At 66.2% G+C, this 55,174-nt stretch carries 58 protein-coding genes (2 of these 58 only partly in view); 15 read left to right on the forward strand and 43 right to left on the reverse strand.

The features are described 5' to 3' along the window. From ACZK2R_RS12510 to ACZK2R_RS12575, 14 genes are all read right to left on the reverse strand, one after another. On the reverse strand, positions 1 to 1,083 hold the 5' portion of the coding sequence (locus ACZK2R_RS12510) for a substrate-binding domain-containing protein (protein ID WP_180838028.1). The gene continues 111 nt to the left of window position 1, outside the view; only the first 1,083 of its 1,194 coding nucleotides appear in the window; it begins with the start codon at positions 1,081 to 1,083; its stop codon lies beyond the left edge, outside the window. A gap of 217 nt (positions 1,084 to 1,300) precedes the next feature. Continuing rightward, positions 1,301 to 2,500, reverse strand: a complete 1,200-nt coding sequence (gspF, locus tag ACZK2R_RS12515; protein ID WP_180838029.1) for a type II secretion system inner membrane protein GspF — start codon at positions 2,498 to 2,500, stop codon at positions 1,301 to 1,303. 7 nt (positions 2,501 to 2,507) lie between these two features. After that, complete coding sequence (gspE, locus tag ACZK2R_RS12520; protein WP_180838030.1) at positions 2,508 to 3,941, reverse strand: type II secretion system ATPase GspE; 1,434 nt, start codon at positions 3,939 to 3,941, stop codon at positions 2,508 to 2,510. Beyond that, complete coding sequence (gene gspD / locus ACZK2R_RS12525) at positions 3,938 to 6,319, reverse strand: type II secretion system secretin GspD (RefSeq protein ID WP_180838031.1); 2,382 nt, start codon at positions 6,317 to 6,319, stop codon at positions 3,938 to 3,940. Before gspD ends, gspE begins: the two co-directional genes overlap by 4 nt. Further along, entirely contained in the window at positions 6,316 to 6,843 is a 528-nt protein-coding gene (gspM, locus tag ACZK2R_RS12530) for a type II secretion system protein GspM (protein WP_032128120.1), read from the reverse strand. Before gspM ends, gspD begins: the two co-directional genes overlap by 4 nt. Next, positions 6,840 to 8,003 carry a type II secretion system protein GspL gene (gene gspL / locus ACZK2R_RS12535; RefSeq protein ID WP_180838032.1) on the reverse strand — a complete coding sequence of 388 codons (1,164 nt, stop codon included), beginning with the start codon at positions 8,001 to 8,003 and terminating at the stop codon, positions 6,840 to 6,842. Before gspL ends, gspM begins: the two co-directional genes overlap by 4 nt. Next, positions 8,000 to 8,905 (reverse strand): type II secretion system minor pseudopilin GspK, encoded by a 906-nt coding sequence (gene gspK / locus ACZK2R_RS12540; protein ID WP_180838033.1) that lies wholly within the window; start codon positions 8,903 to 8,905, stop codon positions 8,000 to 8,002. The genes gspL and gspK overlap by 4 nt, the downstream gene beginning before the upstream one ends. A gap of 9 nt (positions 8,906 to 8,914) precedes the next feature. Then, positions 8,915 to 9,352 (reverse strand): type II secretion system major pseudopilin GspG, encoded by a 438-nt coding sequence (gene gspG / locus ACZK2R_RS12545; protein WP_032128123.1) that lies wholly within the window; start codon positions 9,350 to 9,352, stop codon positions 8,915 to 8,917. A gap of 57 nt (positions 9,353 to 9,409) precedes the next feature. After that, positions 9,410 to 9,994, reverse strand: coding sequence for a hypothetical protein (locus ACZK2R_RS12550; RefSeq protein WP_180838034.1), 585 nt, complete (start codon positions 9,992 to 9,994; stop codon positions 9,410 to 9,412). Between the two features lie 120 nt (positions 9,995 to 10,114). Continuing rightward, positions 10,115 to 10,666: a hypothetical protein gene (locus ACZK2R_RS12555; RefSeq protein ID WP_032128125.1), complete on the reverse strand. Its 552-nt coding sequence runs from the start codon at positions 10,664 to 10,666 to the stop codon at positions 10,115 to 10,117. 58 nt (positions 10,667 to 10,724) lie between these two features. After that, positions 10,725 to 11,705, reverse strand: a complete 981-nt coding sequence (locus ACZK2R_RS12560) for a FecR family protein (RefSeq protein ID WP_125893670.1) — start codon at positions 11,703 to 11,705, stop codon at positions 10,725 to 10,727. A 69-nt stretch (positions 11,706 to 11,774) separates the two neighbouring features. Continuing rightward, on the reverse strand, positions 11,775 to 12,305 hold the full coding sequence (locus ACZK2R_RS12565) for an RNA polymerase sigma factor (protein WP_032128154.1): 531 nt from the start codon (positions 12,303 to 12,305) through the stop codon (positions 11,775 to 11,777). A 16-nt stretch (positions 12,306 to 12,321) separates the two neighbouring features. Continuing rightward, complete coding sequence (locus tag ACZK2R_RS12570) at positions 12,322 to 13,002, reverse strand: STN domain-containing protein (RefSeq protein WP_180838035.1); 681 nt, start codon at positions 13,000 to 13,002, stop codon at positions 12,322 to 12,324. A gap of 479 nt (positions 13,003 to 13,481) precedes the next feature. Continuing rightward, entirely contained in the window at positions 13,482 to 13,946 is a 465-nt protein-coding gene (locus tag ACZK2R_RS12575) for an Lrp/AsnC family transcriptional regulator (protein WP_005413654.1), read from the reverse strand. A 127-nt stretch (positions 13,947 to 14,073) separates the two neighbouring features. Here ACZK2R_RS12575 and ACZK2R_RS12580 point away from each other — a divergent pair, with 127 nt between their 5' ends. From ACZK2R_RS12580 to ACZK2R_RS12600, 5 genes are all read left to right on the forward strand, one after another. After that, positions 14,074 to 14,805 (forward strand): AzlC family ABC transporter permease, encoded by a 732-nt coding sequence (locus ACZK2R_RS12580; protein WP_125893673.1) that lies wholly within the window; start codon positions 14,074 to 14,076, stop codon positions 14,803 to 14,805. After that, positions 14,802 to 15,116: an AzlD family protein gene (locus tag ACZK2R_RS12585; RefSeq protein ID WP_032128129.1), complete on the forward strand. Its 315-nt coding sequence runs from the start codon at positions 14,802 to 14,804 to the stop codon at positions 15,114 to 15,116. The genes ACZK2R_RS12580 and ACZK2R_RS12585 overlap by 4 nt, the downstream gene beginning before the upstream one ends. 672 nt (positions 15,117 to 15,788) lie before the next feature. Next, a complete protein-coding gene (locus ACZK2R_RS12590; RefSeq protein WP_180838036.1) occupies positions 15,789 to 16,262 on the forward strand; it encodes a hypothetical protein in 474 nt (157 codons plus the stop codon). 136 nt (positions 16,263 to 16,398) lie between these two features. Further along, entirely contained in the window at positions 16,399 to 16,827 is a 429-nt protein-coding gene (locus ACZK2R_RS12595) for a PAS domain-containing protein (protein WP_032128130.1), read from the forward strand. Continuing rightward, positions 16,824 to 18,353 (forward strand): flavodoxin domain-containing protein, encoded by a 1,530-nt coding sequence (locus tag ACZK2R_RS12600; protein WP_180838037.1) that lies wholly within the window; start codon positions 16,824 to 16,826, stop codon positions 18,351 to 18,353. The genes ACZK2R_RS12595 and ACZK2R_RS12600 overlap by 4 nt, the downstream gene beginning before the upstream one ends. 473 nt (positions 18,354 to 18,826) lie before the next feature. Here the strand turns inward: ACZK2R_RS12600 and ACZK2R_RS12605 are convergent, their stop codons facing one another. The 19 genes from ACZK2R_RS12605 to moaA form a co-directional block, all read right to left on the reverse strand. Beyond that, positions 18,827 to 19,495, reverse strand: coding sequence for an ATP-binding cassette domain-containing protein (locus ACZK2R_RS12605; protein WP_125895820.1), 669 nt, complete (start codon positions 19,493 to 19,495; stop codon positions 18,827 to 18,829). Further along, a complete protein-coding gene (gene modB / locus ACZK2R_RS12610) occupies positions 19,485 to 20,168 on the reverse strand; it encodes a molybdate ABC transporter permease subunit (protein WP_049459011.1) in 684 nt (227 codons plus the stop codon). The genes ACZK2R_RS12605 and modB overlap by 11 nt, the downstream gene beginning before the upstream one ends. A gap of 3 nt (positions 20,169 to 20,171) precedes the next feature. Beyond that, the gene (gene modA, locus ACZK2R_RS12615; RefSeq protein ID WP_180838038.1) at positions 20,172 to 20,915 is read right to left on the reverse strand and encodes a molybdate ABC transporter substrate-binding protein; all 744 of its coding nucleotides are present in this window, start codon (positions 20,913 to 20,915) and stop codon (positions 20,172 to 20,174) included. A 19-nt stretch (positions 20,916 to 20,934) separates the two neighbouring features. Then, entirely contained in the window at positions 20,935 to 21,711 is a 777-nt protein-coding gene (locus ACZK2R_RS12620) for a helix-turn-helix domain-containing protein (protein WP_012511268.1), read from the reverse strand. Between the two features lie 11 nt (positions 21,712 to 21,722). Continuing rightward, positions 21,723 to 22,937, reverse strand: a complete 1,215-nt coding sequence (locus ACZK2R_RS12625; RefSeq protein ID WP_180838039.1) for an oxygen-independent coproporphyrinogen III oxidase — start codon at positions 22,935 to 22,937, stop codon at positions 21,723 to 21,725. 142 nt (positions 22,938 to 23,079) lie between these two features. After that, a complete protein-coding gene (locus tag ACZK2R_RS12630; protein WP_180838502.1) occupies positions 23,080 to 24,411 on the reverse strand; it encodes an MFS transporter in 1,332 nt (443 codons plus the stop codon). A gap of 23 nt (positions 24,412 to 24,434) precedes the next feature. Further along, positions 24,435 to 25,334, reverse strand: coding sequence for a peptidylprolyl isomerase (locus tag ACZK2R_RS12635; protein WP_180838503.1), 900 nt, complete (start codon positions 25,332 to 25,334; stop codon positions 24,435 to 24,437). Positions 25,335 to 25,337: 3 nt separating this feature from the next. Beyond that, positions 25,338 to 26,045: a respiratory nitrate reductase subunit gamma gene (gene narI, locus ACZK2R_RS12640; protein WP_180838504.1), complete on the reverse strand. Its 708-nt coding sequence runs from the start codon at positions 26,043 to 26,045 to the stop codon at positions 25,338 to 25,340. Next, complete coding sequence (gene narJ / locus ACZK2R_RS12645) at positions 26,042 to 26,722, reverse strand: nitrate reductase molybdenum cofactor assembly chaperone (protein ID WP_065723459.1); 681 nt, start codon at positions 26,720 to 26,722, stop codon at positions 26,042 to 26,044. The genes narI and narJ overlap by 4 nt, the downstream gene beginning before the upstream one ends. Continuing rightward, positions 26,722 to 28,266, reverse strand: a complete 1,545-nt coding sequence (gene narH / locus ACZK2R_RS12650) for a nitrate reductase subunit beta (RefSeq protein WP_180838505.1) — start codon at positions 28,264 to 28,266, stop codon at positions 26,722 to 26,724. Before narH ends, narJ begins: the two co-directional genes overlap by 1 nt. Next, positions 28,266 to 32,021, reverse strand: coding sequence for a nitrate reductase subunit alpha (locus ACZK2R_RS12655; protein ID WP_180838506.1), 3,756 nt, complete (start codon positions 32,019 to 32,021; stop codon positions 28,266 to 28,268). The genes narH and ACZK2R_RS12655 overlap by 1 nt, the downstream gene beginning before the upstream one ends. 72 nt (positions 32,022 to 32,093) lie before the next feature. Next, positions 32,094 to 33,512: a NarK family nitrate/nitrite MFS transporter gene (locus tag ACZK2R_RS12660; protein ID WP_180838507.1), complete on the reverse strand. Its 1,419-nt coding sequence runs from the start codon at positions 33,510 to 33,512 to the stop codon at positions 32,094 to 32,096. Positions 33,513 to 33,656: 144 nt separating this feature from the next. Further along, positions 33,657 to 34,022 carry a DUF7009 family protein gene (locus tag ACZK2R_RS12665; protein ID WP_180838508.1) on the reverse strand — a complete coding sequence of 122 codons (366 nt, stop codon included), beginning with the start codon at positions 34,020 to 34,022 and terminating at the stop codon, positions 33,657 to 33,659. Beyond that, on the reverse strand, positions 34,019 to 34,567 hold the full coding sequence (gene mobA, locus ACZK2R_RS12670; RefSeq protein WP_180838509.1) for a molybdenum cofactor guanylyltransferase: 549 nt from the start codon (positions 34,565 to 34,567) through the stop codon (positions 34,019 to 34,021). Before mobA ends, ACZK2R_RS12665 begins: the two co-directional genes overlap by 4 nt. A gap of 138 nt (positions 34,568 to 34,705) precedes the next feature. Next, entirely contained in the window at positions 34,706 to 35,206 is a 501-nt protein-coding gene (locus tag ACZK2R_RS12675) for a molybdenum cofactor biosynthesis protein MoaE (RefSeq protein WP_049401277.1), read from the reverse strand. Positions 35,207 to 35,209: 3 nt separating this feature from the next. Then, positions 35,210 to 35,470: a MoaD/ThiS family protein gene (locus ACZK2R_RS12680; protein ID WP_049462752.1), complete on the reverse strand. Its 261-nt coding sequence runs from the start codon at positions 35,468 to 35,470 to the stop codon at positions 35,210 to 35,212. Beyond that, complete coding sequence (locus ACZK2R_RS12685; protein ID WP_180838510.1) at positions 35,470 to 36,723, reverse strand: molybdopterin molybdotransferase MoeA; 1,254 nt, start codon at positions 36,721 to 36,723, stop codon at positions 35,470 to 35,472. Before ACZK2R_RS12685 ends, ACZK2R_RS12680 begins: the two co-directional genes overlap by 1 nt. Then, positions 36,723 to 37,718: a bifunctional molybdenum cofactor biosynthesis protein MoaC/MoaB gene (gene moaCB / locus ACZK2R_RS12690; protein WP_180838511.1), complete on the reverse strand. Its 996-nt coding sequence runs from the start codon at positions 37,716 to 37,718 to the stop codon at positions 36,723 to 36,725. The genes ACZK2R_RS12685 and moaCB overlap by 1 nt, the downstream gene beginning before the upstream one ends. Positions 37,719 to 37,726: 8 nt before the next feature. Further along, a complete protein-coding gene (gene moaA / locus ACZK2R_RS12695) occupies positions 37,727 to 38,707 on the reverse strand; it encodes a GTP 3',8-cyclase MoaA (RefSeq protein ID WP_180838512.1) in 981 nt (326 codons plus the stop codon). Between the two features lie 194 nt (positions 38,708 to 38,901). Between moaA and ACZK2R_RS12700 the strand changes: the two genes are divergently transcribed. Beyond that, entirely contained in the window at positions 38,902 to 39,306 is a 405-nt protein-coding gene (locus tag ACZK2R_RS12700; RefSeq protein ID WP_097047752.1) for a ribonucleotide reductase subunit alpha, read from the forward strand. On the opposite strand, the gene ACZK2R_RS12705 is transcribed toward ACZK2R_RS12700, so the two are convergent. After that, positions 39,300 to 39,629: a hypothetical protein gene (locus ACZK2R_RS12705; protein WP_180838513.1), complete on the reverse strand. Its 330-nt coding sequence runs from the start codon at positions 39,627 to 39,629 to the stop codon at positions 39,300 to 39,302. The genes ACZK2R_RS12700 and ACZK2R_RS12705 overlap by 7 nt on opposite strands. 569 nt (positions 39,630 to 40,198) lie before the next feature. On the opposite strand from ACZK2R_RS12705, the gene ACZK2R_RS12710 reads away from it, so the two are divergent. Beyond that, positions 40,199 to 40,573 (forward strand): hypothetical protein, encoded by a 375-nt coding sequence (locus ACZK2R_RS12710; protein WP_180838514.1) that lies wholly within the window; start codon positions 40,199 to 40,201, stop codon positions 40,571 to 40,573. 45 nt (positions 40,574 to 40,618) lie between these two features. Here the strand turns inward: ACZK2R_RS12710 and ACZK2R_RS12715 are convergent, their stop codons facing one another. The 4 genes from ACZK2R_RS12715 to ACZK2R_RS12730 all read right to left on the reverse strand — a co-directional run bounded on the left by ACZK2R_RS12715 (position 40,619) and on the right by ACZK2R_RS12730 (position 46,680). After that, a complete protein-coding gene (locus ACZK2R_RS12715; protein WP_125895738.1) occupies positions 40,619 to 40,954 on the reverse strand; it encodes a DUF6984 family protein in 336 nt (111 codons plus the stop codon). 10 nt (positions 40,955 to 40,964) lie between these two features. Beyond that, positions 40,965 to 41,354: a hypothetical protein gene (locus ACZK2R_RS12720; protein ID WP_180838515.1), complete on the reverse strand. Its 390-nt coding sequence runs from the start codon at positions 41,352 to 41,354 to the stop codon at positions 40,965 to 40,967. 180 nt (positions 41,355 to 41,534) lie between these two features. Further along, positions 41,535 to 41,954, reverse strand: a complete 420-nt coding sequence (locus tag ACZK2R_RS12725; protein WP_125895737.1) for a hypothetical protein — start codon at positions 41,952 to 41,954, stop codon at positions 41,535 to 41,537. A 94-nt stretch (positions 41,955 to 42,048) separates the two neighbouring features. Beyond that, positions 42,049 to 46,680 carry an RHS repeat-associated core domain-containing protein gene (locus tag ACZK2R_RS12730; protein WP_258015818.1) on the reverse strand — a complete coding sequence of 1,544 codons (4,632 nt, stop codon included), beginning with the start codon at positions 46,678 to 46,680 and terminating at the stop codon, positions 42,049 to 42,051. Between the two features lie 307 nt (positions 46,681 to 46,987). Here ACZK2R_RS12730 and ACZK2R_RS12735 point away from each other — a divergent pair, with 307 nt between their 5' ends. After that, positions 46,988 to 47,929 (forward strand): aspartyl protease family protein, encoded by a 942-nt coding sequence (locus ACZK2R_RS12735; protein WP_180838516.1) that lies wholly within the window; start codon positions 46,988 to 46,990, stop codon positions 47,927 to 47,929. Between the two features lie 155 nt (positions 47,930 to 48,084). Here ACZK2R_RS12735 and arsH read toward each other — a convergent pair whose 3' ends face one another. Beyond that, on the reverse strand, positions 48,085 to 48,813 hold the full coding sequence (arsH, locus tag ACZK2R_RS12740; protein WP_125895735.1) for an arsenical resistance protein ArsH: 729 nt from the start codon (positions 48,811 to 48,813) through the stop codon (positions 48,085 to 48,087). Between the two features lie 17 nt (positions 48,814 to 48,830). On the opposite strand from arsH, the gene ACZK2R_RS12745 reads away from it, so the two are divergent. The 7 genes from ACZK2R_RS12745 to ACZK2R_RS12775 all read left to right on the forward strand — a co-directional run bounded on the left by ACZK2R_RS12745 (position 48,831) and on the right by ACZK2R_RS12775 (position 52,994). Next, positions 48,831 to 49,160, forward strand: a complete 330-nt coding sequence (locus ACZK2R_RS12745) for an ArsR/SmtB family transcription factor (RefSeq protein WP_049423024.1) — start codon at positions 48,831 to 48,833, stop codon at positions 49,158 to 49,160. Positions 49,161 to 49,175: 15 nt separating this feature from the next. Continuing rightward, the gene (locus tag ACZK2R_RS12750; protein ID WP_132810281.1) at positions 49,176 to 49,679 is read left to right on the forward strand and encodes an arsenate reductase ArsC; all 504 of its coding nucleotides are present in this window, start codon (positions 49,176 to 49,178) and stop codon (positions 49,677 to 49,679) included. Between the two features lie 14 nt (positions 49,680 to 49,693). Then, the gene (gene arsB / locus ACZK2R_RS12755) at positions 49,694 to 50,725 is read left to right on the forward strand and encodes an ACR3 family arsenite efflux transporter (protein WP_180838522.1); all 1,032 of its coding nucleotides are present in this window, start codon (positions 49,694 to 49,696) and stop codon (positions 50,723 to 50,725) included. Positions 50,726 to 50,886: 161 nt separating this feature from the next. Then, positions 50,887 to 51,234 carry an RcnB family protein gene (locus ACZK2R_RS12760; RefSeq protein WP_180838517.1) on the forward strand — a complete coding sequence of 116 codons (348 nt, stop codon included), beginning with the start codon at positions 50,887 to 50,889 and terminating at the stop codon, positions 51,232 to 51,234. 72 nt (positions 51,235 to 51,306) lie between these two features. Beyond that, positions 51,307 to 51,843 carry a Cif family virulence factor gene (locus tag ACZK2R_RS12765; RefSeq protein ID WP_180838518.1) on the forward strand — a complete coding sequence of 179 codons (537 nt, stop codon included), beginning with the start codon at positions 51,307 to 51,309 and terminating at the stop codon, positions 51,841 to 51,843. A gap of 49 nt (positions 51,844 to 51,892) precedes the next feature. Continuing rightward, the gene (locus ACZK2R_RS12770) at positions 51,893 to 52,519 is read left to right on the forward strand and encodes a hypothetical protein (RefSeq protein WP_125895732.1); all 627 of its coding nucleotides are present in this window, start codon (positions 51,893 to 51,895) and stop codon (positions 52,517 to 52,519) included. Positions 52,520 to 52,601: 82 nt separating this feature from the next. After that, positions 52,602 to 52,994 (forward strand): diacylglycerol kinase, encoded by a 393-nt coding sequence (locus tag ACZK2R_RS12775; protein ID WP_032129972.1) that lies wholly within the window; start codon positions 52,602 to 52,604, stop codon positions 52,992 to 52,994. A 49-nt stretch (positions 52,995 to 53,043) separates the two neighbouring features. On the opposite strand, the gene ACZK2R_RS12780 is transcribed toward ACZK2R_RS12775, so the two are convergent. The 4 genes from ACZK2R_RS12780 to ACZK2R_RS12795 form a co-directional block, all read right to left on the reverse strand. Then, complete coding sequence (locus tag ACZK2R_RS12780) at positions 53,044 to 53,799, reverse strand: DUF3307 domain-containing protein (RefSeq protein ID WP_180838519.1); 756 nt, start codon at positions 53,797 to 53,799, stop codon at positions 53,044 to 53,046. Positions 53,800 to 53,895: 96 nt separating this feature from the next. Next, a complete protein-coding gene (locus tag ACZK2R_RS12785; RefSeq protein WP_478487293.1) occupies positions 53,896 to 54,594 on the reverse strand; it encodes a hypothetical protein in 699 nt (232 codons plus the stop codon). Continuing rightward, positions 54,591 to 55,001 carry a hypothetical protein gene (locus tag ACZK2R_RS12790; RefSeq protein ID WP_125895729.1) on the reverse strand — a complete coding sequence of 137 codons (411 nt, stop codon included), beginning with the start codon at positions 54,999 to 55,001 and terminating at the stop codon, positions 54,591 to 54,593. Before ACZK2R_RS12790 ends, ACZK2R_RS12785 begins: the two co-directional genes overlap by 4 nt. Positions 55,002 to 55,085: 84 nt before the next feature. Next, on the reverse strand, positions 55,086 to 55,174 hold the final stretch of the coding sequence (locus ACZK2R_RS12795) for a M14 family metallopeptidase (RefSeq protein WP_125895728.1). It continues 829 nt past the right edge of the window; the window shows 89 of its 918 coding nt (coding positions 830–918); its start codon lies off the right edge, out of view — the gene reads right to left on this strand; the stop codon is at positions 55,086 to 55,088.

A 55,174-nucleotide genomic window follows, 5' to 3' on the forward strand; every position in this document is an offset into this window, starting at 1 on the left:
GATGAACTTGTGCGCGCGGATGGCGACGTCGTTCGGGCCCTGCTCGACACCGTTGACCACGGTGCTGCCGTAATGGCGGGTCAGGAAGCCGCGCACGTTGGCGCCCACGGTGGCGTTCTTGTAGCACTGGCCGAACACGAAGTTGGTGTAGCCAGCGATCGGATAGCCCGCGCTCGGGTTGCCGAACACCGGCACCCAGTTCGCCGGGTTCTCGGCAGCGGCACCGGTCGGCGGCGCAGCGGTTTCCAGCGTGGCCTGCACGCTCACTTCATCCGGCGAGAAGCCCTTGACCTTGGCGACCTTGGTGGCGTCGGTCAGGCTCGGGATCACGTCCGGGCCGACATAGCCAACGCGGCCGTCAACGGCATAGACGGCGTTGTACAGCGCGGTGCCACCGGTGGCCGGTGCGGCGATGAAGTTCGACGGCACGGTGGTGAACAGGTTGGCGAAGGTCGACTGCACCGAGAACGCCGGCACGCCGTTGGTCAACTTCAGGTTGCTGCCCGACACGTCAGCCGGCTGGCAGGCGCTGGTCAGGAAGCGGGTCAGCAGTTCGCTGGTGCCGCTGCTTTCGCCACGGTAGACGACCTGGATGTCACCGGTACGGCCCAGGCCCGCCAGCTGGCTCCAGCTGGTGATCTTGCCGGAGAAGATGCCGCAGATCTGGGTCACCGACAGGTCAACGACCGAACCGGCCTTGTTGAACGGAATCGTGACCGAGGTGGCCACCGACGGAATCTGCACCAGGGCGCCGTAGCGGTTGGCATCGCCGGACACGTTGTAAGTGCTGTTGTAGGTGTTCAGTTCGGTGCTGCTCAGCACCGAATCGCTACCGGCGAAGTGCACGGTGCCGGTGGTGGAGAACAGCGCCGAGTTGTTTTCCAGGAAGGCCTTCTTGCCGGTGCCCGAACCAGTCACGGCGTAGCTGAAGTTGGCCGGCAGGATGCTGTCAGCCTGGCCCTTGTACAGGTCGGCCGGCAGCGAAGCGCCGCCGCCGGTGACGGCGGTCTGGGCCGAAGCGGCACCGGCGGTGGCGAGCAGCGCGGTAGCAACCAGCGCGGCCAGGGTCTTGTACTTGTTCATGATCTTCTCCTGAAGGGTTTACTGCGAAGGGAAACGCCAAGGGAGGAACGGTCACTACACGCCTGCTGCCGCCGAGGGCCTCCCAGCCCACTCTGCGGCGACGTGGCTATGCTGGTCCGCGCCGATGACAGGCCGCTTAAGAAACCTGTGGAAGATCGAAAAAAGGTGTGGAGGATTGTGTGGAGAATCGAAAGCGTGCCGTGATGCGCGTTGCGCATCACTGGACCAATTGATTCATTTCCATGATCGGCATCAGCACGGCCAGCACGATCGTCAGCACCACGCCGCCCATCACCAGGATCATGGTCGGTTCCAGCAGCGCGGTCAGTGCCATCGCGCGACGTTCGATCTCGCGCGAGATCGTCTGTGCAGCACGATCCAGCAGCGGCGCCAGCGATCCGGTCTTCTCACCACTGGCCACCAGGTGCACCAGGATAGGCGGATACACCTTCTGCACCTTCAACGCAGCACCCAGTGCCGCACCTTCGCGCACGCGCGCGGACACGTCATCGGCACAGCGTGCCAGCAGCGCATTGCCAAGCGTCTGCCGCGCCGCCTCCAAGGCACGCAGCAGTGGCACACCGGCATCCAGCAGGATCGCCAGCGTCGAGGCAAAGCGCGCACTGTTCACGCCCAGCACGAAACGCCCGACCATCGGCACCCGCAGCAGCATCGCGTCCCATCGCAGGCGCAGTTCGGGCCGGCGCAACGCCAACCGCCATGCCACCACCAGCGCAGCGATGCCCAGCCCCACCCACACGCCCCAGCTGCGCACGAACGCGCTGGCGGCCAGCATCACCTGGGTCAGCATCGGCAGCGTCTGCCGCGCCTGCACGAACGCGGTCACCACCTGCGGCACTACGTAGCTGAGCAGGAAGATCACGATCGCCACCGACACCAGGCTGATCGCCGCTGGGTAGATGAAGGCGGTCAGTACTTTGGCCTGCAGCGCGTTGCGTTCTTCGATGTAGTCGGCAAGGCGCTCCATCACCCGCGCCAGGTCACCGGAGTCTTCACCTGCGCCCACCAGCGCCCGATAGATCGGCGGGAAATCGCGCGGCCGCGCGGCCAGCGCCACGGTCAGGCGCTGGCCGGCACGCACGTCGGCGCGTACGGCGGTGAGTGCCTGGGCCACATGCGGGCGCTCGGCCTGTTCGATCACCGCAGTCAATGCGGCTTCCAACGGCAGGCTCGCGGCCAGCAGGCTGGCCAGCTGGCGCGTGGCCCAGGCCAGCTCGCTGGCAGACAGCCGGCGGGCGCCCCAGCCACTGCCCGCACCGCGCGCCGCGCTGACCTGCACGGGTGTCAGCCCGCGACCGCGCAGCAGCTGGCGTGCGCCGCGCGGGCTGTCGGCGTCCAGCTGACCCTTCTCGATGCGGCCCTGCGCGTTGGCAGCCTGGTAGTCGAACAGTGCCATGCAGGCCTCAGTCGTCGCCGGTGACGCGCAGGATCTCTTCCAGCGTGGTCACCCCGCTGTCGACCCAACGCTGGCCGTCCTGGCGCAAGGTCCGCATGCCGGCACGCCGCGCCGCCTCGCGCAGCGCAGGTTCACCCTGTCCTTCATGGATCAGCGCACGCACGCGATCGTCGACCACGAACAGCTCGTGGATGCCGGTACGCCCCCGGTAGCCGCTGTTGGCACAGGCCGCGCAGCCCACCGCGCGCCACACGGTACGGCCCTCGCCGTCCACCTCGGCGCGCCGGCACTGCGTGCACAGCCGCCGCACCAGCCGCTGCGCCAGCACGCCGCGCAGCGACGAGGCCAGCAGGAACGGTTCCACGCCCATGTCGGCCAGGCGCGTCACCGCCGAGATCGCGTCGTTGGTGTGCAGGGACGCCAGCACGCCATGGCCGGTCAGCGACGACTGCACCGCAATCTGTGCGGTTTCCAGGTCGCGGATCTCACCGATCATGATGGTGTCCGGGTCCTGGCGCAGGATCGCGCGCAGCGCCGTGCCGAAGCTCATGCCGATACGCGCGTTGACCTGAATCTGGCCGATGCCGGCGAAGTCATACTCCACCGGGTCCTCCACGGTGAGGATGTTGCTGGTGCTGCTGTCGAGCTGGCCCAGCGCCGCATACAACGAGGTGGTCTTGCCGCTGCCGGTCGGGCCGGTGACCAGCACGATGCCATGCGGCTGCCGGATCAATCCGGTGAACGTGGCCAGGGTGTCATCGGCCATGCCCAGCCGCTGCAGCTGCAGGCGGCCGGCATCCTTCTCCAGCAGGCGCAGCACAGCACGCTCGCCATGCCCGGTCGGCACCGTGGAGACGCGGATGTCCAACGGACGCCCACCCACCCGGATCGCGATGCGCCCGTCCTGCGGCAGCCGCTTCTCGGCGATGTCCAGGTGGGCCATGATCTTGATGCGCGACACCAGCGCCGCGTGCAGTGCGCGCCGCGGCTGCACCATGTCGCGCAGGGTGCCGTCCACCCGGTAGCGCACCACCGAATGGGTCTCGAACGGCTCGATGTGCAGATCGCTGGCGCCATCGCGTGCGGCCTGTGCCAGCAGCGCGTTGATCATGCGGATCACCGGCGCATCGTCCTGTGCGTCCAGCAGATCGGTGACTTCCGGCATGTCCTGCATCAGCCGGTCCAGATCCACTTCACTTTCAGCAGCCCCGACCACGGCAGCGGCATCGCCGCCGTCACGGTACTGCTCACCCAGCCGCTGCTGCCAGGTCGCTGCATCCAGCGCCTGGAACGGCAGCGGGCCATGCCATCGGCGCAGTTCGGCCACGGCCCACGCCGCGGTGTCGGCGGTGCCCAGCAGCACCGACTCGCCGCCAACTTCGGACAGCATCACGCCGTGGCTGCGCACCCAGGCGTACGGCAGTGACGCGGCGGTGCTCACGGCCCGATCACCAGTTCCGGCGTGTAGCCCAGCCCGCGCAGCTGCTGCAGTGCCGGGTCCAGCGTCGCCGGGTCGCGCGGCAATCGCACGCGCAGGCGTTGCCCGCTCTCGCCCGGCGTCGCTTCGGCATAGGCCTGCAGGCCCAGTGCCCGCACCTGCGCCACGCCCTGGCTGGCACGCGCCGGGTCCAGCCCCTGCGCGAACTGCACCAGCTGCGCATCGCCGTCACCGGACGGGTACAGCGCCGCCAGGCTGCTGTTCTGCAGCGGCTGGCCCTGGCCATCGCGTGCATTGCCCTGGCCGAGTACAGGCAGGTCCTGCGGTGGCAGCTGCGGTGCCGACAGCGCCGGCAAGGCCCAGCTCTGTAGCGGCTGCGCGCCGGCCTGCGCGTTGCGCATGTAGTCGTAGCGGTCGCGGGTCAGGCGCTGGCCGGCGGCCGGGTCACGCACCACGTGCGGGCGCAGGAACACCATCAGGTTGGTCTTGGCGCGCTTGCGCGTGTCGCTGCGGAACAAGGCGCCCAGCACTGGAATCTTGCCCAGCCCCGGCACCGCATCACGGCCATGACTGACGCTATCCTCCAGCAGCCCACCGAGCACCATGATCTGGCCATCGTCCAGCAGCACGCTGGTATCCAGGGCGCGTTTGTTGGTGATGATGCCGGCCGTGCTGTTCGCGCTCTGCGCGTCGATGCTGCTGACTTCCTGGTAGATGTCCAGCTTGACCGTGCCGCCCTCGGAAATCTGCGGGCGCACCCGCAGCTTCAGGCCCACGTCCTCGCGCACGATGGTCTGGAACGGGTTGTTGCTGCCGCCACCACCGTCGGTCACGTAGCGGCCGCTGACGAACGGCACGGTCTGCCCGACCATGATGCTGGCCGCTTCATTGTCCAGCGTCATCAGGTTCGGCGTGGACAGGATGTTGGCACCGCCCTTGCTCTGCAGCGCGTTGGCCAACGCCTTCATGTTGAGGATCTGGCCGACGCCGGGCAGGTTGATGGTGCCGTCGATCACGCCGATCTTCAGACCATCCTTGGGCAGCACGTCCAGGGTGGTGCGTGCGGTGGTGTTCAGCCCGCTGCCACCGGTGGTGCCGCCGAAGTGGGTGCCGCCGAAGGTGCGGCCATTGCCCAGCATCCACTGCACGCCCAGTTCGGCCGCGTCGGTCTGGTTGACCTCCACGATCAGGCTTTCCACCAGCACCTGCGCACGGCGCTGGTCGAGCTGGTCGATCACCCGCCGCAGGTTGCGGTACACCGGCTCGGGGGCGGAGATCAGCAGCGTGTTAGTGGCCACGTCCGCCTGCACCGAAATGCCGTTCTGGCTGAAGCCGGTGCTGCCGGCGTCAATCGGGTCGCGACGGTTCGGGTCCAGCCGCTGCGATTCCAGCGCATTGCCACCGGTCTTGGACTGCTGCGGCTGCGACGGCTGCGCCGGTGTGGCGCGGTTGGCGTCGCCGGGCAGTGGCGTGATGCCTTCGTTGCTGCCCATTGCCGGTGCATCGCTCTGCCCGGCCACCACGCCGCGCAGCACGCCGGCGAGCTGATTGGCCTGGGCATTGCGCAGGTAGACCACATGCAGGTTGCCGGACTCGTCCTGCGCGCGGTCCAACTTCTCCACCAACTGCCGCGCCAGGCGCGTTCGGCCCGGGCTGCTGGAACGCAGCAGCACGCTGTTGCTGCGGGGGTCGGCCATCACCACCACCTTCTGGCTGGGCTCGGCGCCCTGCGCATCCAGCAGCGGCGCGACCATCGCTGCCACGTCAACGGCAATGCCCTGCTGCAGCTTCACCACATCGGTGTCCATGCCGGCCGGTGTATCGACGCTGGCGATCACCCGCGCGATGCGCTCCAGGTTGTCGGCATAGTCGGTGATCACCAGGGTGTTGTTGCCCGGGTTGGCGGTGATCGGATTGTCCGGGCTGATCATCGGCCGCAGCACCGCCACCAGCGCGGCTGCGTTCTCGTAGCGCAGCGCGAAGGTGCGCGTGGCCACCTCGCCGCCGGCCCCGCCCGCGCCCACACGGCCACCGAGCAGCTTGGCCTCGGCCTGCGGCACCACCCGGCTGACACCGCCGTTCTCGACCACGGCAAAGCCACGCATGCGCAGTGCGCCCAGCAGCAACTGGTACGCCTGGGTACGGCTGACCGGGCCATCAGAGACCACGGTCATCTTGCCGGTCACCCGCGGGTCGATCAGGAACTGGCGACCGGTGAAGCGCGCCGCCATGCGCAGTACGCCGCCGATATCGGTATCCACCAAGTTCAACTGCACCGGTTCATCGGGGGCGTCCTGCGCCTGTGCCGGTGCAACAACGTGAGCGCCACCCACGATCAGGGCCAGTACAGTGCTGCAGGCAAGGCTGCGCATCGCCCTCATGAATGGCCACCCGCAGTGAGTGCCATCACGATGTTTCCGGATATCCGTGCCGCCGGCATGTTCGCATCCCCTGTGCGTGTCAGTTGCAGTTGCTGCAGTTCGATGGCCGGATCGGCCAGCACGGGCAGCAGCCAGTTCCACAGTGCGTCAGCAGGTACGGCCTGCACCTGCAGGTGCCAACGCCCGTCGCGTGCTTCGACATGCAGTCCATCGGCGAGGCCGGCGGACTTGATTCCATTACGCAGCGCGGCCAGCGTCGGGCGCTGCCCCTGCACCTGCTGCTGGCGTTCGCGTGCACGCAGCAGCGGCGCCAGTGCGCGCGCCTGCGCCTGCAGCCGCGGCAGCTCAGCCTGCCAGTGCGCACGCTGTTTCAGCAGCGGCTCCAGCCAGAATGACCACAGCCCCGCTGCCAGCAGCGCCAGCACCATCACCCACAGCATCCAGCGGTCGCGCGGCGGCAGGTGCTGCCAGCGTCGCTGCAGACCGGCCACACCCTCGCCCAGGCGCACGGCTCTGGCGGTCACTGTCCGCCCCCGCTCACGCGCAGGCGTCCACCGGCCTCGCGCGCCATCTGCAGGCCCTGCGCCTGCGCCGCCTGCTGCCACTGCTCCAGCCGCTGCGCGTCATCGGCTACCGCCTGCGCATCGGCGTCCAGCTCCAGTTCCAGCTGGCCGGGTTGATAGCGCAGGCCGCGCACCTGGCCGCCCAACTCCGGAATCGCCTGCAGCGTCGTTGCGACCTGCCGCTGCACCGGTGGCAACGGCGGCGCCGGCAACGGCACGGCCAGCGCGCGCCGCGCCTGCAGCACCGGGTCCACCACATCGGTGATCTCCGGAAAGTGCGAACTGAACTGCCGCGCCATGTCCTGCTGCAACGCCTCGCCCTCGCTGCGCCAGCGCGAGACCTGCAGCTGCAGCCCAAGCGCAGCCAGCAACACCGCCGCCAATGCGAGGCCGATCGCCACGCGTGGTGCCTGCCTGCTGCGACCCGGCAGTGGCAACGACCACGCTGGCACGGGTCCGCTGGCCTGCCGTTCATGCGCGACCACGGTGGCCGGCAGGTTCTCCGGCCACACCGACGGCACGCTGTCGATCCACTGCACGGCCTGCACCCCGGATTGCTGAAGACGCGCCGCGAGCGACTGCAGCACCGCCGCTGTGTCGCGCCCACCGCACCACTGCACAAAACCCCGATCGCGCCCGCAGCGCACCAGCAGATGCTCACCGGCAGCCTGCAGCGTTGCCTGGCCGTTCTGCCATGGCAGCAGCAGCGGGGTCGGGTACAGTGCCTGCAGCTGCAGTGCACATGAAGCCAGCAGCTGTTGCGCCTGCAGGACTGCTTGTTGGCCAAGCCACGCCACAGGAACCGTGCCGTCCGCCGCCTGCGCACCATGTGCCAACACGACCTCCTGCAGGTCATCCAGCAGCATCGCCTCTACTTCGCCCTGCAGTGCGGCCTGCAGCCTGCGGCCCGACAGTGGCGGCAGCTGCAGTTCCAGCAGGATCAGGTCCTGCGGATCGAGACAGGCCAGCACCTCGGCCTGCGGATGACGTTGCCCGAGCACGGCCAAGCCCTCGCGGCCATGGGCCAGCACCCCACCCTTGTGCAACTGCGCCCACTCGACCGTACTGTCGGCGCGCAGGTGTTCCAGCGCCGGCAGGCGCACCCTCAGCTGCACGCTCATGCTCCAATCCTCGTCCACACACGCTGCACGCGCACACTGTCATCGCGATACTCGCGCCAGATCAGGGCCCTGAAGTCGACCGCATTGCCATCGGCCTGTACCTGGCCGACGGCAAGGAACCACTCGCTATGAATGCCAAGCGGCACCACGGCCATCTGCGCGTTGCTCAGTTGCAGACGATTGGCGATATCGCCGCGGTTGAGCAGCCAGTGGCCACCGTCGCGCTCACCGAGTAGCGCCTGCAGGCGCCCCGGCTCCACGCCGGGAGTGACCGCCTGCAACACGCTGATGTCACTGGTGTTGGCATTGACCAGGGTCTGGGCCGGCAGCACCACGGTGCGCCGTGCCAGTGCCTGCACCGCCACTGGGTCGGCGCCCGCCAGGGCCTGCTCGATCATCGATTCACGCGGCAACGGCGCCTGCGCCTGCAGATCGCCATCACGCAGCCGCGCCTGGATGTGATCGGCAGCAGATGCACAGGCACCCTGCCCCAGTCCCTGCCCGGCACACAGCGCGATGAACGCGCGCCGTGCCTCCGGGTCCGGCTTGCCATAGGCCAGCAGGTTGCGCAGGTTGAACATGGACTGTGCATCGACCAGCTGCAACTGCACCGGCAGCGGCGCCTGCAGCGTCAGTGGACGCGCCCAACGGCCGCTGCGCACCGTGGTCAACTGCTCCTTTACATCGTCACGCAGCTGCTGCGCCGCGCGCTCCAGGGTGGCATCGACCGCCATGCGCACCTGCGCACGCAGCTGGTCGCCACGCAGCGCACGCAGCTGTGCCGACTGCCGGGTCAGCAGTGCAGTGGCAATCACCGCCACCAATGCCACCACCAGCAGGGCGACGATCACCGCCATGCCGCGCTGGCGGGTGCACGGGACCGAACGCGTCCGGGCTGTCATCTGCACGCCTCACAGCTGCCAGGAGCCGATGTCCGCGTTCCCGGCGTCGCCACCGGGCTTGCTGTCCGCACCCAGCGAGAACACATCGATGTCGCCATGGGTTCCGGGAATCTGGTACTGGTACGGATGGCCCCATGGGTCATTCGGCAGGCGATCCAGATACGGCGTCACCGGCATCGCACCGCTGCCCTGCGGCGGCTTCACCAGCGCCTGCAGGCCCTGTTCGGCGCTGGGATAGCGCCCGTTGTCCAGCTTGAACAACTTCAATGCCTGCATCAGCGCCGCGATGTCCTGGCGCGCCGCCACCACGCGCGCCTGGTCGGGACGGTCCATCAACCGCGGCACGATCAACGCGGCAAGAATGCCGATGATCACCACCACCACCATGATCTCTATCAGGCTGAAACCCTGCTGCCGAGCCCTGCGACTACCCACCTGCCTTGCCATTGTTCCGCCCTCGTCATCCTGGAAGAGACCGCTGCGCCATGGTCAGCGGTGCATGTGTCAGTACGATAAACATCCGCCTGCTATTCGCTGCGCGTGTGCCTGTGCAGGCGCAACACGTGTAGCCGGGGCACATGCAGACTCGAACAGGTGCTGCGGCACGCTGGCCAGCGCATCGTCGATGCAGCCGCGCAGCAACGGGTGCGCGCAGGCCTGCAGCAGGCGCACGCACTGCATCGGCGACCACGCGGTGCCATGGTCGAGGCCGATGAACATCCGGTAGGCCTGGTGGTAACGCAGATCGTCGTACACGCGCTGCGCACTGTTGAGATCACGCACGACCACCAGCAGCGCCGCACGTTGCAGCAGCCGCACATCGCCCGCGTCAAGCGGCAGCGCGTTCATGGCCGCTTCGGGCCAGGGCCGCAGCTGCAGATCGAGGGCGCGCCGCAACGCCGCCAGCGGATGCGCGCTGCTGTCCAGTGCCGCCCAGCGCGCCGCATCGGCCCAGGCATCACTGGACAGCACCCAGACCCACGAGTGCCCATAGCGCTGCACGTTCACAGGCGTGTGCCGAGCCTGCTCCAGCGACTGGCTCAGGTGACGATCCAGCTCCAGCATGCTGATCCTGCGACTGTCTGCCATCGGCGCCGCCCGTGCTCCGCGACGCGTGGTGCGTCGTACTCTGCAGAAGACGTCAGCAAGGCAGGTGAAGCGACAACGCGAATGCGTCTCTGTGCGCTGCGTGGCGCTTCATCAGCTACGTCATCGCAGCGTCATCTGCCTGCAGGCTTCGCGCTCCAGTCGCGGCGCTTCGCCCCCGCAACGGCGCGCCAGTATCGCCACATCGCTGCGTGCGGCGAACGTTGCCAGCGCATTGGACATATCCACGTCATCGCACCATGACGCCATCGCAACACGCAGCGCTGGCAGCTGCCAGCCATCCATCACGCCATGGCTGCCGGCCACGAACCAGTGCCAAAGACGATGATGCTGTACCTGCTCGTGCAGTTGCACGAGATCGTCGATGCCGTGCATGCCCATCAGCAGCAGCACGCGCGCCATCGCCGCAGGCGGCAACGTGCCGGCCTCAGCGAGGGGCAGCACCTGCTGCTGCAGCCGTAGCAGCATCGCCAACGGGTGCGATTGCGGATCGAAGTCGAGCAGAACGGCCTGTTGCTGCCATTGCGCATCGGAGACCACGCACACCCACGGCGATCCATAGCGATGCACCATCAAGGGCCGTCGCTGCGTGGTTTCCAGCAACGCCGACAGATTACGGCGCAGATCCAGCACACCGATGGTCTCGTTGCGCATCCTTGGCGTCTCCTTGCTTGCAACAGCCCTGCGCGGCGCGCACGGCCAGCGTCTTCATCTAACCAAGGACGGCAATGCCACCCGGAAAGCGACGCAGATCCAGCGACATCGTCAGTCGCAGCTGCTCCAGCGCCGCATCCGGATCATCGATGCGGAAACGGCCGCTGACCGGGGCCCGCGCCAATGCCGATTCGCCCAGCAGCACCTTGCCGCGGCGGTAGCGGTTGATTTCATCCACCACCTCGCGCAATGGAGCGCGGCGGAACACCAGCATGCCCTCGGTCCAGGCGCTCACTTCCGAGGCCAGGGCTTCGGCCACCACGCCACTGAGGCGCTCGTCGTATTGGGTCTGCTGGCCCGCCTGCAGCTGCAGGCGGCCCTGCGGGTGCTCGATGCGGGCGCTGCCCTGCAGGCAGGTCACCCGTACCTGGCCGTGGGTGTTGCGGACGTCCAGGCGCACCGCACCTTCATCGGCAATCACGCAGCCCGGCCCCGCGAACAGGGCGAGGCGCAGGCCTGCCTGGGTTTCGATCGCGGCCTGGCCCTGCACCAGCTCGAAGCCTTCGCCCTGCGTGTCCGAACGACGGCGCAGGCTGCTCTGCGTATCCAGTTCGATCTTCAGCAGCGGCAAGGGCGCGATCTGCAGTCGCTCACCGGTGCCGGTGTGGAAATCGGCCGCCATCGCCGTCACCGAGGGCCACAGCCCCAGCGGCGGGCGGATCGCCGCCACCACCACCAGGCTGGCCGGTGCGGCAATCGCGGCTCCCAGGAAGGCGCGCCGGCTCCAGCGCTGGGACGGCGTCGGCGCGACCGGCTGGCGCGCAGCGGCGGGCAGCTGTTCGCCCGCCAGGCGTACCTGCGCCCATTGCCGGCGCGCACGGCCGAATGCTTCGCGATGACGCGGATCAGCCTCGCACCACTCACGGAACCTGCGCCCATCGGCGGCGGTGGCCTCGCCCGAGGTCAGCCGCACCACCCACGCGTGGGCCTGACGCTCGACGGCATCCAGCGGGCGTTGCGGGCGATCGTCAGGATCCATGGGGGCTCATGCCGGACCCGCACGCTGCGGGGTTCTGCTCGGCGTCAAAGTGTAGACGGATGCCGCCGCTCAGAACCGCACCTGACGCCCCTGTCCGCTGCGCTCGGCCAGGTAGTCCTGGGCCGCTTTCAGCTCGCGCTGCACAAGCCGCAGCGACACGCCCAGCTGGTCGGCGACGTCGCGCTGCTGCAGGCCATCGACGCGGATCGCCAGCAGGATGCGGCGTCGGCGCTCGGGCATGCGCTGCAGCAGGCCGACCATGTCCTCCAGCGCGAAATCCAGTTCGGCCGCCTGCGCCGGGCCCGGTGCAGGGTCGGCCATCTCCATCAGCGTATCCACCTCTTCCAGGCTCAGCAGGCGGTGGTCGGCACGCTGGCGGTCGATCACCGTGTTCATCGCCATGCGCAACAGGTAGGCCGCGGGATTCTGCACGGCATCCAGGCGGTCACGGCGCGCACTCAGGCGCATCCAGGTGTCCTGCAGCGCATCGCCGGCCAGCTCCTCCGAGCCCAGCTTGCGCACCAGGCGGCGCTTCAGCTCGTCGTAGGCCCCCAGAAGGTGGTCCATCAGGTCAACTGCCCCAGCCGTACCGTTGCTCATGTTCGAATCCTTGAAGTCATGGAAGGGGCGCGCGCCGACCACAGTCGTGGTCGGTGCCGGAAGGTCGGATCTGCAGCGTCACCGGCTGCGGCAGCGCGGCGGCATCGGGCGCAAGCACCAGGCCCTGCAGCGCCTGCAGCAGGCGTGCATCGCGGCGGGCGCTGCCACTGCCTGAGAGCAGCTCGGGCGCATGCACCTGGCCTTCGCCGTCGACGTGGAAGCGCAGCGTCGCGGCATAGCGGCCGGGCGCGATCTCGGGGTCGTCACAGAACACCGCACGCAGGCGCTGCTGCAGCCCGCCATAGCGACGCCGACGCTCGGCCTCGGGAAGTTCGGCACCAGTACCGGGTTCGGCGACCGAGGGCGTGCCCCGGCGCAGCACCACGCGCTGCTCACCGATCATCTCGGCCTCGATGCCGGTGTCCTGCAGCAGCATCTGCAAGGCAGGCAGCGGCGCAAGGCTGGCGCGCAGCGCATGGCTGCTACGGCCGGCGGCAAGATCGCCCGGGTACATCACCGACCACCCGCTGATGACGCTGAAGCGCTCGACCGCCTGCTCCAGCGGCTGCGCAGGGATGTCGTAGGCATGAACACCGTCCCGCGCCACAGCGGCAAAGGACAGCAGCAGCCATGTGGCGATGGCCACCTTCCAAGTTCTGACCGCATGGTGTCCATTCAGCCCCCTGACGTAGAACACATGACCCTCGGCAGCGACAGCAGCTGCAGTGGACGCGCGCCACGACCGGAGCCCCGGCCCGCGCGCGACCAGCAAGCGGGCTCAAACCGTACCGGGGCCAGATGTCATTGCGATGACCGCTGCCTACGCCCGGCGTTAAGCCAAGCTCCGTGAACCCAGTCACGCATCAGGAATCAATGAATCGAACAGACATGTCCATCTGCTCCCGGGGTCAGAGCCCGTTGCACAGCAACGGGATCCGACCCCAACAGGTCGCGGGGAACTGTCAGGCGCGGGGCGGTGTGGGCAGGCAGGACCGTTGGCGCCATGGATGGCGCCATCGAGCCCCCATGGATGGGTCTACGGCGTGTCCTGCCTGGCCACACCGCCCCGCCGCCCTGGGAACATCGCCGTTGCGGCTGCTGTTGCTCCTGAGGTTGCCGGCCAGCGGCCGGCACTACCGCGGGTGCCGGGTGCAACCCGGCCGGAACCACCCATCCTCAAAGCGGCAGCTGGGTGGTCTGCTTGATCCGCTGCATCGGAATCTCGGTCTTGGTGTTCTGCACCCCGGCGATCCGGTTCAGGTGCTGCATCTGGAACTGCCGGTAAGCATCCAGGTCCGCCACCGCCACCCGCAGCAGGAAATCGCAGTCACCGGCCATCAGATGGCATTCAAGCACTTCCGGGAACGACTTGATGCTGTTGATGAAGTGGTTGGTGGTGTCCTCGTCCTGCCCGCGCAGCCACACTCGCACGAACACCGTGAAGCCACGACCCACCTTCGCCTCATTCAGCAGGGCCACGTAGCGGTCGATGTAGCCGCCCTCCTCCAGCAGCCGCACCCGCCGCAGGCAGGCCGAGGGCGAAAGGCCCACCAGCCGGGCCAGCTCCAGGTTTTGCAGCCGTCCGTCACGCTGCAGGGCATCGAGGATGCGGCGATCGAGGTTGTCGAGCTGATACTGCACGGGATTTCACCTTTGGCGACCTTAGCCGCATGGAATCTCAATATTCCCGAATTGAATGGCATCAACGCAACCCGATTTCGCGATCGGACCGCTAGCATGGGCCACCCCCACCTCGTTGTGCCGTTCCATGGACGCCCGTACCACCCTCCCCCTGCCCGACACCTGCGATATCGCCCCGCGCGCCGAATTCCTGCGCGGCCTTCGCGCCGCCGTACCGGTGATGATCGGCTTCATTCCCTTCGCCCTGGTGCTCGGCGCCCAGGCCGCCCAGAAGGGCCTGAGCGCGCTGGAAGTGCCGCTGATGACCGGCCTCAACTTCGCCGGCGGCTCGGAGTTCGCCGCCGTCGAACTGTGGACCTCGCCGCCGCATATCGCGCTGATCGTGGCGATCACCGCGCTGGTCAACAGCCGCCACCTGCTGATGGGCGCCAGCCTGGCCCCGCTGCTACAGCACCTGCCGCGCCGCCGGGTGCTGCCGGCGCTGTTCTTCATGTGCGACGAGAGCTGGGCGATGGGCGTGGCCGACGCGCGCCGCCGTGCGCTCGGCTTCAGCCTGGCCTATTACCTGGGCGTGTCGGCAGGCCTGTACACGGTCTGGGTCGCCTGCACCGCGCTGGGCGCGATCGTTGGGCCGATGCTGGGCGACATCCACGCCTACGGCTTCGACATGGCCTTTCCGGCCGTGTTCCTGGTGCTGCTGCGCGGCATGTGGCAGGGCATGAAAGCAGCGCGTCCGTGGCTGGTCAGCCTGGTGGTGGCCGCGGCCACCTACCTCCTGGTTCCCGGCGCCTGGTACGTGGCCAGCGGCGCGCTGGCCGGCCTGGCCGCAGCCTGGCTGCTGGCGGAGGACGCGGCATGATCTTCAACGGACTGATCCACTGGACCTCGGTGCTGACCATCGTGCTGATGGCCGCTGCCACCTACCTGACCCGCATCATCGGCTTCCTCGCACTGCGCAACCGCACACTGAGCAAGCGCGCAGTGACGGTGATGGAAGCCGCACCCGGCTGCGTGCTGATCTCGGTGATCGCGCCCGACTTCGTCGCCGACAAGCCCGCCGACCTCGCCGCGCTGGCGATCACCCTGCTGGCCGCCACGCGGTTGTCGATGCTGCCGACTGTGCTGATCGGCGTGGTCTCGGCCGGGGTGCTGCGCTATCTGATGGGCTGACGCACGCGCGAGGTCCCCACGTGGTGTGACTGGAGGCGCGACGGTCGCTATCAGCTCGACCTGCACATTTGCGTGCCGCCTCAAACGTGGCCCGGAGCCACCTACTGGAGGTGTTTGAAAAAACTCCGATTGCCTGATCGAGCCTGAGCCGGTACGGATCGACTGCCGAATCAGCGGGTTGAGCTGATCGGTCAATCGACGTCCAACGTGGAGAGTACCAATGAGCAATCTGCGAGTTGTCGTGGCAGCAATCGGTATCACCCTCACCTCTACTCGCGGGCTGCCCCTCTGATGCAGCGCCGTCAGTCCAGGCGTACCCAACCGGGCCCCGCGCTTGGGCTCTATGCTGGGCTGGCGGCAATCCTTCTGGCCACAAGTGCGTGCCAATCCATCCAGCTGCCTCCCCGGAACCTGGTCAGTCCCGATGGAGGGTATGCCACCCTGCTGCGAGGCCCTACCTCACATCTGAAGATCAGCACAGTGTCGATGCTTCCCGGCCCGGAAAGCTCGGAGTTCCCCAATCGGTCCATCGAGTGCGGGTGGTCATCCGTCGCAACTCGAGTTCTCTGGGCAGATCGAGCGCTTTCGGCCATGCAGGCGTCACGGCTCTGCGAGGCCGCCGCACGATCCGCTGGACTGCCGCTCCAGGCCAATGGGCAGGAACGGACGCCTATGCGCTATCAGTTGACGATCGTAAGTGACGGAGGCGGCATCTGGCGACAGCTGCCGGGACCAGAGCCGCCGGGCCAGATGGTCAGCTTCTGGTTTCCCTCCGGTCCCGACACCGACTCGCTGCGCAGGCGCGTGATCGCCACCACCGCCCATGAGTTCCAGCATATCGCCACCGCATTGGCAGGACAGCCTCGACGCGGCGCGCAGCGCGAACCAGACGCCTATCTGGCAGGCGCATGTGCCCAGCTGATGATCGAAGGCGCCGTTGCACGTGCGGATCTGCCTGGCGGACACGATCCGCGAGCTGATCCGTTTCTGCCAACGGCAGCCAGGCGCTCCGCGCATGCAGGCAGTACGACCGGGGGAGCGCTGCTGCGGTTCTTCGGTGACGCGGACACCTTGCACATCAATGAGGGAGGCCGCCACCTGATGCGGCATTGCCACGAGACGATCGGCTTTCCCCTGCAGCAGTGAACGCTCCCTGCGACACCCGGTCGCAGCCGATCCCGGCATCCACTTGATCAATGTCAAACCGCCCGCCGCCGTGCGGGCGTATTTCTATGCAGGACCCGAACACGCCGGCGTTACCGGCATCCACAAGGACCCTGCGATGAGCTACACCCCCGACAACGCCCAGCTGCTGAATGCCATGCAGAACGTCATGGTGATCTCCACCACCGACCTGCAGGGCAACATCACCTACGCCAATGACCTGTTCTGCACGCTCACCGGCTTCGCCCGCGAGGAGCTGATCGGCCAGCCGCACAGCATCGTGCGCCATCCGGATGTGCCCAAGGCGGTCTACAAGGACATGTGGGACACCATCAAGGCCGGCAAGACCTGGACCGGCATCGTGCCCAACCTCGGCAAGGGCGGCGTGCTCTACGTGGTGGACACCACCGTGCAGCCGCTGTTCGATGCCGAGGGCAACATCACCTCGTACATCAGCATCCGCCGCGTGGTGAACGACCTGATGCAGAACTACGACCTGGTCGAGTTCAGCAAGGAAAAGTTCGACGACTTCTACGAGGCCGCGTGAACGCCCTCCCGACCAGTACGCCCTTCAGCCGCCTGCTGGTGGGTTTCGCGTCCGAGTCGGGCAATGCCCGCGCCCTGGCCCAGCGCCTGGGCGCGGACCTGCAGCCGCACGCGCCGCAGGTGCTCCCGTTCAACGACATCGACGTGGCCAGCCTCGGCCACGGCGATGTGCTGCTGGCGATCTCCAGTTCCTTCGGTGACGGCGAACCGCCAGCCAACGGCGAGCAGTTCTTCGAAACGCTGCGCCAGACCCCGACACTGAGTGGCCTGCGCTATGCGGTGTTCGGCCTCGGTGACACCGGCTACCCCAGCTTCTGTGGCTTCACCAAGGCGCTGGATGCCGCGCTGAGCGAGCGCCAGGCGCAGCCGCTGCTGCACCGCGTGGATGCCGACCTGGGCTACGAGCAGTTCTTCCAGCAATGGCAGCCAGTGCTGGGCCAGGTGCTGGACGGCGACGTGAACGCGGGCCAGGACCTGCACCTGCAGGTCACCGCCTATGGCGAAGACAACGCCTTTGCCGCCCCCATTCTGGAACACCGCCGCTTGAACAGCAGCGACCCGGCCGCCTGGCACCTGCAGCTGGACATTGCCGGCAGTGGCATGGCGTACCGCGCGGGCGACACCCTGCACGTAGTACCCGAGAACGACCCTGCGCTGCTGCAGGCATTGGCCACCTGGTACGGCGACTCCGCCGCTGTGGCCGCACTGCACGACCGCGAGCTGCGCCTGCTGAGCAAGGGCGTGCTGCGCGAACTGGCCAAATTGGGCGGCAGCGAGGTGCTGAAGGGCCTGTTGAAGGTCAGCCAGAAGCGCGAGCTGGACGCCTACCTGCACGGGCTGGACCTGCTGGACGTGCTGCAGGACCACGCCACGCCGGCCAGCGTGCCGCTGGCCCGCCTGCGCGAGCTGCTGTCACCGCGCCTGCCGCGCGCCTATTCGATCGCCTCGCACCCCTGCGACGACCAGCTGAGCCTGTGCGTGCGCGAAGTGCGCTACACCCTGCGCGGTCGCGAGCGCTTCGGCACTGCCACCGGCAGTCTGCTGCACGGCGGCGACCACGCGCGCGTGTACTGCCGTTCCAATCCCGGCTTCCATCTGCCCGATACCGGCGAAGCGCCATTGCTGCTGGTTGGCACCGGCACTGGCATCGCGCCGTTGATGGGCCTGATGCAGGAGCTGCAAGCCAACGCCTGCGAACGCGAGGTGCACCTGGTGTTCGGCGAGAAGCACAGCCAGCACGATTACCTGTACCGCGAGCAGCTGCAGGACTGGCGCGCGCGCGGTGTGCTGGCCGGCCTGCATACCGCGTTCTCGCGCGATGGGGCCGAGAAGGTCTATGTGCAGCATGTGCTGCAGCAGCGCGCCGACGAAGTGCGCGATGTGCTGGCCCGTGGCGGGCATCTGTACCTGTGCGGTAACAAGAGCCACCTGGAAGGCGCGGTGCGCGAGGCCATCGATGCCATCAGTGGCGAAGGGCACTGGGACGCGCTGCGGGGTGAAGGCCGCACGCACTGCGAGCTGTATTGATCCATTCCACTGGATTGCGCGAACGCTGAACCGGTAGAGCCGGCCGCTGGCCGGCTGCTCCGGATTCCATGGTTGCCAGCCAGCGGCCGGCACTACCATCAGATGCAACCATTCATCGCCTGAGCGTCGCGGAACTCCTGAACCGGTAGAGCCGGCCGCTGGCCGGCTGCCCCAGATTCCGTGGTTGCCGGCCAGCGGCCGGCACTACCATCAGATGCAACCATTCATCGCCTGAGCGTCGCGGAACTCCTGAACCGGTAGAGCCGGCCGCTGGCCGGCTGCCCCAGATTCCATGGTTGCCGGCCAGCGGCCGGCACTACCATCAGATGCAACCATTCATCGCCTGAGCGTCGCGGAACTCCTGAACCGGTAGAGCCGGCCGCTGGCCGGCTGCTCCGGATTCCATGGTTGCCGGCCAGCGGCCGGCACTACCATCAGATGTAGCCATCCATCGCCCTTGCGTCCATCGCGGGTCAACCGCCGACGATACGACCATCCACCACGCGTGCTACCTGCTGGCCGAACATGGCCACATCCTGCGGGTCGTGGCTGATCAACAGCAACGGAATGCCAGTATTGTCCAGCACCGTCTCAAGCTCCTGGCGCAGGTGCTGGCGCAGGTCATGATCCAGCGCGGAGAACGGCTCATCCAGCAGCAGCGCCTGCGGCTGCGTCACCAATGCACGTGCCAAGGCGGTGCGCTGACGCTGGCCGCCGGATACCTGCGACGGCAGCAGATCACCGACCGTGTCGATGCGGAATGCGTGCAGCCACTGCTCCACCGCATCGAAGCGCTGGCCAGCCCGCGGATTCAACCAGCCCTTCTGCAGACCGAACGCCACGTTCTGGCGCACGCTCAGGTGCGGGAACAGCGCGTAATCCTGGAACACGTAGCCCAGCCGGCGGCGTTGCGGCGGCAGATCCACGCCGGTGGCCGCATCGAACAGGGTCTGCCCCTGCAGCCGTACATGCCCCTGGCCCGGCCGTAGCAGCCCGGCCACCGCCTTCAGGGTCAGGCTCTTGCCGGCGCCCGAAGGCCCGAACAGCACCACCTGCCGCTGCGTGCACTGCAGCGACACATCCAACACGAAATCCTGGCCGGCCGCCTGCAGGCGGCGCTGCACCTGCAGGTCAAGCCACATCGCGCAGCTCCCGGCGACGTCCGCCCACCAGCCGTGCGGCCAGCAGCAGGATCACGATGCACACCACCGAGGTCAGGATCACCAGCGCATTGGCCTTGCCGTCCTGGCCGGCCTGCACCGCCTCGTAGATGGCGATCGACAGCGTCTGCGTGCGGCCCGGAATGCTGCCAGCCACCATCAGAGTGGCGCCGAACTCGCCCATCGCACGTGCAAACGCCAGCAGCAGGCCGGCGAGGATGCCACGCCAGGCCAGCGGCAGCGTGATGCGGAAGAACACCGCCGCTTCGGACACACCGAGCGTGCGTGCGGCCTGCTCCAGCTGTCCGTCCACTTCCTCGAACGCCGCGCGTGCCGGCTTGAACACCAGCGGCAGCGAGGCCACTGCGGCGGCGATCACTGCAGCCTGCCAGGTAAACACCAGGTTGATGCCGAACCACGACTGCAACCACGCACCGATCGGTCCGTTACGGCCGATCAGCACCAGCAGGTAATAGCCCAGCACCGTCGGCGGCAACACCATTGGCAGGGTCAGCAGCGAATCCAGCAGCTCACGGCCGGGAAAGCGCCGCCGCGCCAGTAGTGCGCCCAGCGCCACGCCCACTACAAGATTGATCGCGGTGGCCCAGCCGGCCACCTTCAGCGACAACCCCAGTGCGCTCCAGTCGAGATCCATGCCTCAGGGCTTGCCGAACCCGTGCCTGGCCAGGATCGCCTGGCCCTGTGCCGAACGCACGAAGGCGGTGAAGCGCTTGGCCTCGGCCGGCTGCGCGCTGGCCTTGGTCACCGCCAGCGGATAGGCGATGCGCCCGGCCACCGGCACCGCGAAGGCACGACGCACGCGGTCGGGCATGGCCTGCGCATCGGTGGCATAGACGAAACCGGCATCCACTTCACCACGCGCCACGTAGTCCAGCGACTGGCGCACGTTCTGGGTGGTGATGACCCTGCCCTGCACCGACGGCCACAGGCCCGCCGCTTCCAGCGCGCCCTTGGCGTAGCGACCGACCGGCACGCTGTCCGGGTTACCCAGTGCGATGCGCTGCACGCCGGCACCGGTCAGGTCCTTCAAGCTACGCGGCGCGACCTTGGCCTGCGGCGGCACCACCACCCACAGCGCGTTCACCGCGAACACCTCGCGGGTACCGGCCGCCAGCAGGTCCTGCTGCTGGGCCTGGTCCATCGTGGTTTCATCGGCCGAGGCGAACACGTCCACCGGCGCGCCACGACTGATCTGCTGCAGCAGCACGCCTGAGGCGGCGAAGTTGAAATCGACCTTGGTTCCCGGGTGCGCCTTCTCATAGGCGGCGCCGAGTTCGCGGAAGCTCTCGGTCAGGCTCGATGCCGCCGACACCGTCAGGTCGGCCGCCCAGGCCGGCACCGTGGCCAGCAGGCCCAGCAACAACAGTCCAGCTCGCTTCATCATCGGCTCCCGGCCAGGTTCAGTTAGGGTCGGATTCGTCGGCCACCGCCAGCGCCGCCAGGCGCTCGGGCTGCAGCAGCAGGATCTCACGCTGCTTCACCGCGATGATCCCATCATCGCTCAGGCGGCGCAGCACGCGGCTGGCGGTTTCCGGCGCCATCCGCAGGTAATTGGCGATCTCGGTACGCGCCATCGTCAGGTTGAAGCGCGTAGCGGAAAAACCACGCCGCGCGTAACGCTCGGACATGTCGAGCAGGAACGCCGCCATGCGCTCTTCGGTACGGTGATTCGCGGCCAGCGTGGCGACCTTGCCGATCTCCGCACTGAGCAGGCTGAACAGCTTGGCCTGCAGCCCCGGCATGCGTGTGGCCAGCAGGCTCAGCTTGGGGAACGAGATGCGGCACAGGTGCACGGTGTCCAGCGCCACCGCATTGCAGGGGAAGCGCGAACCGTGGATCGCATTGAGGCCGATCACTTCGCCCGGCAGGCTGAAGCCCAGCACCTGCTCGTTGCCCTGGCTGTCATCGACGAAGGTCTTGACCATACCGGCGCGCACCGCAGCAATCGAATCGAACGATTCGCCAGCGCGGAAGATGTAGTCACCCGCATGGAACGGGCCAACGTGGTCGACCAGGACGTGCAGATCGCCCAACGCAGTCTTGTCATAACCCTGCGACATGCAGGCATCGGAAAATGCACAGGTACTGCAGAAGTGCAGCGCGTCGCCATCATCGGCGGCGGCGGGGTTCGGCGTGGCCCGGCCGAGGCGACCCTGGGAAGGCGGAGTTGAAGACATCGGGGCAGGACTCAAGCGATGGCGGCCGCCGGCCGGAAGCATGCGGCCATCATACGCCACAGCAACCGCCCTTCTTCGGCCAGCCGCAGCACACGTGCATCCCACTGCGCCCAGCCGCGCGCCAGCAACGGCGACAGCGCCGGCAGCTGTTCGGCGAAGCATTCCTCGAAGGGTTCATCATTACGCCACTCGAATGCAGCCGCATCGAGCGCATGGTCGCAGGCGATGCTCTGTGCCACCTCGGCCGCAAGCCGCTCGTCCTCGGACAGGATCAGGCCCGCGGCCACGCCCATGTGACCGGACTGCAATCGCGCCCGCCATTCGCCCAGCTCGTCCTCCAGGCGGTAGAACACCTCGCCGATCTGGCTGCAGGCGGACAGGCCAAGCCCGATGAAATCGCTGCGGTCGCGGCGTGGCACGCCGGCCAGGTCACAATGACGCTGGCCATCGCCCGGGCCATGCGGGTTCGGCAGGTCGCCGCGCTGGTAGTGGTCACCACCGATCGGTTCGTAGCCTGCTGCGCGCAGCAGGCGCCAGGCCTGCAGCCAGTGGGCCGCTGAGGGATCCCGTGGCAATGCGCACGGCGCTGGCAACAGGATGCGCTCGGGTGCTTCGGCCAGCACCTCATGCAGACGCTCGATGAAACCGGTGTCCTCACTGGCGGGCACGCGCAGCTGGTAGTAGCGCGCAGTGAAGCCGACCTGCCGCGCCTGTGCCAGCAGGGTCGGCCCCGGCGCATCGGCACGGTCGATCACGTTCAGGCGGGTGCAACCCACCGCGCGCAGCTGCGCCGGTGAGAGCGCGCTGCCGGCGTCCAGCCGCACTTCCACCTGCGGCCGCGCCACCGTGCGCAGGTGCTGCGGCACGGCGTCCAGCAGCTGGCCCAGCTGCGGCGGCGGCAATGTCTCCGCCAATCCCAGCTGCAACACCATCGCCACCACTTCGCGGTCCTCGGCCAGGGCATCGGCCTGCAGCTGCAGGGCCAGCAGCAAGGTGTCCAGATACGCCTGCGGCGGCACATCGCGACCACCCCGACCGGCCTGAAAGCCGAGCGTCAACCCACGCGGAATCAGGTGCTCGTTGCTGGCGCGCACGGCGGCGCGCCTGCCGCTTTCGCCAAAGCCGGTGCTGAACTGGTCAGCCGGCGGAAACAGCACGTGCCGGGGCTGCCGCAGCAATGCCGCCTGCAGCGCAGTGTCCTCACTCTCATCAACGTGGAAGCTCATGGCACACATCTTCGGGCGTTCCTCTTCGCGTGACCCTGATTGAAATCAAGCGTGGCGCATCGGTGGGTTCATGCCGGCCAGCGGCCGGCACTACCCTTTCACCCGCTACCCGGTAGTGCCGGCCGCTGGCCGGCAACCCCCTTTACCTGCCACGCACCCGCTCGGCGGCGGCCGCATCGATGGCTTCGGGCAGGTCGGTCTCGCGATCGATCTGCGGGAAGTGACGGCGTTCCATGCGACGGATCGCAAAGTGCATCCACGCCAGTGCGGCGGCCACCAGCACGAACAGCAGCATGAAGCAGCTGCTCCAGATGCCCAGCGCATCGTTCAAGGCGCCAAACACGATCGGCAGGATGAAGCCACCCAGGCCGCCGATCATGCCGACCACGCCGCCCACCGCACCCACGTGCTTGGGGTAGTACACCGGAATGTGCTTGTAGACCGCGGCCTTGCCCAGCGACATGAAGAAGCCCAGCACGAACACCAGCACGGTGAACATCACCACGCCGATGGCCAGATGGAAATGGATCGGGCCATGGATGCCCTTCACCACATATTCGGTATCCGGATAGGCCAGCAGGAAGGTGCAGATGGCCGACACGCCGAAGGTCCAGTACATCACCCGCCGCGCGCCCATCCGGTCCGACATCCAGCCACCGACCACGCGGAACAGGCTGGCCGGGATCGAGTAGCACGCCGCCAGCATGCCGGCGTGGCCCACGTCCATGCCGTAGGCGCCCACCAGATAGTGCGGCAGCCACAGCGCCAGCGCCACGAAACCGCCGAACACGAAGAAGTAGTACAGCGAGAACCGCCACACCTGCAGGTTCTTCAGCGGCGCCATCTGCTCGGCGAACGGAACCGGCTTCACGCCCTCGCGGCGGCGCTGCTCCAGCGACGGGTCTTCCTTGCTGAAGAGGAAGAACAGCACCGCAGTGACGGCCAGCGCGACCGCCCAGACCTTGGCAACCATGGTCCAACCCGCGGCCACCATCACCAGCGGCGCCAACAGCTTGGTCACCGCCGAGCCGATGTTGCCGGCACCGAAGATGCCCAGCGCGGTGCCCTGCTTGCTGGCCGGGAACCACTTCGAGACGTAGGCCACGCCCACCGAGAAGTTGCCGCCGGCGATGCCCACGCACAGCGCGGCGATCAGGAACTGGGTGTAGGTCTGCGCATAGGTCAGCATCCAGGTGGCCACGGCGCCACACAGCATCACCAGCACCATCACCTTGCGGCCACCGAACTGGTCGGACCAGATGCCGAGGAAGACGCGGCTGACCGAACCGGTCAGTACCGGCGTGGCGATCAACAGGCCGAACTGGGTGTCATTCAAACCGAGCTGTTGACTGATCTGGATGCCGATGATTGAAAAGATCATCCACACCGCGAAGCACACGGTGAAGGCGAACGTGCTCAGCCACAGCGCACGCTGCTGCTGCCCGGCACTGGCGGGGGCAAGGGCCTGGTTCATGGGGTCTCCTCGTTCAATGGGGGTCAGCCGATATCTGCTTCGGCTTCGATCTCATCCAGCCCGCGCACCGGGTAGCGTTCCTGCAGCTGCAGCAGATAGGCCTGCACCTCGCGCTGGCGTACCTGCAGTTCCAGGTAATCACGCAGCTGCGGCAGCACCGCCTCGAACGACTGTGGCTGGCCTTCCTCGCGGGCATCGACGCAGACCACGTGGTAGCCCCAGCGCGATTCCACCGGGAATCCAGCCAGGCCCTCGCGCAGGCGGAACACCTGGCGGTCGAACTCCGGCGTGGTCTGCCCGCGCTGCAACCAGCCCAGGTCGCCGCCCTCGCTGCTGGAGGGGCAGCGCGAATGGCGCAGGGCAAAATCGGCGAACAGGTGCGGCGACTCCTTCAGCAGTCCGGCCAGCCGCTCGCCTTCGGTGCGTGCGGCGAAGCGCCCGGCCACGTCGTCGGCCGCCGCCGCCAGCAGGATATGGCGCAGGCGCACGCGGTCAGGCGAGCGGAAGCGCTCCGGGTTCTGCTCAAAGTAGCGGCGGCAGTCCTCGTCGGTCGGCACGCGGTCTTCGATCGCGTCTTCCAGCAGTTGCTGGATCAGCACTTCCTCGTCGCTGACCCGGTTGCCCTCCGGCGCCTGCAGGCCCAGCCGCTGCGCTTCCAGACGCAGCAGCTCGCGCACCACCAGGGCACGCGCCGCTTCGGCGCGTGACTGTTCCGGGCGCATCGCCCGATGGTGCTGCATCTCGCGGGCGATGTCGGCCTCGCTGATCGCGGTCTCGTCCACGAACAGCCGGCACGGTGCCGGCTGCCCGAGCGAGCGCGGCCCCTGCTCTGCCGCGTCGTGGTGATGCGAATGCGCCTCGGCAGGCACCGGTGCGGTGGAGTCGATCACGGTGATCGGCAGGAATTTCGGCAGGCTGCCCATGGTTTACTCCCGCGGACCGTAGCGCAGCGTGGCCTGGCGGCGGCGCACCACCTGGTACGGCCGCCACAGGTAGCTGATCGGAATGCTCCACACGTGCACCAGGCGGGTGAACGGCGCGATCAGGAACAGGGTCAGGCCCAGGAAGATATGCATCTTGTAGACCCAGCTGACGCCCTCGATGTAGTCGGCGGCACCGGCGCGGAAGGTCACGATGTGCTGCGCCCATTCGGCCAGCTGCACCATCACCCCACCGTCCAGGTGGCCGGATGAGACGCGGATGCTGTACAGGCCCAGGCACAGCTGGGCGAACAGCAGCACCAGCACCAGGGTGTCACCGAAACTGCCGGTGGCCCGAACACGCGCATTGAACAGGCGGCGTACCAGCAGGATGCTGATGCCGATGAAGCACAGCGCGCCGAACACGCCGCCCACCACCATCGCCAGCATCTGCTTCTGCGACGATGTGATGAAGTGCTCGTACACCGCGTGCGGGGTCAGCAGGCCGACCAGATGGCCACCGAGGATGGCCAGGATGCCGATGTGGAAGCAGTTGCTGCCGATCCGCATGCCCTTGTCTGACAGCATCTGGCTGGAGCCGGTGCGCCAGGTGTACATGGCCTTGTCGTAGCGCGCCCAGCTGCCGATCAGCAGCACCGCCACGGCGATGTATGGGTAGTGCTGGAAGGCGAATTGATGCAGGGAGTAACTCATGGCTGGACCTCTCGATGCGAAGGACGGGCCGGCGAACGCACGGGCGGCTTGCAGTCCTCGGCAGGGGCTTCGGCGCCGAAGCGCACCGCCTCCTCCTCCCACAAGCGGTCCATGGCCTCGGCGGTATCGTCGCGGACTTCCTCGCTGGCACGCTGGCGCAGCGCCTGCAGATCGGCCTTGCCGTCGCCGGCTTCGACCAGGATCTCGAACAGCACCCGGTGCGGCAGCTCACGCTCGGCGGCACGCGCCGCCAGCATCCCGGCGATATGGCCGATGTGGTGCAGCCACTCGCGGGCCTCGCTGCCAGGGCGATGGGCCAGGAACTCCAGCAGCAGCGGCAGGTAGTCCGGCAGCTCGCGCGCATCCAGTTCGAAGCCGTTGCGGCGGTAGGTCTCGACCAGATCGACCATGGCCTGGCCGCGGTCGCGCGACTCGCCATGGATGTGTTCGAACAGCAGCAGGCTCATCGAGCGGCCGCGGTCGAAACTGGCCAGCCACGCCGCCTGCGCATCCAGCGCATCGGTAGCCAGCAGCTGCTGCACGAAGCTGCGCAGCTGCTGGCGGCGGGCGGCGCCCAGCGCCGGGTCGTCGCAGGCGGCGAGGAGTTCTTCGCCGTGCTGCCATAGTTCTTCACGGGGGTAATCCAGCAACACCCCGACCAGCTTGAGCACGCTCATCACACCACCTCCTTGCGGCGATGATTGGGGCCGTTGTCCACCACGAACGTTGTGCTCTTGCGCTGGCCGAACAGATCGGCCGGGCTGTCACCGTTGCAGCCGTTGCCGAAGGTGAAGCCGCAGCCGCCGCGCTCGCCGAAGGCATCGTTGGCGTACTCGCGGTGGCCAGAGGGAATCACGAAACGGTCCTCGTAATTGGCGATGGCCAGGTAGCGATACATCTCTTCGACCTGGGCAATGCTCAGCCCGGTCTGCTCCAGCACTGCGGTGTCTTCCACGCCGTCTACGTTCTTGGCCCGGCGCCAGGCACGCATCGCCATCAGCCGCTCCAGCGCGCGCACCACCGGCGCCTCGTCACCCGCCGTCAGCAGGTTGGCCAGGTAGCGCATCGGGATACGCAGCGAGGCCACGTCCGGCAGTTCACCGCTCATGCCCACGCGGCCACGTTCGGCGGCCGACTGGATCGGAGACAGCGGTGGCACATACCAGACCATCGGCAGCGTGCGGTATTCCGGGTGCAGCGGCAGCGCCAGCTTCCAGTCGATCGCCAGCTTGTACACCGGCGACTGCCTGGCCGCATCCAGCCAGCTGTCCGGGATCCCTTCCTTGCGCGCGGCGGCGATCACCGCCGGATCATTCGGGTCCAGGAAGATGTCCAGGTGGGCCTGGTACAGGTCCTTCTCGGCGGCCACCGAAGCCGCCTCGGCGATGCGGTCGGCGTCGTACAGCATCACGCCGAGGTAGCGGATGCGGCCCACGCAGGTTTCCGAGCACACGGTCGGCTCGCCCATCTCGATGCGCGGGTAGCAGAAGATGCACTTCTCCGACTTGCCGCTCTTCCAGTTGTAGTAGATCTTCTTGTACGGGCAGGCCGAGACGCACATGCGCCAACCGCGGCACTTGTCCTGATCAATCAGCACGATGCCGTCTTCCTCGCGCTTGTAGATCGCGCCCGACGGGCACGCCGACACGCACGCAGGGTTCAGGCAGTGCTCGCACAGGCGCGGCAGGTACATCATGAAGGTCTTCTCGAAGGCGCCGTAGATCTCCTTCTGCACCTGGTCGAAGTTGTAGTCGCGCGAGCGCTTGCTGAACTCCGAACCCAGGATCTCCTCCCAGTTCGGGCCCCACTCGATCTTCTGCATGCGCTCGCCACTGATCAGCGAACGCGGCCGCGCGGTGGGCTGGTGCTGGCTGTCCTTGGCGGTGTGCAGGTTCTGGTAGTCGAAATCAAACGGCTCGTAGTAGTCGTCGATCTGTGGCAGGTCCGGGTTGGCGAAGATCTTGGCCAGCATGCGCCAGCGGCCACCGGCACGCGGCACCAGCTTGCCGGCGCGGGTGCGTACCCAGCCGCCGTTCCACTTGTCCTGGTTCTCCCATTCCTTGGGGTAGCCGATGCCCGGCTTGGTTTCCACGTTGTTGAACCAGGCGTACTCGACGCCCTCGCGCGAGGTCCAGACGTTCTTGCAGGTGATCGAGCAGGTATGGCAGCCGATGCACTTGTCCAGGTTCAGCACCATCGCGATCTGTGCACGGACCTTCATCACACCACCTCCTTGCTGGCCGATGCCGAAGCGCCAGCGGGCTGTTCATCGTCCAACCAATCGACCTTGTCCATCTTGCGCACGATCACGAACTCGTCGCGGTTGGTGCCGCACGTGCCGTAGTAGTTGAAGCCGTACGCCAGCTGCGCGTAGCCGCCGATCATGTGGGTGGGCTTGAGCACGATGCGGGTCACCGAGTTGTGGATGCCGCCGCGGGTCCCGGAAATCTCCGAGCCCGGCACGTTGATGATGCGTTCCTGGGCGTGGTACATCATCGCCATGCCCGGCATCACGCGCTGGCTGACCACCGCACGCGCGGCAATCGCACCGTTGACGTTGAACAGCTCGATCCAGTCGTTGTCGACGATGCCGGCACTGCGCGCGTCGTCCTCGCTCAGCCACACGATCGGGCCACCGCGCGACAGCGTCTGCATGATCAGGTTGTCGCTGTAGGTGCTGTGGATGCCCCACTTCTGGTGTGGCGTGATCCAGTTCAGCACGATCTCCTTGTTGCCGTTCGGGCGCTGGTTCAGCAGCGGCTCCACCGTGCGCGTGTTGACCGGCGGCCGGTAGCCCATGAAGGCCTCGCCGAAGTCGATCATCCACTCGTGGTCCTGGTAGAACTGCTGGCGACCGGTCACCGTGCGCCACGGAATCAGCTCGTGCACGTTGGTATAGCCGGCGTTGTAGCTGACGTTGTCGTCTTCCAGGCCCGACCAGATCGGCGAGGAAATGATCTTGCGCGGCTGTGCCTGGATGTCACGGAAGCGGATCGCCTCGTGCTCCTTGCCCACCGCCAGGTGGGTATGCTCGCGGCCGGTGAAGGTCCCCAGCGATTCCCACGCCTTCACTGCGACGTGGCCATTGGTTTCCGGCGCCAGGTGCAGGATCACCTCGGCCGCGTCGATCGCGGTCGAAATGGCCGGGCGGCCCTGGCTCACGCCCGCGTCGTGCACGGTGTGGTTGAGCTTGCCGAGGAATTCGACCTCGTGCTTCGTGTCCCAGCTCATGCCCTTGCCGCCGTTGCCCAGCTTGTCCAGCAGCGGGCCGAGCGAGGTGAACTTGCGGTACAGGTTCGGGTAGTCGCGCTCCACCACCGTCATCGACGGCATGGTCTGGCCCGGGATGGCCTCGCACTCGCCCTTCTTCCAGTCGGCCACGCCGAACGGCATGCCCAGCTCGTTCGGGGTGTCATGCAGGGTCGGCACCAGCACCAGATCCTTCTCCACGCCCAGCACACCCGGCGCCATTTCGCTTACGGTGCGGGCGACCTCCTTGAAGATCTCCCAGTCGCTGCGCGATTCCCAGGCCGGATCCACCGCCTTCGACAGCGGGTGGATGAACGGGTGCATGTCCGAGGTGTTGAGGTCGTCCTTTTCGTACCAGGTGGCCGTGGGCAGCACGATGTCCGAGTACAGCGCGGTGGTGCACATGCGGAAGTCGAGCGTGACCAGCAGGTCCAGCTTGCCTTCCGGTGCCTCGTCACGCCACGTCACTTCCTCCGGCTTGATCGCCCCCATCTCGCCAAGGTCCTTGCCCTGCAGGCCATGACGCGTGCCGAGCAGGTGCCGCAGCATGTACTCGTGGCCCTTGCCCGACGAACCCAACAGGTTCGAGCGCCAGATGAACATCATCCGCGGATGGTTCTGCTGTGCATCCGGATCGGCGAAGGCGAAGTCCAGCGAGCCGTCCTTGAACTTGCCCAGCGCGTAGTCGGCCGGGGCAACACCCGCCGCTTCGGCCTCGCGTACCAGCTGCAGCGGGTTGCGGTCCAGCTGCGGCGCACACGGCAGCCAGCCCATGCGCACCGCGCGCAGGTTGAGGTCGGCCAGGCTGCCGCTGTACTTGCTCGCATCCGCCAGCGGCGACAGCAGCTCGTCCACCTGCAGCTTCTCGTAGCGCCATTGCCCGGTGTTGAAGTAGAAGAACGAGGTGCCGTTCATGTGGCGCGGCGGGCGGCTCCAATCCAGGCCGAAGGCCAGCGGCTGCCAGCCGGTCTGCGGGCGCAGCTTTTCCTGGCCCACGTAATGCGCCCAGCCGCCACCTGTCTGGCCCACGCAACCGCACATGATCAGCATGTTGATCAGGCCGCGGTAGTTCATATCGTTGTGGAACCAATGATTCATCCCGGCGCCGACGATGATCATCGAACGGCCATGGGTCTTGTCGGCGGTACGTGCGAACTCGCGGGCGATCTCGATCACCTCGGCGCGCGACACGCCGGTGATGCGCTCCTGCCAGGCTGGGGTGCCCGGCACCATGTCGTCGAAGCTCGATGCCACATTGCCGCCGCCAAAGCCACGGTCCACGCCGTACTGGGCCAGCAGCAGGTCGTAGACCGTGGCCACCAGGGTTTCGCCACCCTCGGCCGTGGCCAGCCGGCGCACCGGAATGTTGCGCTCAAGCACGTCGTCGGCCGGCGCGGCGGTCCAGCCGTCGGTCTCGATGCCACCGAAGTACGGGAAGCTCACCGCCTCGATGCCCTCATGGCCATCGGCCAGGCTCAGGCGCAGACGCGTCTCGGCGCCCTTGCTCTCCTTCTCCTCGATGTTCCACTTGCCCTTCTCGCCCCAGCGGAAGCCGATCGAGCCGTTCGGCACCACGATCTGGCCGCTGGTCTCGTCATAGGCCAGCGTCTTCCAGTCCGGGTTGTTGGCTTCACCCAGCCCGCCCAGTTCACTGGCACGCAGGAAACGGCCCGCCACCAGGCGGCCGTCGTCGCGGCGCTCCAGGCGCACCAGCATCGGCATGTCCGAGTACTGGCGGCAATAGTCCTGGAAGTACTGCGAGGGCGAATCGACGTGGAACTCGCGCAGGATCACATGGCCGAAGGCGAAGGCCAGCGCCGCATCGGTGCCCTGCTTGGGGTGCAGCCAGTGATCGGTCAGCTTGGCCAGCTCGGAATAGTCCGGGCAGATCGCCACCGTCTTGGTGCCGTTGTAGCGCGCCTCGGTGAAGAAGTGCGCATCGGGCGTACGCGTCTGCGGCACGTTCGAGCCCCAGGCGATGATGTAACGGCTGTTGTACCAGTCGGCCGATTCGGGCACGTCGGTCTGCTCGCCCCAGATCTGCGGCGAGGCCGGCGGCAGATCGCAGTACCAGTCATAGAAGGACAGGCAGGCGCCGCCCAGCAGCGACAGGTAACGCGCGCCGGCGGCGTAGGACACCATCGACATCGCCGGAATCGGCGAGAACCCGACCACGCGGTCCGGGCCGTACTGCTTCACCGTGTACAGGTTGGAGGCGGCGATGATCTCGTTGGCCTCTTCCCACTGCAGGCGCACGAAGCCGCCCATGCCGCGGCGGGTCTTGTACGAACGCGCCTTTTCCTTGTCCTCCACGATGCTGGCCCAGGCATCGACCGGGCCCTTGCTCTTGCGCGCCTCGCGCCACAGGCGCAGCAGCGTGCCGCGGATCAGCGGGTACTTCAGCCGGTTGGCGCTGTACAGGTACCAGGAATAGCTGGCGCCACGCGGGCAGCCACGCGGTTCGTGGTTGGGCAGGTCCGGGCGCGTACGCGGGTAGTCGGTCTGCTGCGTTTCCCAGGTGACCAGGCCGTTCTTGACGTAGATCTTCCAGCTGCACGAACCGGTGCAGTTCACGCCGTGGGTGGAACGCACGATCTTGTCGTACTGCCAACGGGCGCGGTAGCTGTTTTCCCAGTCACGGCCTTCGCTCTTGGCGAATCCGTGGCCATCGGAAAAGGTCCGGGGGTCACGCTTGAAGAACTGCAAGCGATCGAGGAAATAACTCATCGGGGGTCTCCCTTTGCGGACATCGGCATCGTGGCTGTGTGTGTCATCTGGCTGCGGTGCGTTTTCATGTCGTCAGCAGGGTGTCTCGGCACCGCGCCGGTAGTACCACCACCAGGTCACGGCCAGACAGGTGACATAGAAAACAACGAATCCGTACAGCGCCATGTCGGGGCTGCCGGTCAAGGTGATGGACGAGCCGTAGCTCTTGGGAATGAAGAAGCCGCCATAGGCGCCGATCGCACCGGAGAAGCCGACCACCGCGGCCGACTCGATGCTGGCCTGGTGGGCAGCAGCAGCCTTGCCCTCGGCGTTGTCGTTGGCCGACCAGCGCTCATGCAGGGTGCGGAAGATCACCGGAATCATGCGGAAGGTGGTGCCGTTGCCGATGCCACTGAGCACGAACAGCGCCATGAAGCTGAGCAGGAAGCCATGGAAGTTGCCGCCCTGGCCGTGACTGGACAGGAAGTGCAGCACACCGAACACGGCGGCGATCATCAGCGCGAACACCCAGAAAGTCAGGCGTGCGCCGCCCCAGCGGTCGGCCATGCTGCCGCCCACCGAACGCATCAACGCACCCAGCAGCGGGCCGATGAAGGCGTAGGCCAGCGGGTTCACGTCCGGGAACTGGCTCTTCACCAGCATCGGGAAGCCGGCCGAGAAGCCGATGTAGGAACCGAAGGTGCCGATGTACAACCAGCACATCAGCCAGTTGTGCTTGCGGCGGAAGATCACCGCCTGCTCGGAGAACGACGAGCGGGCGCTGGTCAGGTCGTTCATGCCGAACCAGGCCGCGACGGCGCACAGCGCGATGGCCGGCACCCAGATGAAACCGGCGTTCTGCAGGAACAGCGGCGCCCCACCCTCCACCGTGGGCTGCGGCGCACCACCCAGCGCACCGAACACGCCCACGGTGATGACCAGCGGGATCACCGCCTGCGCCACCGACACGCCCACATTGCCCAGGCCGGCGTTCAGGCCCAGCGCCAGGCCCTGCTTCTGCTTGGGGTAGAAGAAGGAGATGTTGGACATCGACGACGAGAAGTTCGCGCCACCGAACCCACACAGGATCGCGATGGCCACGAACACCCCGTACGGCGTGGCCGGGTCCTGTACCGCGAAGCCGAGCCAGAGCGTCGGTGCCAGCAGCGACGCGGTCGACAGTGCGGTCCAGCGGCGGCCGCCGAAAATCGGGATCACGAACGAATAGAAGATGCGCAGCGTGGCGCCGGACAGGCTGGGCAGCGCCACCAGCCAGAACAGCTGGTCGGTGCTGAAGTTGAAGCCGATATTCGGCAGGCTGATCGACACCGCCGAGAACAGCACCCAGACCGAGAAGGCCAGCAGCAGCGAGGGGATCGAGATGACCAGGTTGCGGGTGGCGACCCGCTTGCCGGTGCGCTCCCAGTAGCCGGGGTCCTCCGGCGTCCAGTCGCTGATGACGCGACCCGGACGGGCAGTGCTGCGGACAACAGGATCGCTACCGACGGTCATACATGGCTCCAAGGCTGTGGAATGACGTGGGTATTGCTTTCAAGTTGTGACCCGTCGTCATGCAGCCATTAGGCCGCGCAGCAACAACGACGGGGTTGATCTGGATCAATCAGGGGCCGGTTTCCGCCGTGCCCCTGACAAATGTCAAACCGGTGAAGCGGTGTTGCGGCGGGTCACCCCGCGCTGGCGCACGCTGTCGCGCACGTCCACATCGAACTGCAGCTGAAGCTGGCTGCCATCTTCCAGGGCAATGTCGAAGGGCAGGCCCTCCCGGCACGGCAACCGCGCCGCCAAGGCCTCGACGGCCGGGCGCGGCAGTACCAGGCGGCAGAAGGTGCCCCCGTCCAGCAGCACGGGCTGCTCGCCGCCATGCAGCGACACCGCCATGCCCCAGCCCTCGATGCCGCCAAAGCGGGTCATGTTCTCGACCGATTCACCGGCCAGCAGGCGCGCCAGTTCGGCCTCGTCCAGGCGAAGCCGTACTGATTGATCCTGCAACTGCACTTTCATGACGCAACATCCTCCCATTGTTCGGGGGTATTGCAGTTGACCAGGCAGGCTTCGTCAACGCTTTCCAGCAGCAGCGCGTGCATCTGCAGGCGGCGCTGGAAGGCCTGTACCGAGCGCGGCCCGTCCGCATCATCCAACATCGCGGCCAGCACGCTACGAGTGGCATTGTCCACATTCAACCGCATGGGAAAGGGATGCCCGTCAAAGATCGTACATGCGCCCCGCCCCTCGGCGGCCAACCGTTGCAGCAGCCGCGGCGCCAGCAACGGGGTATCCACCGCTACCACCCAGGCTAGGCTATCGGGCATCTGCTGCATCACGCTGTGCAGTCCACCCAGGGGACCGCAGCGCGCCACCTGATCGGGGATGCCGCCGAAGGCCGGATAGTCGCCGCTCACCCACACCCGTTCGGCGCCGGCCTGCAGCAGCAGGCCACGCATGTGTTCCAGCAGCGTGCGCCCCTGCCACGGCAGCAGCGCCTTGTCGCGCCCCATCCGGCTGGACAGGCCGCCGGCCAGCACGATGCCGTTGATGGTTCCATTCATGGTAGAGCCACACCATGCGTGGCTGCGCCGGTTGGATACGCGGGAACGGCCCCATCCACGCATGGCGTGCATCTACTGAACCCCACGGCCATCCAGACATTCGGTGGTAGAGCCACGCCATGCGTGGCTGCAGCGGACTCAATGGTGGTGGTCGTGCGCATGGTCATGGGCATGTGCGGGTTCGCTGTCCGCATGGCACAGGCTGCAACCCTCGCTCCACTCGCTGTCGCCGTCCTCGTAATGCTCCTGCTTCCAGATCGGGCACTGGTGCTTCACCACCTCGATCAACTGCCGGCAGGCCCTGAATGCCTCGTCTCGATGCGGGCTGCCCGCAGCCACCACCACCGCCACATCGCCAATGCCCAACCGGCCCTTGGCATGGGCCACATACAGCTTCAGCTTCGGACCGAACGTCGCCTCGACCTCGGCGGCCAGGCGCTTGAACTCGTTCAGCACCAGCGGCTCGAACAGGTCATAGGTAATCCCGTTCACCGGGCGGCCGATGTTGACGTCGCGCACCTTGCCGATGAACACATCGATGCCACCGAAACCCGGATCGGACACCGCAGCGATGCCCTCGGCCGGATCGATCGACGCCTGCGCGCGATCCACCACCTTGGCGATGATCTTCTCGCTCATCGCTCAGCCCCCGCTTACCGGCGGCAGGATCGCCACCCGACCATCGTCGGGCAGCGCTTCATGGTCGCGCAGCACACGTTGCTGGTCGGCGAACGCCGAGTAGTCCAGCAGGCCCGCGCGGAAGCCCGGCCAACGCGTCGGCAGCAGCTCGCGCAGCGCTTGGCGCAGGTCGGCCACGGTGCCTCCGGCCACCTCCACCGCGATCTCGCGGCTGGCATCGAGATCGGAAAACGCACCGAACAGCTGCAGATTCACCTGTTTCATTATGACTCCTGACTCGCCAGCTGCACCGGGTCATGGTGACCCCAGCCCTGCACGCGCACGTAGGTACCAGCGCTGGCCAGGTCTCCCTCGGCCTCCAGCACCACCCAGGCGTTGGCCTGCAGCATGGACATCAAACGGAACGACTCCTGCCCGGACAGCACGCGCGCACTCAGGCGCCCCTGACCGTCCACTTCCACCCGCGCACGCGCGTGGAAGCGCAGGCCCGGCGGCTTGCGCACGTCGGCCTGCAGCGGCAGCTGCAACACGGTTTCCGGTGCCAACCCCAGCAGGCGGCGCAGCACCGGCTCCACGAAGAAGCGCTGGCCCACGGCGGCCGACACCGGGTTGCCGGGCAGACCGAAATACAGCGCGCCATTGGGCAGCACCGCAAACAGCAGCGGCTTGCCCGGGCGGATCGCCACCTTGTGGAACACGATGCGCGCACCACGGCCGCGCAGCGCATCGGGAACGAAATCGTAGCGGCCGGCCGACACCGCGCCGGTACTGATCAGCAGCTGCGCGCCGGCAGCCAGCGCTTCATCCAGCACCGCATTGAACGCGGCCACGTCATCACCCACCGTGCCCTGCCAGACCACCTCGGCACCGGCGGCCTGCAGGCGGCCAACCAGGTAGGGCCGGTTGCTGTCGCGGATCTGGCCGGACTCCAGCGTCTGCGCCGCCTCGGTCACCAGCTCCTTGCCGGTGGCGATCACCGCCGCCTTCGGCCGTGCCACCACCGCCACCTGGCCCACGCCGATGGCATGCAGCAGGGTGCGTGCATTGATATCCAGCACCTGCCCGGCCTGCAGCACACGCTCGCCGTCGCTCACATCCTGGCCGCGCAGGCGTACGTTCTGGCCCGGCTTCACCGTGCCCTTCAATGCGATGCGGGTCGGGCGGCCGTCCTCGCTGGTAAGGATCTCCACGTTCTCGACGGGCACCACCGTATCCAGCCCAACCGGCATGCGCGCTCCGGTCATGATTTCCCAGGCACCCTCGCCGCCCTCGGCACCGGCATCGCCGGCCGCCTGCCAGCCCTGCACCGCGAATTCGGTACCGGCCTCGAACGTCGCGCCGTTGGCGCGCAGCGCGAAGCCGTCCATCGCCGAATTGTCGAACGGCGGCAGCGACTGCTCACTGATGATGTCACTGGCCAGAGTGCGGGCGCCGGCCTCATGCAACGGCAGGCGCTCGGCCGGCAGCGGCGTGGCCGCATCCAGCAGGTGCTGCAGGGCTTCGCTGTAGGCAATCATCAGTGGCCACCACCGTCGACCATCGCCAGGGCGTGGCCCAGTACCGGCGCCAGGATGTCCAGGCACTGCGCCGCCGCCTTCGGGCTGCCTGGCAATGCGAACACCAGCATGTTGCCCAGCTGCACCACCTCGGCGCGGCTCAGCCAGGCCATCGGCGTGTGCTGTGCACTCAGCGCCCGCACCATCTGTGCCAGGCCATGCACCGGCCGTGCGTTCAAGGAACGCAGCGCCTCCGGGGTCAGGTCACGCGGGCCCAGCCCGGTACCACCGGTGCACAGGCACAGGCGCACGCCCTCGGCAGCCAAGGCCTGCAGGCGGCCCGCCAACGGCTCGATGCCATCGGGCAGCACTTCGGCGGCCACTACGTCGCCACCCAGCTTTCTCAGGCCGGTCACCAGGGTCGGGCCGGACACATCCTCATAAGTGCCTTCGCTGGCGCGATCGCTCAGCGTAATCACCGCGCAGGCCGCACCCTCCAACCCCTTAGGTGCACGTGGGTTGAAACGCACGCGCTCGGCCTCGTCCATGCCATCCGGGTGCAGCCAGACCCCGCGCTTGCCGCCTTCCTTGAACAGCAGGCGGATGCCTTCGATGCGCAGTGCCGGTTCCACTGGCTTGCTCAGGTCGTACAGGGTCAGCAACGCCGCGTTGACACCAGCCAGCGCCTCCATCTCGACGCCGGTGCGTGCCTCGCTGGCGCACTCGCACCACACGCGGATCGCCTGCCGCTCCGGCACCGGTGCGCAGAACACCTGCACCAGTTCCAGCGGCAGCGGATGGCACAGCGGCATCAGCATCGACGCCATCTTGGCGCCCTGCAGGCCGGCAATCTCGGCCATCACCAGCGCATCGCCTTTGGGCAGGCGGCGCTCGACGATCAGCGGATAGGCCACTGGACCGGCATGCAGCTCGCCCACCGCCACCGCACGGCGGCGGCTGATGCGCTTGTTACGGACATCGGCCATATGGAAGGCCGCGTTCAATTCCCCACTCATCGTGTTGCTCATCCTCCGATGGAGGCCAGGTGCGGGGTCAGCCCGGTCTGGCCCTGGTGCAGTCCATGCCCGGCCGCTTTCAGGCCAAGCTGTGTGGTGATGCGTGCCAGCAGCGCCTCATGGTCCTCATCGCGCTGCAGCAGCGGGCGCAGCGGTACGCCGAACTCGCCGAACAGGCACAGCCGCAGGTCGCCCTTGGCGGTCACCCGCAGGCGGTTGCAGCCCTTGCAGAAGTCACGCGAATACGGGGCAATGATGCCGATGCTGCCGCGATGGTCGGGGTGGCCGAACTCGCGCGCCGGGCCGGCGTCGGCGGCGCGCGGACGCTCGTGCCAGCCAGCGGCCAGCAGCTGCTCGATCACCACGTCGGCGCGCAGGTGGTGGCGCTGGAAATAGGCTTCGTTGTCGCCGGTGCGCATCAGTTCGATGAAGCGCACGCTGAAGGGGCGGCCACGCAGGTAGTCCATCCACTGCGGCAGCTCGTCATCGTTCAGGCCACGCAGCAGCACCGCGTTGAGCTTGATCGCCGGCAGGCCCAACGCCTGCGCCAGGGCCAGGCCCTGTTCGATCTCCGGCAGGCGGTCATGCCCGGTGATGGTCCTGAAGCGTTCGCGCTGCAGGCTGTCCATGCTCACGTTCAGCGCGGTCAGGCCGGCGCGGTGCCAGCCCGGCAGGCGACGCGGCAGCAACGTGCCATTGGTGGTGATGGCCACCTTGCGGATGCCCGGCGCCGCCGCCACGGTGGCGATGATCTCGTCCAGATCCTTGCGCAGGCTGGGCTCGCCACCGGTCAGGCGGATCTTGCTCATGCCCAGCGCGGCGAACGCGCGCACCAGGCGCGCGATTTCATCCACCTGCAGGAAGCGCGGGCGGCCATCGACCTGGTAACCGTCGGGCAGGCAATAGCTGCAACGGAAGTTGCAGGCTTCGGTCAACGACAGGCGCAGGTACGGAAAGCTGCGTCCGAAACCGTCGGTGAGTTGGCTCATGGCTGGTCCACCTTGTTGCTCCACCGTCTTGCCTGTACCCGGAACGGCCCGGAAACCCTCGTCGGCTGGAACGATTGCCAGAGTACGCGGCAGTCAGTTCCATGGGCATGACTTAAATCAATCGTCTTCGGCCCTGCGCGGCAGGCGTTGTGGCAGCATGCGGCTTTCCGTGCAGCGGGCGTGTGACAACCCTCATGATGATGAACGATTTCCAGCAGCTGCTGCACGCCGCAGGCCAGCAGGCTGAACCGCAACGTTTGCTGTTCGTATTCGTGCGCGCCGAGCTGCCCGAATCGCCCACCGACGACCAGCGCGACCGGCATGACCGCCGCGAGGGCGGCACCCTGTCGCCGGTGCTGTGCGTGGACAAGCTGCCAGCCGAGGTGCCCAGCTTCCAGGCGCTGGCCACCGAATCCACCACCACCGGCATCGACTGGGACCTGGTCTTCGTGGCGGCGCTGGATGGTCGCGCCGGTTTCGCCCCCAACAGCGATGAGGCCGCGCGCCCGCTGAAGCTGATGGTCAACGCCATCCATGACGGTCAGATCGGCCGCTTCGCCGCCTTCGACCGGGGCGGCGAGCCTGTTCAGTTCTATTGAGCCACCAGCTGCAGGGTCAGGAAGAAGATCACCAGCACGGTGTTCAGCCCCCAGGCCACGGTCAGCCCGCGCGCGGCCACGCCCAGGTTCGCGTTGTGCGCGGAGGGCGCCGCCCGCCATACCGCCGGGATGATCCAGCCGGTATAGAGCAGCAGTAAGGCAAACACCCCCAGCAGCAGCGGGGTGCGCTGGTTGGCCAGCGCCCAGAGAGCCACGGCCCACAGAATGTTGCTGGGAATGACGCCCTGCAGCCAGAACACACTCCAGAGGCGGGAACGGCCCTGGGCGTCGGGGGTTGGGTGCACGGAAGCGGTGGCGGTCATAAGTCTCCTTCTGGTTAGGAAACGTGCCGGACCAGCCTGCGCTTGGTGGCTGGGAACGTCAACCCGAGTCGCACGTCACGCTTTGGCCTCGGTGCGGCCCAGCCATGCTCGACTCAGACTTGCGCGGAGCCTGTCGCCATCGCCCTTCCCCACCCGCGCCCTTCCCTCCCCCAACCTCGACACCTGTCGCAGATTGCACGGTTCGGGCGGATCACCACGCCAGCCAGCGCTGGCAGTGCTTAACAGCGTGGGAGAATGCCGAAAGCGTCTCCAATCGAGCGATGTTTGCAACTCTTCTGATTGGCATTGCACAGCGCCAGGGGCTCAGATGGCGTGCCACCGGAAAAGGGTGGCCGGGCTTCGAACACCCGAGTTGATGTTGATGTATGCGCTTGCCAGCCGGCGTCACCTCAGCGTGGCGCCGGCTGGCAATCCGTCTGCCGGCTATGGCGGGCGGTGCGTGGGGGCTTCCGGGCCCGCCGGACTGACATCAACCCGGTGTTCGAACCACGTACCGCCCGCCACTTTTATGGGTGGCGGCTACCGATTGCCCTGCACGGAGCCTTGCCATGAACGAATCGGACTTCCCGCATCTGCACGCCTATCGCAGCACCGCCCACGACGACGGTTCGCCACAGGCTGTGCCCGCAGTGGACAGGAACACCTTCATTGCCAACCTCCATCGCATCGGCGTCGGTGCGGCGGCCGATGGCCAACCCTGGCCGGAGCGGCATCAGCTGCCCGGGCGCTGCCTGGCCCTGGCCGATGCCGATTGCGCGTTGAGCGGGTTGCGTGTGGTGCTGGAAATGCTGCTGGCGGCGGAGCGCACCGGCCAGAACGGCGAACCGGAAGAGTACGTGGGCGACCGGGTGATGGAGGGGTTGGTACTGGCCAGCCAGTCATTGTGCGCGCAGGCGGTGGGGCGGTTGCAGCCTGAAGGGTGAATGCCATGCGCCACGGCCTTCAGCGAGGACCGCTTTCAGCAGGCGTCAGTGCTCGCTGAAAGCACTTCTCAGATCGACGCCGATGATCGAAGAGAAGTCCACCTTGCACAGCTCCAGCTCGAAGAGTTGATCGTGATTATCCAGGCACAGGGTGACTCTCACCGGCACGCCGTCGGCATCGGCAAGCATGGCCGTAGCAATGTCACTGCCGAAAAGCTGGGTCGTGCTGGACAGGAACACCACGCCCCCGAATCCGACGACACCCACATCCTCCACCTGAGCGAGCGCCAGATCCTTCAACAACCGTTCGGACAGCTCGGTCGTCTCCGGCAGCAGCCTGTGGATGAGGGAGACCTCGTCGGGGGTGAGGAACCTGGGCACGGGATGTCCTTCAGGGCACCGCGTCCGCCATCGGCTGATTCTCGATCCGCCATGTCCTGGCGTAGATGAGAATGACGCTTCCGGTCGAGCTGGTCTCGATACGAAAACACTTCAGACCGGACAGCGGATAGCCGACCGCCTTCCAACGATCAAGAAGATCAGCGAGTCCCGGCTCGTCATCATCCACCATGGCAAACTCAATTCCCTCGTCACCCAGTACGCCGAAGTTCATGAGCGCCGAGCACCCGTAGGCTTCCGAGAAGCAAACGGTTGCCTGCCGGCCATCCGGCCAACGCGCTCGCACCCTTACCTCGTCGCATACGCCAGGATTGCTTCTGTTGATGTTGATGGCCAGCAACGTGGCGTCACACCATTCAAGGGAGTTGAAATCTTGGTTCATAGACTGGAACTCCGGGGAAACAACCACGGAGCCCCTGGCGCCTAGCCTCGCCAAGAGCCATTCTCACAAAAAGGACGCTATTGGGCACGCCAACCTCATCAGAACCGAATTCATAGGCCGCATCGCATCCAACGAAATGGAATTGAAGCGAAAACAGCGAAGATTGATACGTGCGCAAACTCACTCTGTCCCTTCTTGATCGCAGCCCTCCTCCGGCTCGTATTCATGGAACTGTTTCACCACTTCCCAGCCAAACTCCTTTTCAAGGGCCTCTCGCACAACACCAGGAACCGCAAACCAGGCAGTGTTAGTGTGCGAGTCGATACCTCGCGAATCGAATTGCGAAAGAAGGTGCACAGTTTCGGCGCGAGACATCTTCCTTTTCTCATCATGGAGAATTGAACGACGGTGCCTTTTTAGAAGGAGCCTCAACTGCTTCAGTGTTGATATCCCAAGCTTGTGAAGTTCAGCCACAACCTCCAAAAGGTCAAAGTCGCCGTAATCATGCCGACGATGAAACAGGCCCAGCACCATCTTCCTCATCCCGGCAGGAGTGACTACCTCCATTTCCTTGACCGCACGCGCATGCAACCTCTTCACCTAGTAAGCCTCAAGTCAGCGCCAGCATCCCTGCCAGCAAGCGAAGATCTTCCCGGCCCTTTCCAAATGAAACATAGCCCATCTTGCAGTTCATCTAGAAGAGCAGTGACGTCGAACCATCCGTAGGGCACATTGCTACATTCGGCTCTGTGAAGTCTACCGCCCCGCAAACCTCTGGAAAGAGACTACACAGGGTCTTGCACGCGTTAACATCTCCATTCTCGCAAGCAACCTGAAGAGCAACTCTGAGTGCGAGCGTGGGTCCGATTGCCTTGGGTGGAAGCAGGAACGACGGCTTCCTCTTATAGGTTGACTTTCCCGTATTGGAGTCCTTCTGCCATCCCCATCCAGGGCGTTTGGGATCATCCTTCCACTTTTTTCCAGGATTGTTGGTCCCATCCGGCGAGCGCGTCTGATTTCGTTCCCCGCGACGTCCCGACATCTCACCGAATGGATCGATGTTCAGCACGGGATCAGATTCGGAATAGGCAAATGTACTGATTCCGCCTTCCAACCCAATTGGATCACTCTGCGAGTACCGCCCAACTACCGGGTCATACTCCCGCTGATTGTTGTAGAACAACCCACTCGCATCCGTCGCCTGCTGGCCCGGGAAGCGCAGCGCCAGCTCGAACGCCACACCATCACCATCCGGGTCGGCACTCGGAATCTGATTACCGAACACTTCGCTCTTGTTGCTCCACTCCCAGATCGCCACATCGCGCACCGGGTCGATCACCACGCGCGGTGTGCCCAGATGATCCGGCTGGACGTAGGCTAACTCCGGCACGCCGGTGCCCGGCACATTGATCAGCGCCACCGGATAGTTGTCCAGCCAGATGGCCTGCTGCTGCGCTTGGCCCGTGGCCGAGTAGTTGCCCAGCCACTGCCCTGCCTCGTCATACAGGGTGATCTGCGCTGCGCCACCGGCCGGGGTACGCAACACGCGCTCGCCACGATGGTTGTAGCCGTAGCTCTCCAATGTGGCGTTACCCTGCTTCACCGCGTTCATGCGATTGGCATCGTTGTAGGTGAACGTCTTGCTGCCGATGCTGGTGGTGTTGCCCGCTGCGTCATGGGTGCGCGCCTCGCCATCCACCGCAGTCAGGCGGTGGCTGGTTGCGGGATAGGTGTAGCTGGCGGTACCTGCCGAGGTGGTCAGCGCGGTGCGATTACCGGTGGCGTCATACGCATAGGTTTCGATCGGTGTGCCGGTCGTACCGTCCTGGGTCTGGGTCAGGCGACCCAGCGCGTCGTAAGCGTACTTGGCCAGCACCGTCGAGCCTGTGCCGTTCTTCAGTTCGGTGATCGAACCCACCGGATCATAGCCATAGCCCAGCGACAGGCCGCCTGCGGCCGGGTCATGCACCGCCTGAGGGCGGTAGTCCAGATCCAGCGGACGCTGCAGCTGGCGGCCGTTGCCATAGGTCCAACTGGTCGCCGGGCCGAAGGCCGCGTAGGTCACGTTGTTCACCACGATCTGGCGGGCCTGGCCGGGCCGGGTCAGGCCGATCTGGCTGATGCGCCCCTGAGTATCGCGCACGTAGTCGGCCACACTGCCGTCGGGGTAGGTCAGCGCGGTCAGGCGGCCCGACTTGCTGTAGGCGTAGCGCAGCGTGCTGGCGACACCATTGATCGTCTGCACTTTACGGGTGACCTGGCCGAAGCGGTCATGGCAGTACTGGGTGCTGCCATTGGCATGCAGCACCTGCCCCAGGCGCCCCTTGGCAAAGCGCTCGTCTGTGGCGCAGGCAGCCGGCGCCACGTCATAGCTGTAGCCCACATCCAGATTGGGGTCCGGATAGGCGACGCCGATCAGGCGGTTGAGTGCATCGTAGTGATAGGTGGCGGTGACGCCACGCGCATCGGTGGCCGTCTTGCGATTGCCGGCCGCATCCAGGGTGAAGCTGCTGGCGCCCCTGTCCGGGCTGACCTGGCCGGTCAGGTCACCGAACCCGTTGTAGGCGTAGGTGGTGTGCAGTCCCTTCGGATCGGTGATCTGGGTGACCTGGTCCAGCGCGTTGTACTGGCTGCGGATCTCCGCCGCCACGCCGCCGACGTTCCGCAGGGTCTGCGCCAGACGGTTCAGCGGATCGAACTGCTGGCTGGTCACCCGCTGCAGGGCGTCGGTTACCGTCTGCGGGTTGCCGTTGGCATCGTAGGCAAAGCCGGTAGCGTGATTGCCTGCGTCCTTCAGCGCGGTCAGCTGGCCGAGCGTGTTGAACGTGCGTGCCAGGGTACGGCGCAGCGTGCCACCGGTGTCCAGCGTGTCTTCCTTGAGGCGGTTGCCGGCATTGTCCAGTGTGTAGTGAATCGTGTTGCCTGCGTTGTCCTCGATGTCGGTCAAGCGCAGCGCAGCATCGTAGACGTAGGAAACGCTGCTGCCATCCGGCTCGGTGATCTTCTGCACCTGGCCCGTCGGCCAATAGCTCAGCTGGGTGACCCGATCCTCGGCAGTGGTCGCGCCGCGTACGGTGATCGAGGTCGGCCAGCCGCGAGCATGGTACGTGTAATCGGTGACCACGCCGTTGGCGTCCTTGACCGACAACGGCCGCCCGAACGCGTCGTAGGCCAAGGTCTCGACCGTCTGGCCCAGCGCATTGGTCACGCTGCGCAGGTCGCCCTTGCGATAGCTGCAGGCACCTCCGGTCGCGCACCCTGCATCATCCGCCGAGTAATAGGCATAGGTAACGGCATCGGCCACATCCGTGCGCGGGCCATCCACACTCTTCAGCAGCCCCTCCACCGGGCAGCTGCCTGCCGCTGCCACATCAGCGGCTTCGCAGTACGTGTAGCTGGTGATGCGCGTCTGACCGGAAGCGGTGTCGGTCACCGTGTTGGCCGTCGGCTGGCGTCGGGAATTGAAGGCCGTGCGGGTTTCGCGGCTACCGATCCGGGTGGTCAGTACCGCATTGGTTTCGACGTCGCGCGCCGTGGTCATCACCCGCTGCTCGGGCAAGCCGACCGCTTCGGTCACGGTATGGATGCTAACGGCACGACCGCTCACCGGATCGGTGCCCTGCGCATAGGTGTGCCTGGTCTGGATGCCGCGGCGATCGGTGTAGGTATCCAGACGCCGGCGGAAGTCGACACTCTGGTCGTAGTAGGTTCGGCTGACGGTTCCCTGCGAATCGGTCAGGCCGGTCACCTTGCGCGACGGCGCGGTGTCGCCGCCGGGTGTCAGGGTGTAGTCGGTCTGCCGCCCAAGCGCGTCAGTCACGACCGCACCGCCGTTGGGGCTGTAGGCGAGCGTCACACCATCGGCACCGCCGGCGTGCTGACTGGAAATGACGCGACCGTCGGAATCATAGGTAAAAGTGCTGTAGCGACGCCCGTCTTCCGCGGTGATACCCGTCAGGTGCTGGGGGAAATCCTGATTCTCGTAGTGATACGTGCGCACACCGCCACCCGCATAGGTCACCGTGGCAACCTGGTTCTGAGGCGTGTAGGTATAGGTGGCCAGCGGAATGCCTTCGACCAGCACCGAACTGATCAGCGCCTCGTAGTCGTTGGACTGGTAAACGAACTCCAGCGTGCGGCCACTGCTGTGGGTGACGGCCGCAAGGCGATCGCTGTCATCGTAGATATAGGTCAGCGACGTGCCATCCGGGAAGCGCTTGGTGATCAGACGCCCGTCCGCGCCGAAGGTCGAGATGGAACCCGCCGAATACAGCGTCCAGTTACCGTTCTGGACGAGACGATCACCACTGTCGTCGTCCGCCTCATAGGCTTGGCCGATCTTCTTGAATGCCCGTTGGAAACCGGTGCTTTCAATGATGCCCACACTGTCAGCGCCATCCAGTGCCAGGTGGGCGCCCAGCGAATGGGTCCAGCCATAACCGAAGCCACCGGAGGACGTGGAAATGCCGGAGTGATAGAAACGCGTCAGTGCGATCCAGCCAAGATCGAAGTCCGGCGCGATTTCGTACTTCTCGCCGGTTTTGACATCACACGGATTGCCTACGGTGCCGTCGCAAGGTGCCTTGTTCGCCGCCTCGCCCTCTTCTGTCGAAGGACAATTCGTCCCAGAACTGTCCTTGTCGCATTTCTGCGATTTGGAGGTGATGGTCGCAACGAATTCCTCGCTGACGCAGGCGTTGTGCTTGTTGGACCATTGCGTGAACGGAATGGGGCAGTTCAAGCGTCGCATGCGAGCGAGCCCTGTCGTTCCTGCGTCGAAGGGTACGCACGGAGACTCCGCCGTGTTGCTGCCCAGCATTCCGGTGACGCGGTACTCCCTGAACTCCGAAATCCCATCCATCTCTGGAGCAGTTGGGACCCAGCCTCCTTCCGGCACAGCGGTTTCCCCAGGACAGTGGGGATTGATGTCTTGCAAGTCTGCAATGAGCGCTTCCAGCACATCCTCTTCGGACTGGAAGCCACCATTTCCTGCGCCATGGTAAGTCCACTCAGGATCTGCTGGCTGAGATTTACCCATCCAGTAGGTGATCGACGTGTTTCCGTTCAAGTCCACGACTTTCGACTTGATCTTGTCGACAGACTGCCAGCCGAACTGGAACTCCGGCGGGAACGGGCTGGGCGCCGGCAGATTCTTGATGGCGGCCACCGCCGCCTGCTGGGTCTTGTATTGGGTCGCATCGCCTCCGGGCTGCGAAATACGCCAGGTGATCTTGCTTTCCTGCGCCTGTGCCACAGCAGGGGCGACGAAGCCGACGGCAACAATCGCCAGCACGGCACGCGAGAGGGTCTTCAGTCGTTCCAACATCCCTGTTCTCCTTCCTGGACGAACACAGCGCCGGCGGGAACGAGAACGCGGGGGTAGAGCCCCATCACGTCATGCTTCGGATCGTCCCTGGTCCGGAATGCGGCAGTGCCACATGCCGCCTTTATCGTTGAAGACGGTGACATATTCAAGTCAAGGCCCGCGACATCCGTCACATTTCCACCCGCGCGGATTCCAGATCCAGCCGATTACCGCGACAGCTTTCGGAGCAGCCTGCGGGCAGGAAACATCTGCAACCGCCTGCATCCCTCACGCATCAGAAGATCCTGGACACCCATGGAACAGGATCATGAGGCGCATTCCCCCGCATCGCCGTACCGTACTGGGCACTCGCCGTTGGCGCAGCACTGCCATCGCCATCCTCACTCTGCTGACGCTTCCCCTGGTCACCCTCGCCTCACCCGTGCTGGAGAGCGCCTGTTCCTTCGCCGCCTGCCCGGGCGAGCGCATCATCGACGTTCCCTTCGACGTCATCGACGGGCGCATCCATGTGCAGGTGCAGGTCAACGGCAGCGGCCCGTACCGCTTCGCCATCGATACCGGCGCCAGCGGCATGGCCCGCGCGGACGCCCGCCTGGTCCGTCAACTGGCGCTGCCGGCGGACGCCAGCACTCACCACTCCGACGGCGTGCAGACAGCGCGGGCCGACACAGTGCGCATCGACGCCCTGGCGCTCGACGGGCTGCGCCACAGCGACGTGACCGCGCTCACCCGCGACTACAACGCACGGCAATCCAAAGACGCAGTGTTCGACGGCATCCTTGCGCGCGGATTCTTCGCTGATGGCGTGCTGATCATCGACTACCCGCAACGGCGCCTGCAGTTCCGCCGCGACATCGATCTCCTGCCCGCGCAACCAGACACGCTGGCCTATGCACGCGCCTTCCGCATCCCGGTGAAGATTGGAGCAGTCAGCACGGAGGCGCAGCTGGACACCGGCGCCAACGTCGCGATGGTGCTGCCCACGGCACTCTTCCGGCGGGCAGCCGGTGCCGCAGTGACCACCGGGGATCGACTGACCCTCAGTCACGGCGAGGTCGATGGCGGACATGCACAGCTGGATGTTCCCGTGTTGATCGGCGGCCTGGCGCTGCAGGGGCTGCACGTACGGGTGTCCGACCACTATCCCGAAGCGGTGGTCGGTGCCCATGCGCTGCAGGAAGCAGTGGTGCTGATCGATCAGCGCAGCCAACGGGTGGCAGTCTGCCCAAGCAGGCACCACCGCAACTGAGTCACTGTCGGCGTGCTGCCCGCCATGCCGGCCACGCTTCAGCGATCACGCCCACTGCCGACCTCAGGAACAACAGGGCGATCACTGCGCCAACGACGATGTCCGGCCAGCCGCGCCCGGTCATAGCCACGCCACCTGCGGCCACCAGCAGGCCCTCAGATGCCGGTCGCGCCCGCCGCCCGCGCCAGCTCCGCCGCCAACGCATCGCCCTTGCGCTCGCTGTAACGGTCCACGAGGTAGTCGGCGCGGCCACGGGTGAGCAGCGTGAACTTCACCAGTTCTTCGACCACATCCACCACACGATCGTAGTAGGGCGAAGGCTTCATCCGCCCGTCTTCGTCGAACTCCTGCCAGGCTTTGGCCACCGACGACTGGTTGGGAATGGTCAGCATGCGCATCCAGCGGCCCAGCACCCGCAGCGTATTGACCGTGTTGAACGACTGCGAGCCGCCGCAGACCTGCATCACCGCCAGCGTCCTGCCCTGGGTCGGCCGCACGCTGCCATCTTCCAGTGGCAGCCAGTCGATCTGGTTCTTGAACACGCCGGTCACCGTGCCGTGCCGCTCCGGGCTGACCCACACCTGCCCTTCCGACCAGTGCGACCACTCGCGCAGCCGCTGCACTTCCGGATGCCCCTTCTCCACGCTGTCCAGCAGCGGCAAGGCATGTGGATCGAACACGCGCGTGTCGCAGCCCAGATGCTGCAGCAGGCGTTCGGCCTCCAGTGCCAGCTTGCGGCTGAACGACTGCGGCCGCAGTGAGCCGTACAACAGCAGGATGCGTGGCGGCCCCTGGCGTTCGGCGGCCAACCGCTGGTGATCAGGCTGGGGAAGCGAGGCTTCCCTCAGATGGGGCAACGAAGGACTTGTGATCGGCTTATTCATTCGACTATTCTAGAAATATGGAAACATCGAATGCAATCGCTGCGCTCACCGCGCTCGGCCACGCCACCCGCCTGGCGGCCTTCCGCCTGCTGGTCGAAGCCGGCCCGGCCGGTCGCATGGCCGGCGACATCGCCACAGCCCTCCAGGTTCCGCCCGCCACCCTCAGCTTCCACCTGAAGGAGCTGGTACAGGCCGGACTGGTCGAGAGCGAGAGCCAGGGCCGCCACGTCTGCTACCGCGCGAACTTCAGCGCAATGACCGGCCTGATCGAGTACCTCACGCACAACTGCTGCGCCGGTTCGCCCAGCGAACAGTGCACGCCGTCGGGCAATCCCTGCAGCTGCTGATACGGAAACGCCACCATGTCCCGCTCCATCCTGTTTCTCTGTACCGGCAACAGCGCCCGCAGCGTGCTGGCCGAAGCCACCTTGCGCGCATGGGGCGGCGACCGCTTCACGGCCTTCAGTGCCGGCAGCCACCCGACCGGCCAGGTCAATCCATTCGCGCTTGCACAGCTTCGCGCCGAAGGCATGCCGGTCGCGGGACTGCGCAGCAAATCCTGGGATGAGTTCGCTGATGCCGCCCCCATGGATCTTGTGATCACCGTCTGCGATGCGGCGGCAGCGGAAGCCTGCCCCGTGGTGTTCGGTGACTTCATCCGCAGCCATTGGGGCCTGCCGGACCCGGCCGAGGCAGAGGGCAGCGATGCCGACAAGGCTGCCGCCTTCGCCCACGCGCATGCCATCGTGAAGGCACGCGTGCAGGCCCTGCTGGCGCTGCCCGGGCACGTGTGGCAGGACCGCGGAATGCTGCAGCAGGCGCTGGACCAGATCGGCCATCTGCTGCCGGCAGCGCGCACGCCATGAGCACAGCGGCACCCATGGGCCTGTTCGAGCGCCACCTGACGCTCTGGGTCGCGCTGTGCATCATCGTCGGCACGCTGCTCGGGCACTTCCTGCCAGGTGCTTTCGCCTCCCTGGCGGCGGCTGAAGTGGCCAAAGTCAACCTGCCGGTGGCGGTGCTGATCTGGCTGATGATCATCCCGATGCTGCTGCGGGTGGATTTCGGTGCGATGCGCCAGCTGGGCCAGCACTGGAAAGGCATCGGGGTGACGCTGTTCATCAACTGGGCGGTGAAGCCATTCTCGATGGCGCTGCTGGGCTGGCTCTTCCTGCGCCACGTCTTTGCGGACTGGCTGCCCGCCGGCCAGATCGACAGCTACATCGCCGGCCTGATCCTGCTGGCGGCCGCGCCCTGCACGGCCATGGTGTTCGTATGGAGCAACCTGTGCCGCGGCGATGCCAACTTCACGCTGAGCCAGGTGGCACTGAACGACGCGATCATGGTGGTGGCCTATGCGCCGGTGGTGGCGCTGCTGCTGGGGCTGTCGGCCATCACCGTACCGTGGGATACGTTGCTGCTGTCGGTCGGCCTGTACATCGTGGTTCCGGTACTGGTGGCCGCATTGCTGCGGCGCTGGATCCTGTCGCGCCATGGCGAATCCGGGCTGCAGACGGCGCTGCGCCAGCTGGGGCCACTGTCACTGTCGGCGCTGCTGCTGACGCTGGTGCTGCTGTTCGGGTTCCAGGGCCAGCAGATCGTGCAGCAGCCGATGGTGATTGCGTTGATCGCGGTCCCGATCCTGATCCAGGTCTATTTCACCTCCGGCCTGGCCTACCTGCTCAACCGGCGCCTGGGTGTGGCGCATTGTGTGGCCGGGCCGTCGGCACTGATCGGCGCCAGCAACTTCTTCGAACTGGCGGTGGCGACGGCCGTGGGCCTTTTCGGAGTCCACTCCGGCGCGGCGCTGGCCACGGTGGTGGGGGTGCTGATTGAAGTCCCCGTGATGCTTTCGGTGGTGAAGATCGTGAATCGATCGCGCGACTGGTATGAGGTACGCGAGCGCGCCTGAGGCAGCCATGCCGGAGGCCGCTGCGTCGTGCCCGAGCCGCCAGTTGCAACGCCGTGGAATGCGCCCTGCTGCAACGGTGACAGCTCAAAAGTCCGTTCACACTCCCTGATCCATACTTCACGGCACGACGCCGCATGCAGCGGCAAGGCCCGGAGGTTGCGATGAACACCACACGCCTGTTCGCCATTGCATTGACCACGGCTGCCGCGCTGGCCGCGGCACCCGCCTTCGCCGATCCGCCGCACCATGCGCGCGGCAACGGGCCACCGCCGCACGCCGGTGGCCCGCACAACCGTGATGCACCTCCGCCGGGCTGGCAGAAGAAGGCCTGGCGTCGCGGTGAGCGCCTGCCATGGGCGGAAGTGGACCGCCGCTACTGGGTGGACGACTACGCGCGCTATCACCTGCGCGAGCCGGGCCGCGACCAACGCTGGGTCCGGCAGTCCGATAGCAAGTACCTGCTGGTGGAGATTGCTACCGGGTTGATCATCGACGCGCTGCATCGTTGAATGAGGGGATGCGCCGGGGCGCTGATGTAACGAAATGCCCCGGCAGCATCCCCTTGTCCCCGGAAGCTGCAGATGCAGACATCAAGAGCACCACTCGCCCTCCTCGCGCTTCTGCTGTCAGCCTCGCCAGGCCATGCCGGCAACAACAGTCCAGCCCACAGTCCAGCCGATGGAAAAGCCATCGAACAGGTGGTCGAATCGTTCCGCACCTCGCTGATCAACAAGGACAAGCCGACCTACATGGGCCTGTTCTTCTCCGACAAACCGGAAGACATCGGCTGGCAGTTTGTCTCCGAGGATGTGCGCCTGCAGGACATCCGCAAGGCCAAGCCCGATGCGATCAAGGCACGGCAGATTCCCGCCAACAACTTCATCGCGCTGATCGACGGCGTCGTTGCGTCGCCGAAACCGAAGGAGGAGACATTCTCCAATACGAAGATCGAAACGGATGGCGATGTGGCCTCGGTGTCGTTTGACTACAGCTTCCACGACGATGGAGTGAAGATCAACTGGGGCAAGGAAATGTGGCAGCTGATCCGTACCGAACAGGGCTGGAAGATCTTCTCGGTGATCTATTCGATCCGCGATTCACGCAGCCCGGCCGAATGAGTGATCTGTCAGACTGGTGCCCACCGTTCGTCCATGCCAGCCAGACCCGATGACCCGGATTGCCGACCTCAACGCCGACCAGCTCGCCCACCACGCGCTCAACATCTTCATCGCCCAGGGCCGTCACGTGGAAGGCGCACGGGTGATCTACCGGGCGCTGCAGCTGGACCCGGACCATCCCGCTGCACTGCGCTGCCTGAGCGATTTCCTGGCCCACCAGGGCACCGAGCCGTTCGCAGCGGCCACGCTGGAGCACGCCTTGTCCGGCGCCGTTCCACTGAATGACGATGCGCGCCGGATGCTGGATGACCTGCGCTTCCTCGACATCTGGTCCTGGGGATTCTCCCGGCACGTCTCCGGCGAAACCAACCTCAGCGGCGAAGCATTCAAGAACCGCGAGGATTTCGTGTTCGATGGCCCGGCCTATGCGGCCTTCCTCAACACGGTCACCGAGCCGGCCGGTTCGCTGCAGGGCGCCTTCCAGGCGGCCGTCCGCATCTGCGGGCTGATGTCCGGCCTGCTGCGCCACCCGGAGAAGGACAATCCGGCGTTCGATGATGTGCTGCGATCCTCCGCCTTCGTCGAGACCGAGGCGTACCCGGCATGGCTGGCCTCGCCGACGGACGATCTGGATGCCCTCGACCAGACCATCCAGGCGCAGCGCCAGGCCGGCTGAAGGAAAATCCAACGGGCGTCCGACGCTTTCCCGACGCCCGCCTGCACATCCTGTCGTGAGATCACTTCATGGCAGGACCGGCATGCAGCCACCCTCCCCCAAGGACAGCGGTAAATACCCGCATGGCAAGACCGGCCTTCGCCGCATCTTCTACACGCTGATCCATTCGCGCGACGGCTTCATCGCCACCTTCCGTGGCGAAGCCGCCTTCCGGCAGCTGTTGCTGCTGCATGCGCTGCTGATCGCCACCGCGTTCCTGCTGGACATCAGCCAGGTCGAACGCGCCGTGGTGCTGGCGGTCTGCTTCATCAGCCTGCTGGTGGAGCTGCTGAACTCGGCCATCGAAGCGGTGGTCGACCGCATCTCGCTTGACCACCACCCACTGTCCAAGAACGCCAAGGACATGGGCAGCGCCGCCCAGACCACAGCACTGCTGATGGTCGGCACGGTGTGGGGCGTGATCCTGCTGGGTTAGCTCGCGCCCGACCCGCCGGGCATGGCCCGGTGCCACAACGCCGCAGCCGCTAGCGCCAATGCGAGATCGCGAGCTTGGTCAACATGGTTGCGGCGATGGCCCAACCGAAGCTCAGCATGGTACCGATGATCACATATTCGGTGTGTGCCCGCGCCTGCCGGTCGGCGAAGCGCAGCACCGATTTGGCGGCCAGCATCAACCCCACGCCCTCCGGCTGGCCCAGCAGCAGGAACATGAAGATCAAGCCTCTTTCCAGCCGCCCGATATAGCGCCCTGCGGTCTGCATGCCCTTGTGATCGTCGCCCTGCACGGCTGCGGTCGTAGGCGCCGATTCGGCGCTTCCCATATTGAGTCCTGCCGTGAACGGCGCAAGCAGCTTCTCCACCAGGACGCCGCCGACGTTGACCACCAGGATCAAGCCGCTCGCGATCGACATGCCCTGATACATCAACAGTTGGACCTGGGTCGGGATCATCCCGTACCAGCCATTGCGGGCAACGTGAGGGAACATCAACGCGATCGACACGATGAAGGCGATATGCACCAACTGGTCAATGACGAATGCGTGCACGCCATCGGGGAGCCAATGCACCTTGATCCAGTCCATCACCGCATGGCTGAAACCGATGATGAGATAGACCCATGGGTTGATTGAACCGGTCAGCGCGGCGATGACGAGCAGCACCACTGCTACGTGCAGCAGCAGGCCATGCAGTTCCTGCTTACGCGCGATCATCTTCGTGGTCTGAAGCACGAAATCGGCGACAAGGTGAGCAGTCAACAGTACGAGCAGCGTTTCAAGCATGTCCTTTCTGCCTGTGAGTCCTTCCTGTGGCTCGCTTCGCGATAGCCAAGTCGCCGCCATAAGCAACGAAATTTAGTTGCTTAAGCCAAAGCAACGCTATTTAGTTGCTTTTCCAGAGCCGTGAACACTCCCGTACGGCTGCATCAGTGCACGTTCAGCCGCGGTGATCAGCTCCAGCAAGGCAAAGACACCAGCATCGTGATAGACCCGGTTAACCGATTGTCGGTGCCGGTTCAACGCATTGGCAGCTTCCAACTGCGAGGGGGCATCGGGGATCAGAAACAACGACGCCACCTCAGCCTGACTGCGTGTCCAGCGCGCGACAATAACATCGCAGGCAGACACCACTGCCGGTAACCAGTACAGATCCTCCCGTTGTACTGGCAGGGCTACGTCCATGTCCTGCGTGCGCCCCATGGATTCAAGCAACCGACCGGACAGCACGAATGCCTCACCCAGCGAACGCGACACCGCCTTCCGGTCCAATGCCTCTACCGTACCCAGTCCAATCGCGATCCGCGTGCGCGCCCGCGACTCCGACGCGGCAAGCTTGGCCTTGATCCAGGTCGCCAACCTCAGGAAACCGTGCGGCTGGGTGACCGCCAGCTGCCAGGCATCGCCCCGGTAGAACTCAGGGCCGACAATGCCCGGCAAAGGCCACTCCATGGCCTGGGCCACGGCAACGGAAATCACTTCACGGACGTCATCAATGGTGGCCGCGTCCATCTCCGTGGACTTGACCAAGTCGCCGGTAAGCACGGCAATCAGATCAGACGATGTATCGGGCATGTTCATACCTTGGGCTGCACAGGCTGTACCTCACAGGACATCTGCGGCTGGGCAGCGCCGGCCACATCTGTGCCGGGCCCGCTCAACGCCATTCTACCGTCGTAGCGGTTGATCACTGCCTGCAGCCTGCCCGCGCCAGCGACCTGCGGAAAATCCAGCCGATACAGGTTCGCCTCCACCTCCAGCTTGCCCGCGCGCGCGCTCGGACGGTTGACCCAGACCACCGACGCCTGGCCGGAGTCCAGGATCAACACCATCGGCGCCTGGGGCGTGGCGCTTGTGCTGCTGCAGGACAGCTGGATCACCCGCGGCGGCGTCAGATCGAGCGCCGACAGCTTGCATCCACCGAGTGCGGTCGTCGCCACCAGGACCGATACGAGTGATGGCCGGAGCAGAATCTTGGTCGTGGTCATCGCCCGATCGTAACCCGACAATCGATCCTATGACCCGGCGCATCGTGCAGGAACCTGCCGGGTCCGCTTGCACGTCCACGTGCCTTACTTCGTCAGGGCGAAATCCAGGCCTGCGCACACCGCCGCCACCTGCGCATCATTGCATTCCTGCGGGTTGGTGCGCGGGCTGTCCG

The sequence above is a fragment of the Stenotrophomonas sp. 96582_Sma genome, from assembly GCF_056480905.1.

What these genes read in the sequence shown, in the direction of transcription:
- ACZK2R_RS12665 (WP_180838508.1), bottom strand. Translation starts at nt 34,022, where the DNA reads ATGAAAGTGCAGTTGCAGGATCAATCAGTACGGCTTCGCCTGGACGAG.
- ACZK2R_RS12630 (WP_180838502.1), bottom strand. Translation starts at nt 24,411, where the DNA reads ATGAACCAGGCCCTTGCCCCCGCCAGTGCCGGGCAGCAGCAGCGTGCG.
- arsB (WP_180838522.1), top strand. Translation starts at nt 49,694, where the DNA reads ATGGGCCTGTTCGAGCGCCACCTGACGCTCTGGGTCGCGCTGTGCATC.
- gspK (WP_180838033.1), bottom strand. Translation starts at nt 8,905, where the DNA reads ATGACAGCCCGGACGCGTTCGGTCCCGTGCACCCGCCAGCGCGGCATG.
- ACZK2R_RS12605 (WP_125895820.1), bottom strand. Translation starts at nt 19,495, where the DNA reads ATGTGGCTTGACCTGCAGGTGCAGCGCCGCCTGCAGGCGGCCGGCCAG.
- ACZK2R_RS12710 (WP_180838514.1), top strand. Translation starts at nt 40,199, where the DNA reads ATGAACGAATCGGACTTCCCGCATCTGCACGCCTATCGCAGCACCGCC.
- ACZK2R_RS12700 (WP_097047752.1), top strand. Translation starts at nt 38,902, where the DNA reads ATGATGATGAACGATTTCCAGCAGCTGCTGCACGCCGCAGGCCAGCAG.
- ACZK2R_RS12555 (WP_032128125.1), bottom strand. Translation starts at nt 10,666, where the DNA reads ATGCGCAACGAGACCATCGGTGTGCTGGATCTGCGCCGTAATCTGTCG.
- ACZK2R_RS12625 (WP_180838039.1), bottom strand. Translation starts at nt 22,937, where the DNA reads ATGAGCTTCCACGTTGATGAGAGTGAGGACACTGCGCTGCAGGCGGCA.
- ACZK2R_RS12565 (WP_032128154.1), bottom strand. Translation starts at nt 12,305, where the DNA reads ATGAGCAACGGTACGGCTGGGGCAGTTGACCTGATGGACCACCTTCTG.
- ACZK2R_RS12595 (WP_032128130.1), top strand. Translation starts at nt 16,399, where the DNA reads ATGAGCTACACCCCCGACAACGCCCAGCTGCTGAATGCCATGCAGAAC.
- ACZK2R_RS12685 (WP_180838510.1), bottom strand. Translation starts at nt 36,723, where the DNA reads ATGATTGCCTACAGCGAAGCCCTGCAGCACCTGCTGGATGCGGCCACG.
- ACZK2R_RS12620 (WP_012511268.1), bottom strand. Translation starts at nt 21,711, where the DNA reads ATGTCTTCAACTCCGCCTTCCCAGGGTCGCCTCGGCCGGGCCACGCCG.
- narJ (WP_065723459.1), bottom strand. Translation starts at nt 26,722, where the DNA reads ATGAGCGTGCTCAAGCTGGTCGGGGTGTTGCTGGATTACCCCCGTGAA.
- narH (WP_180838505.1), bottom strand. Translation starts at nt 28,266, where the DNA reads ATGAAGGTCCGTGCACAGATCGCGATGGTGCTGAACCTGGACAAGTGC.
- ACZK2R_RS12745 (WP_049423024.1), top strand. Translation starts at nt 48,831, where the DNA reads ATGGAAACATCGAATGCAATCGCTGCGCTCACCGCGCTCGGCCACGCC.
- ACZK2R_RS12680 (WP_049462752.1), bottom strand. Translation starts at nt 35,470, where the DNA reads ATGAAACAGGTGAATCTGCAGCTGTTCGGTGCGTTTTCCGATCTCGAT.
- modB (WP_049459011.1), bottom strand. Translation starts at nt 20,168, where the DNA reads ATGGATCTCGACTGGAGCGCACTGGGGTTGTCGCTGAAGGTGGCCGGC.
- gspL (WP_180838032.1), bottom strand. Translation starts at nt 8,003, where the DNA reads ATGAGCGTGCAGCTGAGGGTGCGCCTGCCGGCGCTGGAACACCTGCGC.
- ACZK2R_RS12585 (WP_032128129.1), top strand. Translation starts at nt 14,802, where the DNA reads ATGATCTTCAACGGACTGATCCACTGGACCTCGGTGCTGACCATCGTG.
- ACZK2R_RS12655 (WP_180838506.1), bottom strand. Translation starts at nt 32,021, where the DNA reads ATGAGTTATTTCCTCGATCGCTTGCAGTTCTTCAAGCGTGACCCCCGG.
- ACZK2R_RS12560 (WP_125893670.1), bottom strand. Translation starts at nt 11,705, where the DNA reads ATGGATCCTGACGATCGCCCGCAACGCCCGCTGGATGCCGTCGAGCGT.
- ACZK2R_RS12765 (WP_180838518.1), top strand. Translation starts at nt 51,307, where the DNA reads ATGCAGACATCAAGAGCACCACTCGCCCTCCTCGCGCTTCTGCTGTCA.
- ACZK2R_RS12675 (WP_049401277.1), bottom strand. Translation starts at nt 35,206, where the DNA reads ATGAGCGAGAAGATCATCGCCAAGGTGGTGGATCGCGCGCAGGCGTCG.
- ACZK2R_RS12550 (WP_180838034.1), bottom strand. Translation starts at nt 9,994, where the DNA reads ATGGCAGACAGTCGCAGGATCAGCATGCTGGAGCTGGATCGTCACCTG.
- ACZK2R_RS12590 (WP_180838036.1), top strand. Translation starts at nt 15,789, where the DNA reads ATGCGCTATCAGTTGACGATCGTAAGTGACGGAGGCGGCATCTGGCGA.
- ACZK2R_RS12635 (WP_180838503.1), bottom strand. Translation starts at nt 25,334, where the DNA reads ATGGGCAGCCTGCCGAAATTCCTGCCGATCACCGTGATCGACTCCACC.
- ACZK2R_RS12790 (WP_125895729.1), bottom strand. Translation starts at nt 55,001, where the DNA reads ATGACCACGACCAAGATTCTGCTCCGGCCATCACTCGTATCGGTCCTG.
- mobA (WP_180838509.1), bottom strand. Translation starts at nt 34,567, where the DNA reads ATGAATGGAACCATCAACGGCATCGTGCTGGCCGGCGGCCTGTCCAGC.
- gspG (WP_032128123.1), bottom strand. Translation starts at nt 9,352, where the DNA reads ATGGCAAGGCAGGTGGGTAGTCGCAGGGCTCGGCAGCAGGGTTTCAGC.
- arsH (WP_125895735.1), bottom strand. Translation starts at nt 48,813, where the DNA reads ATGAATAAGCCGATCACAAGTCCTTCGTTGCCCCATCTGAGGGAAGCC.
- moaA (WP_180838512.1), bottom strand. Translation starts at nt 38,707, where the DNA reads ATGAGCCAACTCACCGACGGTTTCGGACGCAGCTTTCCGTACCTGCGC.
- ACZK2R_RS12580 (WP_125893673.1), top strand. Translation starts at nt 14,074, where the DNA reads ATGGACGCCCGTACCACCCTCCCCCTGCCCGACACCTGCGATATCGCC.
- gspD (WP_180838031.1), bottom strand. Translation starts at nt 6,319, where the DNA reads ATGAGGGCGATGCGCAGCCTTGCCTGCAGCACTGTACTGGCCCTGATC.
- ACZK2R_RS12775 (WP_032129972.1), top strand. Translation starts at nt 52,602, where the DNA reads ATGCAGCCACCCTCCCCCAAGGACAGCGGTAAATACCCGCATGGCAAG.
- gspF (WP_180838029.1), bottom strand. Translation starts at nt 2,500, where the DNA reads ATGGCACTGTTCGACTACCAGGCTGCCAACGCGCAGGGCCGCATCGAG.
- ACZK2R_RS12730 (WP_258015818.1), bottom strand. Translation starts at nt 46,680, where the DNA reads ATGTTGGAACGACTGAAGACCCTCTCGCGTGCCGTGCTGGCGATTGTT.
- ACZK2R_RS12720 (WP_180838515.1), bottom strand. Translation starts at nt 41,354, where the DNA reads ATGAACCAAGATTTCAACTCCCTTGAATGGTGTGACGCCACGTTGCTG.
- ACZK2R_RS12785 (WP_478487293.1), bottom strand. Translation starts at nt 54,594, where the DNA reads ATGAACATGCCCGATACATCGTCTGATCTGATTGCCGTGCTTACCGGC.
- ACZK2R_RS12660 (WP_180838507.1), bottom strand. Translation starts at nt 33,512, where the DNA reads ATGACCGTCGGTAGCGATCCTGTTGTCCGCAGCACTGCCCGTCCGGGT.
- ACZK2R_RS12780 (WP_180838519.1), bottom strand. Translation starts at nt 53,799, where the DNA reads ATGCTTGAAACGCTGCTCGTACTGTTGACTGCTCACCTTGTCGCCGAT.
- ACZK2R_RS12760 (WP_180838517.1), top strand. Translation starts at nt 50,887, where the DNA reads ATGAACACCACACGCCTGTTCGCCATTGCATTGACCACGGCTGCCGCG.
- ACZK2R_RS12750 (WP_132810281.1), top strand. Translation starts at nt 49,176, where the DNA reads ATGTCCCGCTCCATCCTGTTTCTCTGTACCGGCAACAGCGCCCGCAGC.
- moaCB (WP_180838511.1), bottom strand. Translation starts at nt 37,718, where the DNA reads ATGAGTGGGGAATTGAACGCGGCCTTCCATATGGCCGATGTCCGTAAC.
- ACZK2R_RS12770 (WP_125895732.1), top strand. Translation starts at nt 51,893, where the DNA reads ATGACCCGGATTGCCGACCTCAACGCCGACCAGCTCGCCCACCACGCG.
- narI (WP_180838504.1), bottom strand. Translation starts at nt 26,045, where the DNA reads ATGAGTTACTCCCTGCATCAATTCGCCTTCCAGCACTACCCATACATC.
- modA (WP_180838038.1), bottom strand. Translation starts at nt 20,915, where the DNA reads ATGAAGCGAGCTGGACTGTTGTTGCTGGGCCTGCTGGCCACGGTGCCG.
- ACZK2R_RS12735 (WP_180838516.1), top strand. Translation starts at nt 46,988, where the DNA reads ATGAGGCGCATTCCCCCGCATCGCCGTACCGTACTGGGCACTCGCCGT.
- ACZK2R_RS12705 (WP_180838513.1), bottom strand. Translation starts at nt 39,629, where the DNA reads ATGACCGCCACCGCTTCCGTGCACCCAACCCCCGACGCCCAGGGCCGT.